General features: G+C 73.1%; 54 protein-coding genes (2 of these 54 cut by a window edge). 26 read left to right on the top strand and 28 right to left on the bottom strand.

The features are described from left to right. Positions 1-1,086: the 3' portion of a DHA2 family efflux MFS transporter permease subunit gene (locus HCU62_RS01740; RefSeq protein ID WP_163298347.1), read on the top strand. It extends 507 nt beyond the left edge of the window; 1,086 of the gene's 1,593 nt are visible here — the last part of the coding sequence; its start codon lies off the left edge, out of view; its stop codon occupies positions 1,084-1,086. Between the two features lie 24 nt (positions 1,087-1,110). Here HCU62_RS01740 and xerD read toward each other — a convergent pair whose 3' ends face one another. The 6 genes from xerD to HCU62_RS01710 are packed head-to-tail and all read right to left on the bottom strand — an operon-like array spanning position 1,111 to position 5,840. Further along, the gene (xerD, locus tag HCU62_RS01735) at positions 1,111-2,019 is read right to left on the bottom strand and encodes a site-specific tyrosine recombinase XerD (RefSeq protein WP_163298348.1); all 909 of its coding nucleotides are present in this window, start codon (positions 2,017-2,019) and stop codon (positions 1,111-1,113) included. Between the two features lie 5 nt (positions 2,020-2,024). Further along, on the bottom strand, positions 2,025-2,507 hold the full coding sequence (locus HCU62_RS01730; protein ID WP_163298349.1) for a hypothetical protein: 483 nt from the start codon (positions 2,505-2,507) through the stop codon (positions 2,025-2,027). A gap of 49 nt (positions 2,508-2,556) precedes the next feature. Beyond that, entirely contained in the window at positions 2,557-3,474 is a 918-nt protein-coding gene (locus tag HCU62_RS01725; protein ID WP_163298350.1) for a radical SAM protein, read from the bottom strand. Between the two features lie 20 nt (positions 3,475-3,494). Then, entirely contained in the window at positions 3,495-4,592 is a 1,098-nt protein-coding gene (locus HCU62_RS01720; protein ID WP_163298351.1) for an AI-2E family transporter, read from the bottom strand. Continuing rightward, a complete protein-coding gene (locus HCU62_RS01715; RefSeq protein ID WP_181448004.1) occupies positions 4,579-5,169 on the bottom strand; it encodes a hypothetical protein in 591 nt (196 codons plus the stop codon). Before HCU62_RS01715 ends, HCU62_RS01720 begins: the two co-directional genes overlap by 14 nt. Positions 5,170-5,228: 59 nt before the next feature. Beyond that, positions 5,229-5,840 (bottom strand): hypothetical protein, encoded by a 612-nt coding sequence (locus HCU62_RS01710; protein ID WP_163298352.1) that lies wholly within the window; start codon positions 5,838-5,840, stop codon positions 5,229-5,231. Positions 5,841-6,017: 177 nt separating this feature from the next. Here HCU62_RS01710 and HCU62_RS01705 point away from each other — a divergent pair, with 177 nt between their 5' ends. Continuing rightward, on the top strand, positions 6,018-6,200 hold the full coding sequence (locus HCU62_RS01705; protein WP_169755370.1) for a hypothetical protein: 183 nt from the start codon (positions 6,018-6,020) through the stop codon (positions 6,198-6,200). On the opposite strand, the gene tmk is transcribed toward HCU62_RS01705, so the two are convergent. Genes tmk through hypF form a run of 9 tightly spaced genes read right to left on the bottom strand, consistent with a single transcriptional unit; the run spans position 6,157 to position 13,898 of the window. After that, positions 6,157-6,822: a dTMP kinase gene (tmk, locus tag HCU62_RS01700; RefSeq protein ID WP_163299990.1), complete on the bottom strand. Its 666-nt coding sequence runs from the start codon at positions 6,820-6,822 to the stop codon at positions 6,157-6,159. The genes HCU62_RS01705 and tmk overlap by 44 nt on opposite strands. Beyond that, positions 6,819-7,553, bottom strand: a complete 735-nt coding sequence (locus HCU62_RS01695; RefSeq protein ID WP_169755369.1) for a Smr/MutS family protein — start codon at positions 7,551-7,553, stop codon at positions 6,819-6,821. The genes tmk and HCU62_RS01695 overlap by 4 nt, the downstream gene beginning before the upstream one ends. Further along, positions 7,550-8,251 carry a hydrogenase nickel incorporation protein HypB gene (hypB, locus tag HCU62_RS01690; RefSeq protein ID WP_163298734.1) on the bottom strand — a complete coding sequence of 234 codons (702 nt, stop codon included), beginning with the start codon at positions 8,249-8,251 and terminating at the stop codon, positions 7,550-7,552. The genes HCU62_RS01695 and hypB overlap by 4 nt, the downstream gene beginning before the upstream one ends. A 46-nt stretch (positions 8,252-8,297) precedes the next feature. After that, entirely contained in the window at positions 8,298-8,645 is a 348-nt protein-coding gene (locus HCU62_RS01685) for a hydrogenase maturation nickel metallochaperone HypA/HybF (protein ID WP_163298735.1), read from the bottom strand. A 10-nt stretch (positions 8,646-8,655) separates the two neighbouring features. Beyond that, positions 8,656-9,138 (bottom strand): hydrogenase maturation protease, encoded by a 483-nt coding sequence (locus tag HCU62_RS01680; RefSeq protein ID WP_163298736.1) that lies wholly within the window; start codon positions 9,136-9,138, stop codon positions 8,656-8,658. After that, the gene (gene hypE, locus HCU62_RS01675; RefSeq protein WP_163298737.1) at positions 9,138-10,160 is read right to left on the bottom strand and encodes a hydrogenase expression/formation protein HypE; all 1,023 of its coding nucleotides are present in this window, start codon (positions 10,158-10,160) and stop codon (positions 9,138-9,140) included. Before hypE ends, HCU62_RS01680 begins: the two co-directional genes overlap by 1 nt. After that, positions 10,157-11,278, bottom strand: a complete 1,122-nt coding sequence (gene hypD, locus HCU62_RS01670; protein WP_163298738.1) for a hydrogenase formation protein HypD — start codon at positions 11,276-11,278, stop codon at positions 10,157-10,159. The genes hypE and hypD overlap by 4 nt, the downstream gene beginning before the upstream one ends. After that, entirely contained in the window at positions 11,279-11,539 is a 261-nt protein-coding gene (locus HCU62_RS01665) for a HypC/HybG/HupF family hydrogenase formation chaperone (RefSeq protein ID WP_163298739.1), read from the bottom strand. It abuts the gene before it with no gap. Between the two features lie 25 nt (positions 11,540-11,564). Then, positions 11,565-13,898 carry a carbamoyltransferase HypF gene (hypF, locus tag HCU62_RS01660; RefSeq protein WP_163298740.1) on the bottom strand — a complete coding sequence of 778 codons (2,334 nt, stop codon included), beginning with the start codon at positions 13,896-13,898 and terminating at the stop codon, positions 11,565-11,567. Between the two features lie 78 nt (positions 13,899-13,976). On the opposite strand from hypF, the gene radC reads away from it, so the two are divergent. Beyond that, on the top strand, positions 13,977-14,723 hold the full coding sequence (radC, locus tag HCU62_RS01655; protein ID WP_163298741.1) for a RadC family protein: 747 nt from the start codon (positions 13,977-13,979) through the stop codon (positions 14,721-14,723). A 20-nt stretch (positions 14,724-14,743) separates the two neighbouring features. Here the strand turns inward: radC and hflC are convergent, their stop codons facing one another. Further along, the gene (gene hflC, locus HCU62_RS01650; RefSeq protein WP_163298742.1) at positions 14,744-15,679 is read right to left on the bottom strand and encodes a protease modulator HflC; all 936 of its coding nucleotides are present in this window, start codon (positions 15,677-15,679) and stop codon (positions 14,744-14,746) included. After that, positions 15,676-16,653 carry an FtsH protease activity modulator HflK gene (hflK, locus tag HCU62_RS01645; protein WP_163298743.1) on the bottom strand — a complete coding sequence of 326 codons (978 nt, stop codon included), beginning with the start codon at positions 16,651-16,653 and terminating at the stop codon, positions 15,676-15,678. Before hflK ends, hflC begins: the two co-directional genes overlap by 4 nt. A gap of 336 nt (positions 16,654-16,989) precedes the next feature. On the opposite strand from hflK, the gene HCU62_RS01640 reads away from it, so the two are divergent. Together HCU62_RS01640 and ychF are read left to right on the top strand one after the other, a co-directional pair. Then, positions 16,990-18,633, top strand: coding sequence for a lytic transglycosylase domain-containing protein (locus HCU62_RS01640; protein WP_246325171.1), 1,644 nt, complete (start codon positions 16,990-16,992; stop codon positions 18,631-18,633). 131 nt (positions 18,634-18,764) lie between these two features. Further along, a complete protein-coding gene (gene ychF, locus HCU62_RS01635) occupies positions 18,765-19,856 on the top strand; it encodes a redox-regulated ATPase YchF (protein WP_163298745.1) in 1,092 nt (363 codons plus the stop codon). A 15-nt stretch (positions 19,857-19,871) separates the two neighbouring features. Here the strand turns inward: ychF and HCU62_RS01630 are convergent, their stop codons facing one another. Next, positions 19,872-20,264 (bottom strand): hypothetical protein, encoded by a 393-nt coding sequence (locus HCU62_RS01630; RefSeq protein ID WP_169755368.1) that lies wholly within the window; start codon positions 20,262-20,264, stop codon positions 19,872-19,874. Positions 20,265-20,287: 23 nt separating this feature from the next. Further along, positions 20,288-20,473, bottom strand: coding sequence for a Rho termination factor N-terminal domain-containing protein (locus HCU62_RS01625; protein ID WP_163299684.1), 186 nt, complete (start codon positions 20,471-20,473; stop codon positions 20,288-20,290). Between the two features lie 208 nt (positions 20,474-20,681). Between HCU62_RS01625 and HCU62_RS01620 the strand changes: the two genes are divergently transcribed. Continuing rightward, positions 20,682-21,242: an FmdE family protein gene (locus tag HCU62_RS01620; RefSeq protein WP_163299686.1), complete on the top strand. Its 561-nt coding sequence runs from the start codon at positions 20,682-20,684 to the stop codon at positions 21,240-21,242. Between the two features lie 248 nt (positions 21,243-21,490). Here HCU62_RS01620 and HCU62_RS01615 read toward each other — a convergent pair whose 3' ends face one another. Genes HCU62_RS01615 through HCU62_RS01605 form a run of 3 tightly spaced genes read right to left on the bottom strand, consistent with a single transcriptional unit; the run spans position 21,491 to position 24,742 of the window. Continuing rightward, positions 21,491-22,228, bottom strand: a complete 738-nt coding sequence (locus HCU62_RS01615; protein WP_163299689.1) for a uracil-DNA glycosylase family protein — start codon at positions 22,226-22,228, stop codon at positions 21,491-21,493. Beyond that, complete coding sequence (locus HCU62_RS01610) at positions 22,218-23,228, bottom strand: cellulose biosynthesis cyclic di-GMP-binding regulatory protein BcsB (protein WP_163299692.1); 1,011 nt, start codon at positions 23,226-23,228, stop codon at positions 22,218-22,220. Before HCU62_RS01610 ends, HCU62_RS01615 begins: the two co-directional genes overlap by 11 nt. Beyond that, positions 23,225-24,742, bottom strand: coding sequence for an MFS transporter (locus tag HCU62_RS01605; protein ID WP_246325170.1), 1,518 nt, complete (start codon positions 24,740-24,742; stop codon positions 23,225-23,227). Before HCU62_RS01605 ends, HCU62_RS01610 begins: the two co-directional genes overlap by 4 nt. A gap of 211 nt (positions 24,743-24,953) precedes the next feature. On the opposite strand from HCU62_RS01605, the gene HCU62_RS01600 reads away from it, so the two are divergent. Beyond that, positions 24,954-25,994: a FecCD family ABC transporter permease gene (locus HCU62_RS01600; RefSeq protein ID WP_163299571.1), complete on the top strand. Its 1,041-nt coding sequence runs from the start codon at positions 24,954-24,956 to the stop codon at positions 25,992-25,994. 3 nt (positions 25,995-25,997) lie between these two features. After that, a complete protein-coding gene (locus tag HCU62_RS01595) occupies positions 25,998-26,810 on the top strand; it encodes an ABC transporter ATP-binding protein (protein ID WP_309474840.1) in 813 nt (270 codons plus the stop codon). Here HCU62_RS01595 and HCU62_RS01590 read toward each other — a convergent pair. The 3 genes from HCU62_RS01590 to mutY form a co-directional block, all read right to left on the bottom strand. Further along, a complete protein-coding gene (locus HCU62_RS01590; RefSeq protein WP_163299567.1) occupies positions 26,776-29,274 on the bottom strand; it encodes a PAS domain-containing hybrid sensor histidine kinase/response regulator in 2,499 nt (832 codons plus the stop codon). The two genes, HCU62_RS01595 and HCU62_RS01590, sit on opposite strands and share 35 nt — an antisense overlap. Positions 29,275-29,418: 144 nt before the next feature. After that, the gene (locus tag HCU62_RS01585; protein WP_169755366.1) at positions 29,419-29,688 is read right to left on the bottom strand and encodes a TMEM165/GDT1 family protein; all 270 of its coding nucleotides are present in this window, start codon (positions 29,686-29,688) and stop codon (positions 29,419-29,421) included. Positions 29,689-29,692: 4 nt separating this feature from the next. Then, positions 29,693-30,841, bottom strand: coding sequence for an A/G-specific adenine glycosylase (gene mutY, locus HCU62_RS01580; RefSeq protein WP_169755365.1), 1,149 nt, complete (start codon positions 30,839-30,841; stop codon positions 29,693-29,695). Between mutY and HCU62_RS01575 the strand changes: the two genes are divergently transcribed. Genes HCU62_RS01575 through HCU62_RS01550 form a run of 6 tightly spaced genes read left to right on the top strand, consistent with a single transcriptional unit; the run spans position 30,840 to position 34,672 of the window. Beyond that, the gene (locus tag HCU62_RS01575) at positions 30,840-31,430 is read left to right on the top strand and encodes an epoxyqueuosine reductase QueH (RefSeq protein ID WP_163299663.1); all 591 of its coding nucleotides are present in this window, start codon (positions 30,840-30,842) and stop codon (positions 31,428-31,430) included. The genes mutY and HCU62_RS01575 overlap by 2 nt on opposite strands. After that, positions 31,427-31,648, top strand: coding sequence for a DUF2905 domain-containing protein (locus HCU62_RS01570; protein WP_374001951.1), 222 nt, complete (start codon positions 31,427-31,429; stop codon positions 31,646-31,648). The genes HCU62_RS01575 and HCU62_RS01570 overlap by 4 nt, the downstream gene beginning before the upstream one ends. Next, positions 31,645-32,046, top strand: coding sequence for a Rieske (2Fe-2S) protein (locus tag HCU62_RS01565; RefSeq protein WP_163299660.1), 402 nt, complete (start codon positions 31,645-31,647; stop codon positions 32,044-32,046). The genes HCU62_RS01570 and HCU62_RS01565 overlap by 4 nt, the downstream gene beginning before the upstream one ends. Further along, complete coding sequence (locus HCU62_RS01560) at positions 32,043-32,858, top strand: cytochrome b N-terminal domain-containing protein (RefSeq protein ID WP_163299657.1); 816 nt, start codon at positions 32,043-32,045, stop codon at positions 32,856-32,858. The genes HCU62_RS01565 and HCU62_RS01560 overlap by 4 nt, the downstream gene beginning before the upstream one ends. 11 nt (positions 32,859-32,869) lie before the next feature. Then, positions 32,870-34,222: a hypothetical protein gene (locus HCU62_RS01555; RefSeq protein ID WP_169755364.1), complete on the top strand. Its 1,353-nt coding sequence runs from the start codon at positions 32,870-32,872 to the stop codon at positions 34,220-34,222. Positions 34,223-34,240: 18 nt separating this feature from the next. Next, on the top strand, positions 34,241-34,672 hold the full coding sequence (locus tag HCU62_RS01550; RefSeq protein ID WP_169755363.1) for a hypothetical protein: 432 nt from the start codon (positions 34,241-34,243) through the stop codon (positions 34,670-34,672). A 366-nt stretch (positions 34,673-35,038) separates the two neighbouring features. On the opposite strand, the gene HCU62_RS01545 is transcribed toward HCU62_RS01550, so the two are convergent. Beyond that, a complete protein-coding gene (locus tag HCU62_RS01545) occupies positions 35,039-36,637 on the bottom strand; it encodes a DUF3373 family protein (protein WP_163298905.1) in 1,599 nt (532 codons plus the stop codon). 48 nt (positions 36,638-36,685) lie between these two features. After that, positions 36,686-36,988, bottom strand: coding sequence for a c-type cytochrome (locus HCU62_RS01540; protein ID WP_309474812.1), 303 nt, complete (start codon positions 36,986-36,988; stop codon positions 36,686-36,688). A 510-nt stretch (positions 36,989-37,498) separates the two neighbouring features. Between HCU62_RS01540 and recD2 the strand changes: the two genes are divergently transcribed. From recD2 to HCU62_RS01525, 3 genes are all read left to right on the top strand, one after another. Continuing rightward, on the top strand, positions 37,499-39,853 hold the full coding sequence (gene recD2 / locus HCU62_RS01535) for an SF1B family DNA helicase RecD2 (protein WP_169755362.1): 2,355 nt from the start codon (positions 37,499-37,501) through the stop codon (positions 39,851-39,853). Then, complete coding sequence (locus HCU62_RS01530) at positions 39,850-40,902, top strand: AI-2E family transporter (RefSeq protein ID WP_163298907.1); 1,053 nt, start codon at positions 39,850-39,852, stop codon at positions 40,900-40,902. The genes recD2 and HCU62_RS01530 overlap by 4 nt, the downstream gene beginning before the upstream one ends. Positions 40,903-41,037: 135 nt before the next feature. Next, complete coding sequence (locus tag HCU62_RS01525; protein ID WP_163298908.1) at positions 41,038-41,400, top strand: DVU0772 family protein; 363 nt, start codon at positions 41,038-41,040, stop codon at positions 41,398-41,400. 24 nt (positions 41,401-41,424) lie between these two features. Here HCU62_RS01525 and HCU62_RS01520 read toward each other — a convergent pair whose 3' ends face one another. Then, on the bottom strand, positions 41,425-43,332 hold the full coding sequence (locus HCU62_RS01520) for a sulfatase-like hydrolase/transferase (protein ID WP_163298909.1): 1,908 nt from the start codon (positions 43,330-43,332) through the stop codon (positions 41,425-41,427). Between the two features lie 150 nt (positions 43,333-43,482). On the opposite strand from HCU62_RS01520, the gene HCU62_RS01515 reads away from it, so the two are divergent. The 9 genes from HCU62_RS01515 to HCU62_RS01475 all read left to right on the top strand — a co-directional run. Continuing rightward, on the top strand, positions 43,483-44,088 hold the full coding sequence (locus tag HCU62_RS01515) for a nicotinamidase (RefSeq protein ID WP_163298910.1): 606 nt from the start codon (positions 43,483-43,485) through the stop codon (positions 44,086-44,088). Then, the gene (locus HCU62_RS01510; protein WP_169755361.1) at positions 44,085-45,494 is read left to right on the top strand and encodes a nicotinate phosphoribosyltransferase; all 1,410 of its coding nucleotides are present in this window, start codon (positions 44,085-44,087) and stop codon (positions 45,492-45,494) included. Before HCU62_RS01515 ends, HCU62_RS01510 begins: the two co-directional genes overlap by 4 nt. Before the next feature lie 333 nt (positions 45,495-45,827). Then, positions 45,828-47,111, top strand: a complete 1,284-nt coding sequence (locus HCU62_RS01505) for an O-acetylhomoserine aminocarboxypropyltransferase/cysteine synthase family protein (RefSeq protein ID WP_163298006.1) — start codon at positions 45,828-45,830, stop codon at positions 47,109-47,111. After that, entirely contained in the window at positions 47,108-48,283 is a 1,176-nt protein-coding gene (gene metX / locus HCU62_RS01500; protein ID WP_163298007.1) for a homoserine O-acetyltransferase MetX, read from the top strand. Before HCU62_RS01505 ends, metX begins: the two co-directional genes overlap by 4 nt. Beyond that, positions 48,280-48,954 (top strand): methionine biosynthesis protein MetW, encoded by a 675-nt coding sequence (locus tag HCU62_RS01495; protein WP_163298008.1) that lies wholly within the window; start codon positions 48,280-48,282, stop codon positions 48,952-48,954. Before metX ends, HCU62_RS01495 begins: the two co-directional genes overlap by 4 nt. After that, positions 48,951-50,726 carry an adenosylcobalamin-dependent ribonucleoside-diphosphate reductase gene (locus HCU62_RS01490; RefSeq protein WP_309474767.1) on the top strand — a complete coding sequence of 592 codons (1,776 nt, stop codon included), beginning with the start codon at positions 48,951-48,953 and terminating at the stop codon, positions 50,724-50,726. Before HCU62_RS01495 ends, HCU62_RS01490 begins: the two co-directional genes overlap by 4 nt. A gap of 85 nt (positions 50,727-50,811) precedes the next feature. Further along, the gene (gene fdhF / locus HCU62_RS01485) at positions 50,812-52,863 is read left to right on the top strand and encodes a formate dehydrogenase subunit alpha (RefSeq protein ID WP_163298010.1); all 2,052 of its coding nucleotides are present in this window, start codon (positions 50,812-50,814) and stop codon (positions 52,861-52,863) included. A 1-nt stretch (position 52,864) separates the two neighbouring features. Next, a complete protein-coding gene (locus HCU62_RS01480) occupies positions 52,865-53,953 on the top strand; it encodes a 4Fe-4S dicluster domain-containing protein (protein WP_163298011.1) in 1,089 nt (362 codons plus the stop codon). After that, positions 53,950-54,684: the 5' portion of an FAD/NAD(P)-binding protein gene (locus tag HCU62_RS01475; protein ID WP_163298012.1), read on the top strand. The gene runs 114 nt beyond the window's last position; 735 of the gene's 849 nt are visible here — the first part of the coding sequence; its start codon is at positions 53,950-53,952; the stop codon falls past the right edge of the window. Before HCU62_RS01480 ends, HCU62_RS01475 begins: the two co-directional genes overlap by 4 nt.

The following is a 54,684-nucleotide window of genomic DNA, read 5'->3' as shown; positions in this document are numbered from 1 at the left end:
TGGATCACGGAGCACCTCGCCTGGCGCTGGGTCTTCTACATCAACCTCCCCGTGGGTGTCCTGAACCTCGTGGCCGGGGCAAGCTTCATCCCCGTCCTGGTGAAGCACCGCCAGCGGCTCCGGTTCAACTTCGTCAGCTACGCCTTCCTCGGCACCTTCACCGTCCTGCTCCTCGTGCTGCTCTCCAAGGGCCAGCAGCTGGGCTGGAGCCAGTCCACCACCATCGTACTCCTGGGCTTCGGGGCCGCGGCGGCCCTGGTCTTCTATCTTCTCTCGGAACTCCACAGCCGGCACCCCCTCATCGACCCCGCCCTCTTCCGCCACACCGAGTACACCCTGGCCATGGGGTTCTTCTTCCTGGTGATGGGGCTGTCCATCTACCAGGTCTTCTACCTCCTGCCCCTCTACTACGAGACCTTGAAAGGGCTCGGCACCTTCTCCACCGGGCTCCACATGCTGGCCTTCGCCATGTTCATCGCCATCTTCTCGCCCCTGGCGGGCATCCTGAGCGACCGCTTCGGCCCGGCCCGGGTCCTGGCGGCGAGCACCACGCTCTACCTCTTCACCAGCTACTTTCTCATCCCCTCCCTGGAGTTCTACACGCCGTCGGTGCGGGCGGCGCTCCTCACCATCCCCCTCGGGATCGCCCTGGGGGCCTTCTTCGCCCCGGTCTCGGCCCTGGCCCTCGGCCGGCTGGGGGAACACACCGCCCTCGGGGTGAGCCTCATGCACTACCTCCGCTTCGTCGGCGGCTCCCTCGGCACCGCCATCGCCACCAACACCCTGGAGCACCGCCTGGCCGTCCACCAGGAGGGGATCGCCCTCCTCCAGAACCGGGCCCACGTGGAGACCTTCCTCTCCGGCGCCGCCGGGGCGCTGGAGGCCTACTTTCCCCCGGACGTGGCCCGGGCCAAGGCCGCCGTGCTCCTCGGCTTCCTCCAGCAGCGGGAGGCCGCCAGTCTCGCCTTCCAGGACACCTTCCGCCACAGCTTCCTCTTCGGGCTTGCCGGGAGCCTCTTCCTGGTGCTCCTGCTCGCCCTCGGGCGGGGGAAACCCCGTTCCCGCCCCGGGGAACGCCCGGCGTAAGGCACAGGGCGGGCCTCTCCCGCCTCACCCCCGGGGGTGGTAGCGGCGGTGCACGGCCCGCAGGTGGCGGAGATCGAGGTGGGTGTAGATCTGGGTGGTGGTGATGTCGCTGTGGCCGAGGAGCATCTGGACCACGCGGAGGTCGGCCCCGCGCTCGAGAAGGTGGGTGGCGAAGGAGTGGCGGAGGACGTGGGGGTGCACCCGGCCGGCGAGGCCCGCGCCCTGGGCGTGGGCCTTGAGCACCTGCCAGAGCCGCTGCCGGGTGAGCGGCCGCCCGCCGCGCCCGAGGAAGACGTAGGGGCTCGAGCGGCCCCGGAGCAGGACCGGGCGGGCCTCGGCGAGGTACCGCCCCAGCCACTCGAGGGCCACCTCCCCCACGGGGACCACCCGTTCCTTGCCGCCCTTTCCCTGGACGCGGAGGTAGCCCACCTCCCGGTTCACCCGGGAGAGCCGGAGGGAGACGGCCTCGGTGGCGCGGAGCCCGCAGGCATAGAGGATCTCGAGGAGGGCGCGGTCCCGGAGGCCGAGGGGGGTCTCCACCCGCGGCTGCTCGAGGAGGGCCTCCACCTCCGCCACGGTGAGGACCGTGGGGAGATGACGCCCGGTCCGCGGGGTCTCCACGGCGGCCACGGGGCTTACGGTGACGGCCCCGGTCTCGGCGAGAAACCGGTAGAGGCCCCGGAGGGCGGACAGGCGCCGGGCGGCCGACCTCGCCGAGAGCCCGGCCTCCCGGCCGGCCCGCTGCCAGTCGAGGACGTCCCCGGGATGCACCTCCGCCGGCGTCCGCCGGCCCAGCCCCTCCACGAAGGCCACGAAGCCGAGCAGGTCCCGGCTGTAGGCCTCCAGGGTCCGGGGCGAGAGCCCCCGCTCCACGCCCAGGTGGGCGAGGAAGTCGTCCACGGCCGAGGTCCAGGCCGCGCCCGAACCCGCCACGTCCCTCAGCCCAGGTCCTCCAGGGCGGCCTCGGCGGCCTCCTGGACCTCGGGCTCGGGGCTGGTCATGGCCAGCACCCGGAGCTTGCCCTCCAGGCCCTTCCGCTCCACGGGCCCCTTCTCCGGCGCCAGCGAGCAGAGGGCCTCGATGGCCTGCGCCACCACGTCGGCCGCCCCCTCGAGGTCCAGGAAGAGGAGCAGGGTCCCCCACTCGTCCGGGAGGCCGTAGGTCTCGAGGTAGTGTCGGGCCGCCGCCTGGAACTTGGGCGTCCCGTAGGCCTCGTGAACGGCCTGGAGGTCCCGCCCGTGCTCGGGCCGGCCCTTGGGCCCCTGGAAGAGGCGCTCCGCCTCCTTGAGGTACTGGTCCCGAAGCTTGCGGTCGTAGAGGGCGCGCTCCAGGGCGCTCCGGTCGTCCCGCCGTCGGCCGCGGCCGCCGCCCCGGTCGCGCATCTTGTCGATCTCACGCCAGCTTTTCCGTCGTTCTCCCATGATTCTCTCGCCTTCTCCTTCCCACCCCGGGCGGAGCCGGGGCCTCATGTCACCCGAGCCGGTTTCGAAGCCCCGACGCCCGCCAGGCGGCCTCCGCCGCCTCGAACTCCGCGGGGAGCGGCCGCCGGTCCAGCGGGGGGTGGTCCATGGCCCGCCCGCAAGGCCGGTACTGCCCCATGAGGTTCACCCAGGTCGCGGGCGAGACCTCCCGGGCGAGGAAGGCCAGCACCTCCCGCGTCCCCGCCAGCCCCCCGGGCAAGACCAGGTGCCGCACCAAGAGCCCCCGGCGGGCGACCCTGTCGGGCCCGATCTCCAGGTCGCCCACCTGCCGGTGCATCTCCAGGACGGCGGCCCTGGCGGCCGCCGGGTAGTCCCGGGCCCCGGAGAGCCGCCGGGCCGTTGCCGCGTCCCAGTACTTGAAGTCGGGCATGTAGATATCCACCACCCCGTCGAGGAGCCGGAGCGCCGAGACCGCGTCGTAGCCCCCCGTGTTGTAGACCAGGGGCAGCCGGAGCCCCTCCCGCGCCGCCAGCGCCACCGCCTTCAGGATGAAGGGGATGACGTGGGAAGGGCTGACCAGGTTGACGTTGTGACATCCCTGCTCCTGGAGGGCCAGGAACAGGAAGGCCAGGACCTCCGGGGTCACGGGCCGGCCCTCGCCGCCCTGGCTGATCTCGTAGTTCTGGCAATAGAGGCACCGGAGGTTGCAGCGGCCGAAGAAGACCGCTCCCGAACCGCTCCGCCCCACCAGCGGCGCCTCTTCCCCGAAGTGGGGCCCGGTGCTCGCCACCACCGCCTGGTTGCCCGTGCGGCAGAACCCCTCCTGCCCACGCAGCCGGTCCGCGCCGCAGGCATGGGGGCAGAGGTCACAGGCCGCAAGGCGCGCCCAGGCGGCCTCGACCCGGCGTTCGAGTTCCCCCGTCTCGAGCAGTGCCAGGTAGGCGGGTCTTCGCGTCTCGACCGCCATGCCCCCCGGCGGGTCCTCCCTCACGCCTCGGCCTCTTCCCCCCGGCCGAGGAAGTTGCGGCGGTAGATCTCCAGGATGGAGACGCACAGCCCCACGATGATGGGCCCGAGCACCAGCCCGAGGGGCCCGAAGGCCTGGAGCCCCCCGAGGATGCTGAAAAACAGGAAGAGGCTGTGGAGCTGGGTCCGGCCGCTGATGAGGTACGGCCGCAGGAAGTAGTCCACGGAGCTGATCACCAGCACGCTGAAGACCAGGAGCACCGCCCCCTTGAGGTAGGCCCCGGTGACGAAGAGGTACAAGGTGGCCGGCACCCACACCAGGGCGGTCCCCACCATGGGGATGAAGGTGGCCAGTCCCAGCACCAGCCCCCAGAGGAGCGGGGCCGAAAAGCCCAGCACCCACAGGATGAAGACCCCCAGCACCCCCTGGATGGCCCCGGTCATGAGATTCCCGTAGAGGGTGGCGGAGAGGACGTCCGAGGTGACACTGGCGAAGTTGGCGATCTCCCGCCGGGGCAGGGGGAGGAGGTCCTCGAAGGCCCGCAGCATCCGCTCCCCGTCGCGGAAGAAGTAGTAGAGGGCCACCAGGGTGAGGGCGGCGGTGGCGAAGACCGTCACGATGTTCCGAAAGACCGCCGTCCCGTGGTGAAGCACGAACTGCCCCATCCACTTGGAAAGATCCACCAGGGCGGCATGGACCTCCGCCTCCCGGATACCGAGGGCCTCCAGGACCTGGAGCGCGAGCCCGTGCAGGACCGGGAAGGCGGCGGCGTCCGGCACCACCGTGAAACCCGTGGTCTGGAGGGCCTCCTGGAGGTCGTTGTAGACCCGGAGGACCTCCGCCGTGAGGCTGCCCAGCAGGAAGAGCCCGGGCGCCATGAGGAAGACCGCGATGAAGAGGCACATGAGCAGCGCGGCCACCCCCTCGCCCAGGCCCGCCCGCTCGCGCAGCCACCGGTGGGCGGGGTGGAAGAAGAGGGCCAGCACCACGGCCCACACGATGGGCTCGAAGAAGGGGAGAAAGAGCCGCAGACCCGCGGCCAGGATGAGCCCGGCCAGGGCCAGGGCCAAGAGGGCCACGAGGCGCTCGTTGTCGGTGCAGCGGTCAAGGGTCTCCACGGCCGTCCCCGGCCCCCTGGTCACGGGGGCCCCGGGCATCCGGGCAGAGCGCCTCCCAGCCCTTGGGGAGCCGGGTGTCCCGGATGCCGAGTTCCCGGGCGAAGGCCCTCAGGTCTTCGGCCGGACAGTTGATGCAGCTGGTGCGCCGGCCCGCCCGGACGTCGTCCAGCTCGCAGCGGAGGAAGGCCTCGAGGGCGCGGGCCGCCTCCCGGCGGATCTCCTCCGCCTCCAGTCCCTCCCGCCGGCAGAAGTCCCGGAGCCGCCGCCAGTTCCAGATGCTCCGCGCCACCCCCCGGTAGAGTCGGCGATCGCGGTTGCCGGGATCGAGGTCGCGGAGCAGGATGGCCCGGTAACGCGCCACCACGGCAACCTTGAGCCGGTGCAGGTGCGCCTTCCCGAGCACCAGGCCGGGCCCCTCCGGGTCCTCGGTGAGGTAGTGGAGGGAACCGTGGAAGGCGACCTCGGGGATCTCCCCCGAGTGCCGGATGAGCAGCACCTCCTCGGCGATGCAGGCCTCCACGTCCGGGCCGGGGGCACCGGCCCCGGGCGCCGTCTCCTTGTCGATGGGCTCCTCCATGGCTCCCGGACATCCCCGCGCGCGCCGGCGGGGATCAACCGGCGGGCGGCGCGGCGGCCTCAGAACCGCAGCCGGACCCCGACCCGGACCTCCTCGTCGATCTTCCGCTGGCCGAAGTCCTCGAAGTTGGCCGACATCGCGTTGTAGCCCGCGAAGACCACGGCCTGGGGCATCACGGTGTAGCCGGCCATGAAGCCGCCCTCCCAGAAGCGGTCGGCGTCCAGGGCGCAGAAGACCCGGGGGGCGTAGGAGAAGTGCCCGTCCAGGACCACCCCGTGGAAGAAAGCCGGGGCGTAGGTGGCGGTGACCCCGATTCCCGCGGCGAAGATGTCCTGGTCCTCGTCGGTGACCCCGCCGAAGAACCGGAGGCCCACGCCGAGGTCCAGCCCCGGTGCCCCGGGGAAGTGCCCGAGGACGTCGGCCCCCAGGGCACCGATCCGGGTGTCCTCGTCGTCGTTGTAGACGAAGCGGCCGCTGAGCCGGCCCAGCACCTCCCTGCCGGCGCCCTTGACGGCGCCGCCCTCGGCGTAGACGTAGTCGGACTTCACGAAGATCCAGGCATACTGGACGTCGGCGCTGGCGTCGTTGAAGCTGAAATCCAGGGTGTCGGCCCGGGCCGGCAGTGCCGCGGCCAGGGCCAACAGGCAGTAAAGGACGACACGGCCTTTCATGGCGACCTCCTTGCTCTCTCCGCGCCCGGCGGCTCCGACTCCCCGGGCGGAAATCGTACTTTATCGACCCCACCGCCCCGTCCGCAACCCCGGCCGGGGATGGACACGGCGCCCCGGCCGGTCGATAATCGGGAAGGCCCCCGCCCAGCGGGGCCAAGTCCTCCAGGAGGCCGCCTCATGACCCTCATCACCCGAACCCTCTGGCCCGCCGCGGCCGCCGCCGCCCTGTTCCTGGCCGCGTGCACCCGTCCCGCCCCGACCCCGCCGCCCGACCGGTCCGGCACCGTCCAGCGGGCGGACCAGGCGCACGAGGAACTCAAGGCCGAGGAAGGCCGACTGCGGGGGCGCCCGGCGCCTTGACCGGCCCGGCCGCCGGCACCAAGGGCCGGACCCGCGCCCAGGCCGCCTCGAGCAGGACCTCGGCGGGCTGCCGGGCGTCCAGCCGGTGGAGGAAGGGCGCCTCCAGCCGGTCGAAGGCCGCGGCCACCCGTTCGAGGTCGGCCTGGGCCTCGAAGTTGTTGGGGGCCTCGCCCCGCTTCTCCCGGATACGCCGGAGGGCCTCCGCCACCGGGAGGACGAGGAGCAGCACGAGGTCGGGCACCGGGGCGAAGGCCTCGTTGGTCCGCCGGATCTCGTCGGGGTCGAGCCCCCGGGCCCCCTGGTAGGCCATGGTGGAGAAGTAGTACCGGTCGCAGACCACCACCTTGCCGGCGGCGAGGGCCGGGGCGATGACCTGCGCCACGTGCTCCCGCCGGTCCGCCAAAAAGAGCGCCAGTTCCTCCCCCGGGGGCAGGCGCCCGGGGGAGGTGAAGCTCTCCCTGAGCCGCCGCCCGAAGGGCCCCGTGGTGGGCTCGAAGGTGAGGACCGAGGGCACCCCCGCCCCGGTGAGCCGGCGGTGGAGGGCGGCGGCCAGGGTGCTCTTCCCGGACCCGTCCACCCCTTCCACCACCACGAGACGGCCCTTGCGCCCGGGCGCGGTCATCGCCCAGCCCCCCGGCCGCGCCGCCGGGCCGCCGGCCGCCGCCGCAGCAGCACGTAGGTCACCCCCGCGCCGCCGTCCCGGGCCGGGGCGCTGCAGTAGGCGAGGACGTGGCGCCGGAAGGGGCCCCGCGAGAGCCACTGCTGGACCAGGCGCTTCAAGACCGGCGGCCCCGGGGACGAGAGCCCCCGGCCGTGGATGAAGGCCACGCATCGGCGTCCCTCGCCGAGGGCCGCGGCGAGGAAGGCCCGGCAGGCGGCCACGGCGGCCTCGGCGTCCAGACCGTGGAGGTCGCAGTAGGCCTGGACGGCGAAGTCGCCCCGGTGGAGCCGCCGGACCAGCAGGGGGTCGCCCCCCGGGCCCACCCCGGAGACGAATTCCGGCGTCTTCTCCACGGCGACGGGCTCCCGCCCCGCCACCAGCGCCTCGAGCCGGCGCCGGGCCGCCGCGTCCTCGTCCGGGGCGGGCGCGGGCGGGCGCGGGCGGGGAGCGCCGGACGGCGTCTCCCCGGGCCGCCGGATCGGCCGCACCCCTTCCATGGCGCGGCGGAAGAGGACCTCGTCCGGGTCCTCCGGCGGGCCGGCGGCGGGGGGGCCGGACGGCCGCGGCCGCACAGGGGCAGACGGCCGCGGCCGGGCGGCGCGCTCCAGCCGGGCGGCAAGGTCCTCGAAGGGCCGGACGGCCCATCCCGCCCGGTCCGACGGCACCGGGCCCCGGCGGCGCCTCCCCCTCACCCCCGCCTCCCGTGGACCAGCGATGTGAGCCAGTCGATCCACGCGTCGAAGCCCCGGCCGTCCGCCACGGAGACCGTGAGCATCCGGATGCCGGGGTTCAGAGCCCGCGCCGAGGTCCGGGCCTCTTCCAGGGAGAAGTCGAAGTGGGGCAGGAGGTCGGCCTTGCTCACCACGAAGAGGTCCGCCCGGCGGAAGGCCGCCGGGTACTTGGCCGGCTTGTCGGACCCCTCCGGGACGGAGACCAGGACCACCCGGCGATGCTCGCCGAGGTCGAAGGCGGCGGGACAGACGAGGTTGCCCACGTTCTCGATGAAGAGGAGGTCCAGGCCCCGGCTCCCTATCTCTTCCGCAAGCCGGTGGAGCCCCTCGTGCACCAGGGGGGCGTCGAGGTGGCAGGCCCCGCCGGTGGTGAGCCCCGCCACCGGCACCCCCTTGGCCCGGATGCGCTCGGCGTCGCGCTCCGTTTCGATGTCCCCCTCGATGACCGCGATCCGGCAGCGCCCCCCCAGCGCCTCCACGGTGTGCTCGAGGAGCGTGGTCTTGCCGGAGCCGGGGGCGCTCATGAGGTTCACCGCCACCGCCCCGAGGGCCTCGATGTGGCGACGGTTTTCGCGGGCCCGGGCCTCGTTGGCCGCCAGCAGGCTCTGGTTGACCTCCACCACCGTGCCGTGTCCGCCGCATCCGCAACTGTCGCACATGACGCCGCCTCCCGGGGCGGTCCGCCGCCGCGGCGGGGCCGCCCCTCTATTCCATCTCGACCCGGCGCAGCATCAGGTCGCCGCCGCCCCAGGGGGCCATCCGGCCGCCGCAGCCGGGGCACCGGCCGGGCGGCCCCGGCGCCGCCGCCTCGCTCACCTTACCACAGCCCGTGCACCGGTAGGAGGGCGGGGGGGCCTCGATCTCGAGCCGCGCCCCCCGCAGCGCCGCCTCCGTCGCGGCCAGGGCCTCGAAGCCGAACCGGAAGGACGCGGCCACCACCCCGGAAAAGGGACCGACCTCCACCACCACGCGGCAGACCCGGCCCGCGCCGTGGGCCTCGCAAAGGTCGAGGAGCTGGCGCACGAGCCCCTGGGCCAGGGAAAGTTCATGCATCGGCGCCCCCTCAGGCCCCGTCGCCCCCGCGGAGTTCTTCCACCCGCGCGGCCACCCGGGCCGCCACCTCGGCCACCCTCGGGGCGAGTACCGGGGAGAGCTCCACCCCGGGGGAGAGATCCGCCGGCACCACCCCGAAGAACTCGATCCGGTCGGGGGCCTCGCCCCGGAGATCCATGATCTCCAGGGCGTCGAGAAACCCCGCCTGGTGGCAACTGCTGCGGACGAGGGCGAGCCCCCGCCGGAGGTCCGCCTTCGAGAAGACGTGGATCGATCCCGGCGGCGCATCCAGGGCCACCGCGTCCACCACCAGGACCGGGTCGAGCCCCTCGAGGAGGGCGGCCAGGTAGAGGCCCGCCGTCCCGCCGTCCACCAGGCGGACGTCCGCCCCGAGGCCGCCCCGGGCCTCGAGGTGCCGGACCACGTGGACCCCGAACCCCTCGTCCCGGAGGAGGAGGTTCCCCATGCCCACCACGCCGATCCGCGGCGCCATCAGCAGATCCTCGGCAGGGGATCGCCGGCAAGGGGCGGAACGATCCGGCGGCCGCCCACGGCGGTGCGCATCTCCACCCGCCCCGGCGGGCCCTCGGTCACCCGGCCGATGGCCACGGCCCCGCGGCCCTCCGCCGTCGCCCGCATGGCGGCCAGGACGGCCTCGGCCGCCCCGGGCTCCGCCACCACCACGCACTTGCCCTCGTTGGCGAGGTAGAGGGGGTCGAGGCCGAGGAGTTCGCACGCCGCCCGGACCGCCGGGCGCACCGGCACGGCCGCCTCCTCGATCTCCATGGCGGCCCCGGCCCGCTCGGCCAGCTCGCACAGGGTCTCGGCCAGCCCGCCCCGAGTGGGATCCCGCATGGCGTGGACCCCGCCGGGCGCCGCCGCCAGCACCGCGGCCGCCAGCCGGTGGAGGGGACGGGTGTCGCTCCGGAGGTCGCCCTCCAGGGCCAGGCCCGCCCGCCGGGTGAGGACGGTCACCCCGTGGTCGCCGATGGTCCCGGAGAGCAGGATCCGGTCCCCGGGCCGGATGCAGGCCGCGCCGAGGCGGACCCCCGCCGGCACCACCCCGACCCCGGCGGTGGTGACGAAGAGCCGGTCCGCCGCGCCGCGGGGCACCACCTTGGTGTCGCCGGTGACCACCGGGACCCCCGCGGCCGCGGCCGCGGCCCCCATGGAGGCCGCCACCCGGTCGAGAACGGCCGTCTCGAGCCCCTCCTCCAGGACGAAGGCGGCGCTGAGCGCCGCCGGAGCGGCCCCGCGCATGGCGAGGTCGTTGATGGTGCCGTGGATGGCCAACGCCCCGATGTCCCCCCCGGGAAAGAAGAGGGGATCCACCACGTAGCCGTCCGTGGTGAAGGCCAGCCGCCCGCCGGCGAGATCGAGGACCGCGCTGTCCTCCAGCTCGTCGAGGAGGGGATTGCCGAGGTGGCGGAGGAAGAGGCCGCGCACCAGCTCGCGGGCGGCCAGACCGCCGCTGCCGTGGTCGAGGAGGATCCGGCCCGGCGTGTCCCGCTTCACCGCGCCCCCTCCGCGCCGAAACGGTACCAGGCCGAGCAGGCCCCCTCCGACGAGACCATGCAGGGCCCCACCGGCCGGGCCGGGGTGCAGCGGCGGCCGAAGTGCGGGCACTCCGGCGGCCGGGCCCGCCCCCGGAGCACGTCACCGCACCGGCAGCCGGGTGGATCCGGGGCCGGACGGACGTCGAGGTCGAAGCGCGCCGCGGCGTCCAGGGCCCGCCAGGCGGGCGCGAGGGCGAGGCCGCTGGCCGGGATCTCCCCCAGCCCGCGCCAGCGGGCGGCCACGGGGACGAAGACCTTCGCCATGACGGCGAGCGCCCGCGGGTTCCCCGCCTCGGTCACCGCGCGGGGGTAGGCGTTGTCCGCCTCGGCGCGGCCCTCCACGGCCTGGAGGACGAGGCGGCGGATCGCCTCCAGGACGTCCAGGGGCTCGAACCCCGCCACCACGCAGGGGATCCCGAAGTCCGCGGCCAGCCCCCGCCAGGCCCCGGCCCCGACGATGGTACTCACGTGGCCGGGGCAGAGGAGCCCGTCCAGGCGGAGCCCCGGATCGGCGAGCAACGCCCGGAGGGCCGGCGGCATCACCTTGTGGGCGCTCCAGAGGGCGAAGTTCGCCAGGCCCCGCCGATCCGCCTCGATCACCGTGGCCGCCACCGCCGGGGCCGTGGTCTCGAAGCCCACGCCGGCGAAGACCACCGTCTCGTGCGGCCGGGCCTCGGCCAGCGCAAGGGCGTCCATGGGGGAATAGACCACCTCCACCCGCGCCCCCCGGGCCCGGGCCTCGGCCAGGCTCCCGCCGCCGCCCGGCACCCGGACGAGGTCCCCGAAGGTGGCGAGCCGCACCCCGGGCCGGCCGGCCAGGTCCACCAGGGCGTCGATGTCGGCCTGGTCGGTCACGCAGACCGGGCACCCCGGGCCGGAGATCAGCTCCACCTCCGGGGGGAGGAGTTCCCGGAGCCCGTGGCGGAAGATGGAGACGGTGTGGGTGCCGCACACCTCCATGAAGCGGAGGGGCCGGCGTGCGAGACGGCGGATCTCCGCCACCTGGGCCGCGGCGAGTCCCGGGTCCCGGAAGGCCGCCGGGCGCGCCGGCGCGGTTCGGGCCTGGCCGGCGGCCACCTAGCCCTCCCCGGCCACGGCCCGGGCCATCTGGCGGAGGAGCTCGAGGTTCGCCTCGGCCTCCCCGGGGGCGAGGGTGTGGATGGCGAACCCGGCGTGCACGATGACGAACTCCCCCACCTCGGGCACCCGGTCCACCACGTCGAGGCGCACCCGGCGGCGGATCCCATCGGCGTCCACCACGGCCACCGGGGGCAGGAGCCCCTCCCCGCCCTCCGGGGTCTCCAGCTCGAGGACCTTCATGGGTATGGCCAGGCACATGGTTTCGCCGCTCCCGGTGCGGCCCTCAGGCGCCGCCCTGCAGCCGGAAGCCCGCGGCCGCCGCCTGGCCGAGGGCGAGGCCGCCGTCGCCGGCGGGCACGCGCTCTCCAGCGTAGACGCGAAGCCCCGCGGCCGTCAACCGTTCCACCACGTCCTCGAGGAGGAGCCGGTTCTGGAAGCACCCGCCGCCGAGGACCACCTCGCCCGCCCCCGTCTCGCGGGCGAGCCGCCGGCAGAGCGCCGCCGTGGCGGCCGAAAGCCACCGGTGGAAGGCGAGGGCGGCGACCTCCGGCGGCGCCCCCCGGCCGATGTCCCGGAGCACCCCGCGCACCGCGGGGCGGAAGTCGAGCCGCCAGCCGCCGGCGCCGCGGCGGAGGGCCACCGGGTAGGCCGCCGGCCGCTCCCCGGCGGCGGCCGCGCGGTGGGCCAGGGCCTCGAGTTCCATGGCGGCCTGGCCCTCGTAGTCGAGCCGGGCGCGAAGCCCCAGGAGGGCGGCGACCCCGTCGAAAAGGCGCCCCGCGCTGGTGGTGGCCGGCGCCTGGAGGCCGAGCTCCATCATCCGGAGCACCGCCGCCCGGGACCCGGCCGGGATCTGGCGGAGGACGCCCGGCGGCCGGTCCGGGTCGCCGCCCGCCCGCCCGGCGGCCCGGAGGAGTGCCAGGGCCGGCCGCCAAGGCTCCCGGGCCGCGGCGTCGCCGCCGGGGAGCGGAAAGGACCGGAGGCTCCCCAGCCGCCGAAAGCCCGCCGGGCGGGCCAGCAGGAACTCGCCGCCCCAGATGGTGCCGTCCGGCCCGAGGCCGGCCCCGTCGAAGACCACGGCGAGCACCGGGCCCTCGAGGCCGTGCTCTGCCATCACCGCCACGGCGTGGGCGTGGTGGTGCTGGACCGGGAGGACCGGGACCCCCAGCCCCCGGGCATACCGGGTGCTGAGGTAGTCGGGGTGGAGGTCGCAGGCCGCCGCCTCGGGCTCCAGCCGGAGGAGCGCCGAAAGGTGCGCCGCCGCCTCCTGGTAGAAGGCGAAGGTCTCGGCGTCCTCCAGGTCCCCCACGTGGGGACCGGGGACGGCCTCCGCCCCCCGGACCAGGCAGAAGGTGTTCTTGAGGGCCGCCCCCGCGCCGAAGACCGCCGGGAGCGCCCGGGGCAGGGCCACGGGCTCCGGGACGTAGCCCCGGGCGCGGCGGAGGACCCGCTCGGCCCCGGCCGCCACCCGGACCACCGAGTCGTCGGTACGGGCCGCGATGGGCCGGTCGTGGAGCAGGAAGGCGTCGGCGATGCCCGCCAGGCGTTCCAGGGCCTCGTCGTTCCCGGCGCACAGCGATGACCCGCTCCGGTTCCCGCTGGTCATGACCAGGACGGGCGGGCAGGCCGGCTCGGCGAAGAGGAGGTGGTGGAGGGGGGTGTAGGGGAGCATGACCCCGAGCTCGTGGACGCCCGGGGCCACGTTCGGGGCCACGGGGGCCCCGGGCCGGCGAAGGAGGAGGACGATGGGCCGGCGGGCCCCCTCGAGGAGCGCAGCCTCGGCCGCCCCCACATCCCCGAGCCGCCGGGCCGTCGCGAGGTCCCGCGCCATGAGGGCGAGGGGCTTCGATGGGCGCCCCTTCCGGGCCCGGAGCCGGGCCACCGCCGCCTCGGCGGCCGCGTCCACGGCCAGGTGCACGCCGCCCAGGCCCTTGACCGCCACGACCTCCCCCCGGGCCAGCCGCTCGGCCGCCTCGCGGAGGGGATCCGCCGCCACGGGGCGGCCGCCGGCGTCGAGGAGGGCGAGGCGGGGCCCGCAACGAGGACAGGCGTTGGGCTGGGCGTGGAAGCGGCGGTTGGCCGGATCGCGGTACTCCGCCTCGCACGCGTCGCACATGGCAAAGCCCTTCATGGTGGTGCGGGGCCGGTCGTAGGGGACCGACTCCACGATGGTGTAGCGGGGCCCGCAGTCGGTGCAATTCAGGAAGGGATAGCGGTGGCGCCGGTCGGCGGGGTCGAAGAGCTCGGCCCGGCAGGCCCCGCAGGTGGCGACATCCGGGGCGACCGGGGCGGCCGCCGCCGAACGGTCCTCCCGGCTGGAGAGGATCCGGAACCCGGTGCCCGCCCGCCCCGGCGCCTCCGGGCGGACGGTGAGGGACCGGATCCGGGCCAGCGGGGGCGGCGCCTCCCGGAGCCTCCGGCAGAAGGCCTCCAGGGCCCGGCGGGGCCCCTCCACCCGGATCTCCACCCCCCCGGGGATGTTGGCCACGGTGCCCGAGAGCCCGAGCCGGACCGCCTCCCGGAAGACACAAGGGCGAAAACCCACGCCCTGGACGGTGCCCGTCACCTCGATCCGCCAGGCCTCCACCGCACCGTCGCCGCTGCCCGTCCACTCGAACATCCGTCACCCCTGCCCCGGGCGCCGCCCTTGAACCCGGCCCGTTCTCCCATTATATCACGGGCCGGGAGGGATCCCCGGATGGACAAGAAAGACTGGCAGCGGCGAGGCGCCGGGCACCGGGAGCGGCTCCGGGAGCGGTTCCTCGAAAACGGCCTCGGCGCCTTCACCGACGCCGAGATCCTCGAGGTCCTCTTCGGCTTCGGCACCCCGCGCCAGGACTGCAAGGACCGGGCACGGGCCGCCCTGGCCCGCTTCGGCTCCCTGCCGGCGGTCCTGGAGGCCGCCCCGGAGGAGCTCCGCCGGGTCCCGGGCGTGGGTCCGAAGAACGTCTTCGCCCTCCGCTTCGTCCACGCCGTGGCCCGCAAGTTCCTCGAGCGCCGCATCGAGGGGAAGACCTACGTCCACGCGGCGGCGGACGTCGCGGCCTACCTCGGCCATGCCCTGGCGGACCGGAAGCGGGAGCGCTTCCTCGCCCTCTTCCTCGACGCCCGCCACGCCATCCTCGGCGTCGAGACCCTCTTCGAGGGGACGCTCACCGCCAGCGCCGTCTACCCCCGAGAGGTGGTGAAGGCGGCGCTGGCCCGCCACGCCGCCGCCCTGGTCTTCGCCCACAACCACCCCTCCGGGAACACCGACCCCTCACCGGAGGACATCCGGCTGACGCGCAACCTCTACCTCGCCGCCCGCCTCCTCGACATCCGGGTCCTCGACCACCTGGTGGTGGGGGAGGCGGGCCGCTTCACGAGCTTCGCCGAGGCCGGGCTCATGGCGGACATCCGGGCCGCCTGCGAGGAGATGCTGGCCCGGGCCATGCCCGCCGGCTGACCGGCGGGCGGCGGCGGGCCCTACCGCACCTGCTTGAGGTAACGGAACAGCTCGCCGTCCGTGGTGAGCACCAGCACCGTGTCCTTGTCCACGGTGGACTGGTAGGTCTCGAGGGTCTTCACGAAGCGGTAGAAGTCCGGATCCCGCTTGTAGGCGGCGGCGTAGACGTCGGCCGCCTCGGCGTCGGCCTTTCCCTTGATCTCCTGGGCCTTCCGGTAGGCATCGGAGGTGATGCGCTTGAGCTCCCGCTCCTTCTCGCCGGCGATCCGCGCGGCCTCGCCCGCCCCCTCCGACCGGTAGCGCTCGGCGATGCGCTTGCGCTCGGAGATCATCCGGGCGTAGACCTCGCGCTGGACCTCCTCCACGTAGTTGATGCGCTTGAAGCGGAAGTCCAGGATCTCGATCCCGAGGTCGGAGGTACGCTGGGCCGCGGCCGCCAGGACCTCGGCGCTGAGCTTCTCGCGGCCGAACCGGATCTGGCCGAAGGTCTCCTGGGCCCCGCTGGCGTGGACGTCGTCGGCCGCCGGGGTCCGGTTGGTGCTTCGGACCAGCTCGATGAGGTCGTGCTTGGCGATGGTGTTCCGGGTCTCGCCGTTCAGGATCCCCGCCAGCCGCGACTGGGCCCCCCGGATGTCACGGAGGCGCTGGAGGAACTTGAGGGGATCGGTGATGCGCCACCGGGCGTAGGTGTCCACCCAGATGTAACGCTTGTCGCGGGTGGGGACCTGGTTGGGCTCGCCGTCCCAGGCGAGAAACCGCTTGTCGAAGTAGTTGGCCGTCTGGATGAAGGGGAGCTTCACGTGGAGCCCCGGCTCCGTGATGGGACGGCCCACGGGCTTTCCGAACTGGGTGATCACCACCTGCTCGGCCTCGTTGACGAGGTAGAAGGCGCCGCCCACCACGGAGACGGCGAGGAGCAGGACGAGCAGGAGCAGGCCGAGGGAGAACTGTTTCATTTCTTCACCTCCCCGTCGAGGGACAGGAGCGGCAGCAGGTTGCGGGCCTTCTCGTCGAGGATCACCTTGCGGCTGGCCCGCGGGAATATCTCCGCCATGGTCTCGAGGTAGAGCCGGCGCCGGGTCACGTTGGGCGCCCGGCGGTAGGCGGCCAGGACGGCCTCGAAGCGCTTGGCGTCACCCTTGGCCCGGTTGACGCGGTCGGCGGCGTAGCCCTCGGCCTGCTGCACGGTCCGGAGGGCCTCCCCGCGCGCCCGGGGGATGGCCCGGTTGTAGGCGGCCATGGCGTCGTTGATGAGCTTTTCCTTCTCCTGCTGGGCCTGGTTGACCTCGTTGAAGGAGGGCTTGACCGGGTCGGGCGGGTTCACGTCCTGGAGCACGATCTGGTCCACCACGATGCCGGTCTCGTACTCGTCGCAGAGGGCCTGGAGCTTCTGGATCGCCATGTCGGCCACCTCCTGGCGGCCCACGGTGAGGACCTCGTTCACCGTCCGGTCCCCCACCACGGCCCGCATGACCGCCTCGTTCATGTCCCGGAAGGTGGTCTGGATGTCCGCCACCTTGAAGAGGTACTTGTAGGCGTCGGCCACCCGGTACTGGGTGGTCCATTCCACCACGGCCACGTTGAGGTCCCCGGTGAGCATGAGCGACTCGGCCTCGAGCTGCCCCCCGAGGCGTCCCATGCGGCGGGCCAGTTCCCCGGTCCGGAAGCCGAAGTTCTCCCGGAGCTGGCGCTGGACCGGCACCTTGTAGACCCGCTCCACGGGCGCCGGCAGCTTGAAGTGGAGCCCGGGCGCCTCCTGGCGGACGAACCGCCCGAACCGGAGCACCACCCCGACCTCCTCCGGGGCCACCGTGTACCACGTGTTCCAGAGCACCAGGGCGGCCACCGCCGCCAGCAGGAGCCCCAGGAGGGCCCGCCCGGGCAGCTTGGGGACCCGGACCTCGAACTGGGAGATGTCTTGGGGTTGCATGCCGTCTCTCCTCCCTTGCCGATGGATGAAAAATTGACGCCTTCGTGAAAGATTGACACCTTGGGTCGGCCCGTCGGCGGCCCACCGCCTCCCATCATACACGGCGGCCGGGGTTTTCCATACCCTGCCGGCGGCCGCGGGCCGCGCGGCCCCGCTGGTACGGTTCTCGCAGTTCGTTGAGTCCCGGGCCGCGGCGCACGGCCCTCCCGGCCGGTTTTCATGCCGCGGAGACGCCGATCCGATAAGAAGGGTGCCTTGACAAGGCCCGGGCACCCTGCTAGAGAGAGCGGGACCTCTCCGCCAGCCCGGCGGAGGGCGGCCCACCGGAGATCCATGTTGAAATCCCCGAGACCCACGCCGGCCCTCTTTTCCCTCTTCTTGCTCTCGTGCCTCCCGTGCCTCGTGGCGGCCTGCAGCCCCGCCACCGAGTCGGCCATCGTCGGACCCGAGGGTGAGACCCTCGCCTCGGTGGCCGTCTTGGAAGAGAGCTACGGCGGCGTGAACGCCGGCGACGAGGCCCAGGCCCCGGACGACACCCAGACCCCGGATGAGGCCCAGGACGGGTTCGTCCAGGACTGCATCGACTCCGCCCTGGACCTCTGCGAGACCGCCCAGGCCTACTGGAAGGAGGGGAACGTGGACGGGGCCATGGAGGCCCTGGACCAGGCCTACCAGGAGATCCTGAAGGTCGACCCGGACAGCGATCCCAAGCTCGTCCAGCAGAAGGAGGACCTGCGCTTCATGATCTCGAAGCGCATCCTCGAGATCTACGCCTCCCGTGCCACGGCGGTCAAGGGAAACTACAAGGAGATCCCCCTGGTCCTCAACAAGGACGTGGAGACGGAGATCCGCCGGTTCCAGGGCCCGGACCGCCGCTTCTTCCTGGAATCGTACCGCCGCTCCGGGAAGTACCGGCCGATGATCGCCGCGGCCCTCCGGGAGGCGGGGCTCCCGGAGGAGCTCTCCTGGCTGCCGCTCATCGAGAGCGGCTTCAAGGTGCGCGCCCTCTCGCGGGCCCGCGCCCTCGGGCTCTGGCAGTTCATCCCCTCCACCGGCTACAAGTTCGGCTTGAAGCGCGACCTCTGGGTGGACGAACGCCTGGACCCGGAAAAGTCCACCCAGGCCGCCATCAAGTACCTCAAGGCCCTGCACCAGATCTTCGGCGACTGGACCACGGTACTCGCCGCCTACAACTGCGGCGAGGGGACCGTCCTCCGGGTGATCCGCCACCAGAAGATCAACTACCTCGACAACTTCTGGGACCTCTACTACCGCCTGCCCCGGGAGACGGCCCGCTACGTGCCCCGGTTCCTCGCCGCCCTGCACATCCTGAAGGATCCGGACAAGTACGGCTTCGACCTGGGCGCCCCCGATCCCCCGTCCCCCTACGAGGTGGTCCCCATAGAGAAGCAGGTCAAGCTCTCGTCGGTGGCCCGGGAGCTGGGCGTAGCGGCCGAGGACCTCTACCGCCTCAACCCGGAGCTCCGCTACGAGGTGACGCCGGCCGCCCCGTACAAGCTCAAGGTCCCGCCCGGGACCGGGAGCGTGCTCCTGGCCAGGATCGACCAGATCCCGCGTTATACGCCGCCCAAGCGCGCCTACGCCTACCACCGGGTCCGCCCGGGCGAGACCCTCTCCACCATCGCCCAGCGCTACCGGACCCGCGTCTCCGCCATCGTGCGGGCCAACAACATCCGCCGGCGCCACCTCATCCGGGTGGGCCAGCGCCTGAGGATCCCACTCCGGGGGACCGTGGCCCGCCGGCCCGCCCGCCGGATCGCGCGGGCAAGCCTCCGCCCGGACGGCACCTACCGGGTCCGCCGGGGGGATTCCCTCTGGCTCATCGCCCGCAGGTTCAACACCACCACCCAGGCCCTCCAGAAGCTGAACAACCTTGAGACCACCCAGCTCCGGGTGGGCCAGATCCTCCGGGTCACCCCCGGGGAACGGCTCGCCGAGGCCGCCGAGTCCAACTCCTGACGCCGCCGCGAGGATCGCCGCCCGGAGACGCCCGCCCGCGGCACGAGGGCCCCGCCGCCTTGCCCTCCCGCCGGAATGTGGTTTAATGGCGCCGCCCCAACGGGCGCCCATTTCAACCGACGGACGACACCATGGGATTTCAATGCGGCATCGTCGGACTTCCCAACGTGGGCAAGTCCACCCTCTTCAACGCCCTCACCCGGGCCGCCATCGCCGCCGAGAACTACCCCTTCTGCACCATCGATCCCAACGTGGGCGTGGTCCCCGTCCCGGACCCGCGCCTGGACCGGCTGGCCGAGATCGTCCGCCCGGCCCGGGTGGTCCCGACGACCCTCCGGTTCGTGGACATCGCCGGTCTCGTGGCCGGAGCCTCCAAGGGGGAGGGCCTCGGCAACCAGTTCCTGGCCAACATCCGCGAGACCGACGCCATCGCCCACGTGGTCCGGTGCTTCGAGGACCCGGACGTGGTCCACGTGGCGGGGTCGGTGGACCCCGTCCGCGACATCGAGGTGATCCACACGGAGCTCGCCCTGGCGGACCTCGAGACGGTGGAGAAGGCCCTGCGCCGGGCGGAGAAGGCGGCCAAGACCGGCGACAAGGCCGCCCGGCGGCGGCTGGCACTCCTCGAGCGCGTTCGCGGCCACCTGGACCAGGGCATGCCGCTCCGCGCCCTCGGCCTCGGCGGGGACGACCTAGCGACGCTCCGCGACCTCCACCTCCTCACCCTCAAGCCCACCCTCTACATCGCCAACGTCTCGGAGGACGGGTTCCAGGACAACCCGCACCTCGACCGCGTGCGGGAGCTGGCGGCCCGGGAGGGGGCCGAGGTGGTCCCGGTCTGCGCCCGGATCGAGGCGGAGATCGCCCAGCTCGCCGACGACGAGCGGCAGGAGTTCCTCGCCGACCTCGGCCTCGATGCCCCCGGCCTCGACCGCGTGGTCCGGGCCGGCTACCGCCTCCTCGGCCTCCAGGTCTTCTTCACCGCCGGGCCGAAGGAGGTCCGGGCGTGGACGGTACGCGTGGGAGCCACCGCCCCCGAGGCCGCCGGTGTCATCCACTCCGACTTCGAGAAGGGCTTCATCCGGGCGGAGGTGGTCGCCTACGAAGACTTCGTGGCCTGCGGCGGGGAACAGGGGGCCAAGGACGCGGGGAAGTGGCGCCTGGAGGGGAAGGACTACGTGGTGCAGGACGGGGACGTCATGCACTTCCGGTTCAACGTCTGAGGACCCCCGCGCCGGTCACGGACCCCACCAGCCGCCGAGCCCGGCGGCCCCGGCGCACGTCTCCGGGTCGAAGGAATAGCCCCGGGCCGCGAGGGCGCGCACCAGGGCCGCCCGGCGCGGTGCCGGGAGCGCGGTGTAGAGCCTGTGGAAGGCCGCCGGCGTCGATCCGGGATCGCAGGCGGCTGTCATCACCTCGCGGCGCTGGCCTTCCGTGAACCGCGCGGCGTCGAAGATCCGGGGAAGATCGGCGCAGAGGGCCTCCCGGATGACCGCCGGGCGCCTGGCCCCGAGGGCGATGAACCCCTCGCAGCCCCCCGCCACCCCCGGGATCTCCTTGTAGACGAAGACGGCCGGGCGCAGGCATCCGGCCCCGGCCAAGCCCCCGAAGGCAAGGAGAACGGCGGCCAAGCGCGCCCGCCGCCCCGGTCGCTTCAGCAGGACCTTTGACAATCCGGCCGCCACAGGCAGTCCATCACGCCGCAGCCGGGGATCTTGAGAAAGCAGTCCGTGTGGCCCTCGGCCAGCTGGATGGCCCAGATGAGGTCGTTCTTCTTGCGCCGGGAATAGTTCTTCACCTTGAGCGCCTTGGCCATGTTCCGGATCTCGGCGAGCTTCATTCCACACCCCCGTTTTCTTTACCTGGTATACCCCTGAAGACCCCGGCCGGCCCGCGCCGCCGCGAATCTCGTCTTATCCCCCCTCTATGCCCTCCCGGGGGCCGTGTCAAGTCTTTTCCGCCGGGCCCCGCGCCCCCCTGGCGCGGCCCGCCGCCGCCCGGTAACCTGGCCGGGGAGACATCGGCGAGAAACGGGCGAAAGAACCGGCATGGGATTCGACAGATCACTCTGGGAAAAGGTGGTGGCCTTTCACGGCCACGAATGTCCGGGCCTCGCCATGGGCTACCGGGCGGTCTTGGCCGCGCTCCGCCGCCTCGGGGCCGGGCGCGCCCGGGACGAGGAGCTGGTGGCGGTGGCGGAAACCGACGCCTGCGGGGTGGACGCCTTCCAGGTACTGGCCGGCTGCAGCCTCGGCAAGGGCAACCTCGTCCTCCGCAACCGCGGCAAGCAGGCCTTCACCCTCTACCGGCGCGCCATGGGAGAGGGCATACGGGTCTACGTGGCGCCCGAACGGCTCGAGGGGGAATGGGCCGACCGGCGGGAGAGGACCTGGGCCATCCTCACCGCCCCGGAGGAGATCCTCTGTACCGTCTCGGAGGCGGCCGGGCCGCCGCCCGGCCCCGCCCCCCGGTTCCCCTCCGTCACCTGCACGGCCTGCGGAGAGCGGCTGGCCGAGCCTCTGGCCCGTCTCAGGGACGGCGAGGTCGTCTGCCTCGACTGCCTCGCGGCGCCCGGCCGGGAAAACCGGGACGGAGGAGAGGACGAATGACTTGGCACGCGCATTGCTTTTAGAGAGGGCACATCGCAGCACTCTCCTCCCCATCCCCCCTGGGCCCTCTTCTTCGGAAGAGGGCCCTTTCTTTCGGTCCCGCCCCGTGCCGCCGAGCCGCGGCGGCCGGCGCCCGGAGAGAGGCCTTCCCGTCCTCCACCGCGGTCCGGCCGCCGGCCCGCCCGGAGAGTGCAAGAACTGCACGCCTCCCCGGTGCAGGGCTTGCATCGTGCACCCGGCGACGCCGGCTACAGCACGACGCCGAGCGTCGCCAGCTCCCGCTCGGCCCGTTCCCGCCAGCCCCGGTTGGCCGCGGGGTTGGCGGGGCTCGGGTGGGTGAGGCGGCCCACCCGGACGTCGAGCCCCCCCAGGGCCGCCTCGGCCCGGGCGGCGGCGAAGGCCCCGATCCCGGCCACCACCCGGGGGCGGAGGATCTCCACGGTGGCGCGGAGGGCCCGGTCGCAGGCCGCAAGGAGCGGCGCCCGCTCCGCAGCCCCGAGGTGGTCCGGGGTCCGGTTCCGCCCCTCCGCCTCGAGGAAGAGGAGCGGGCAGTAGTTGGCCACGAAGAACCGGGCGAAGAACCGTTCCGGCGTCCCGAAGCGGTCCCGCGCCCAGCCCCAGAGGCGGGTCCCGCTCACCTCCCGCCGCGGGCAGGCGAAGCCCAGGACCGGCCGCTTCGGGTGCTCCCGCCCCGGCCGCCCCACCGGCGCCTCGATGCCCATCCACCCGCGCACCGAGGCCACGTCCCCGAAGGGGACCCCGGTCTGGGCCATCCCCCAGGGGCCGGGGTTCATCCCCACCAGGACCACCTCCTTGGGCGCCCGGCCGAAGCGCGCCACGTAGGCGGCATAGGGCGCCCGTGCGTATTCCAGCGGGTGGTAGACGTGGGTGACGGGCGGCCCGAACCGGAGCCCCTGCAACTCGCGCGAGAGGGCGTCGGCCACGGCGAGGAGGGCCTCTCCGGCGCCTCCGGCCTCAGTGCCCATATCCCGCCCGGGCCGTGGACCCGGCATGGCAGTCGATGCACCGGAGCCCGAACCCCGAGGCGATCCGGCCGTGGAGCCGGTGGGGTTCGGGCGATGGGGCGAAGGGCCGAAACCGCGGTCCGCCGCGGCCGAGATGGCAGGCATAGCAGGTCTGCATGGCGGACCGCCAGGCGGCCAGGGCCCGGGCACCGTCCCGTGCCGCCACCGCCCCCCGGAGATCCTTCAGGACCAGGCGGTTGCGCCGGGCGGCGGTCTCCCGGAGGGCCGGCGGCTTTTCCGAAAGGTGCGGCAGGATCAGCATCATGGGCTTTCCGCAGCCGAGGAGCCCTCCCGGCTCGTCGTAGGCCGCGGCGGCGGCCGCGAACTGGCCGCGCTCGATGAGCCCCCGGAGCCGCACGAAGCCGAAGAACCCCTGGTAGGCCCCCTGCTTGAAGTAGAGTCGCCGGTGGGCGAGATATCGCGCCGCAGCCCGGATCTCCGCGGGGTCCCGGCCCCGGACCCAGAGGACGTCTCGCCCGCCGGGAAGGCCCTTCGCCACCCGCCAGACGGCAGGGCCCTCCGGCATCGGCCCGGCCGCCGCCGAAAGGCGCTCGGCCAGCCGGTTCTGTGTGCCCACCACCACCAGGGGAAAATCCCGGACCTCCGCGGGCGGGATCTCCGTGTCGAGCCGGAGGATCTCCGGGAAGTCGCCCGCCGCCGATTCCGCCGCCGTCACCCCGGGGTCGTCCGTCCAGGCCGCCACCGCCGCCGCCACCAGGGCGGCTGCCTGGACGACCGGGGCGGGCTCGGCCGCCCCCACCACCACCCGGACCGCCGGCACCAGGGCCCGGTCGGTCTCGAGGGGCGTCCCCGAGAAGGCCTTCCCGACCCGCACGTAGGGAAAGGTCCGATCCGCGAAGGGCCCGGGCCCCACCCGGACCCCGGCGCAGGCGGGTCCCGCAAGCCACGCCCCGGCCAGGCACACCGCCGCCGCACACCACCCGATGCGGTTTCGCCTCATTCGTCGCCTCCTATCCTTGCTTCGGCCGGGCCTCCCCCGCCCTGGCCCCATTCCGGCTGCACGGCCGCATAGTGTAGCATATGCCGCACCCACGGCAGGAAGGCGAAGGCCGGGAAGGCCAGGAAGAAGGTCAGGAGGAAGTACGGCCCGTAGCCCAGGGCGGCGGCGCCGTAGCCACCCGCCCATCCCGCCACGGAACGGCTCAGGGCGAAGACGGAGGAGAGGACGGCGTACTCGGTGGCCGATCGCCGCTTGTCCACGATAGCCATGAGGAAGGCCAGGAAGGCGGCGGTCCCGAGCCCCCCGGTGAAGGACTCGAGGGCGCTGGCCCCGTACATCACCGCCCGGTGGGCGAGGGCGGGTGCGGCCCCGTCCCCGGCCGCCGGCACGACGAAGGCCGCCGCCGCGTAGCCCAGGTTGGAGACCGCCTGGGCGAGCCCCAGGATCCAGAGTGCGTGGAAGACCCCCACCCGGTCCGTGAACCATCCCCCCGCCAGCCCCCCCAGGATGGACAGCCCGATGCCGATGTTCACCGAGACGAGCCCGATCTGGCCGGGGGAGAATCCGCAGTCCACCCAGAAGGGCTTGATCATGAAGCCCATGGAGGTATCGGCCAGCTTGAAGGTGAGGATGAAGAGCACCACCGGGACGATGCCCGGCCGCCGGAGCATCTCGAAGAGCGCCCCGAAGACCGGGCCCCGGGTGATGTCCACGGACGCCGTCCCGTCTCCGCCGGGAGAAAGGGCCCGCCAGGCGGCCGAGGCCGCCACGGGGAGGGCCGCCGCGGCCAGGACCCATCCCCAGAAGCCGGGATGCCCCTGGGACCAGCCCGCCGCCCGGTCCGCGAGCCAGACCGCCCCGCACAGGAAGGCGGCGACGATGGCCGCCGCCCCGGGCCGCCGGGCGATGGCCCGAAGCTCCACGGCGGCGCGGACCCCCCTCCCGGCGGCGGCCGGGGCCCGCTCCGGGGGCGCCGCCAGGCACGCAAGGCCCAGGAGGGCCACCAGCCCCCCCGCCGCGAGGTAGGCCGCCGTCCAGCCGACGTGGTCCACCAGCATGAGGACCGTCCCCGCGGCCAGGAGCCCCACCCGGTAGAAGCCGATCCGGAGGCCGTTGGCGCGGCCGAACTCCCGCCGGGGGAGGAGCTCGATGGTGTAGCCGTCGATGGCGATATCGTTGGTGGCCGACAGCACGGTGAAACCCGCCACCAGGGCGAGGGCCCACGGCCCCACGCCGGCCCGCGCGGCGAAGGCGGCCAGGACCAGCCCCATGCCGAGGTCCGCGGCGAACATCCAGCGCCGGTGGCCCCGGACCCGGTCCACCGCCGGGGCCCAGAGGAACTTGAGGGTCCAGGCGAGGCCCAGGAGGCTCAAGACCCCGATCTCCTGGAGGTCCACGCCCCGCTGCCGGAAGTAGACCGGGAAGGTGTCGTAGAAGAGGCCGAAGGGGAGTCCCTGGGCGAAGTAGAGGACGCCCACCCAGAAGAGGCGGTGCCGGCGAAGGCGCTGCATCATGGAAGGAAGTGCACCCGGCATAGGCGAAAGCGGCGCGGCCCGGCGAGGCGCACCGGGCCGCCGGCCGCCGGGGAAGAGCATACCACAACCCCGGCCGCGGGGCGCGGGGGATGCGGGGGCCGGCGGCCTTGGGGTATGCTGGGGGCCGGCGGCGCCTCTCCGCGGCCGCCCGGATCGTGCCATGCGCCCCCGAGCACAGCGTTCACCCGCCATGCCCGCCGCCCCGCGCCGCCTCCTCGCCTGGGGCGGCCTCCTCGCCCTCTACCTCGCCCTCCTGGTCTTCGGGCTCTGGTACGGGCGCTACCCGGTGACCTGGGCGGAGATCCTGCGCCTGGCGGCGGCGCTGGCCGGCACCGGGCCGCCCCCGCCTCCCGAGGTCCGGACCATCGTCCTGGACGTGCGGCTGCCCCGGCTGCTGCTCGCCTCCCTGGTAGGGGCGTCGCTGGCCACCTCGGGGGCCGTCTTCCAGGGGCTGCTCAGGAATCCCCTGGCCGATCCCTTCACCCTCGGCGTCTCCACCGGCGCCGCCTTCGGGGCCACCGCGGCCCTCTTCCTCGGGGCGGGGGCGGGCACCGCCCTCATGGGGCTCGGGCTCTTGCCGCTCTTCGCCATGGCCGGGGGGCTGGCGGCGCTCGCGGTGGTGCTTCACCTCGCCCGCGTGGACGGCACGCTCCGGCCCGCCACCCTGATCCTCGCCGGGATCGTGGTGAGCACCTTCCTCTCGGCCCTCATCGGCCTCATGAAGAGCCTCGACGACCAGGGCCTGGCCGCCATCGTCTACTGGATGCTCGGGAGCGTGGGCGGCCGGGGCTGGAGCCACGTCCTCTTCCTCCTCCCCTACGCCGCGGCCGGCCTGGCCCTGTTCCTGGCCTACGGGCGGGAGCTCGACATCCTGGCCCTCGGCGACCTGGAGGCCCGCCACCTCGGCGTCCCGGTGGACCGGGTGCGCCTCGTACTGCTCGCCGCCGCCTGCCTCGTCACCGCCGCCGCGGTCTCGGTGAGCGGCGTCATCGGGTTCGTGGGCCTCGTGGCGCCCCACATGGTGCGGCTCGTCCAGGGCCCGTCGCACCGGCCGCTGCTCGGCGCCGCCGCCCTGGCCGGGGCCCTCATGCTGGCGGGGTCGGACCTCCTCGCCAAGAACCTCCTGCCCGGGGGCGAAGAACTCCCCGTGGGCGTGCTGACCACCCTCGTCGGCGGTCCCTTCTTCTGTTACCTCCTGAAGGCCCGCCGGCGGCAGGTGGCCCGGGACTGACCCGTGGACCGCCCCCCTCCCGTCATCGCGGCGCGGCGGATCACCGTGGCCTACGGGCGCCGCACGGTCCTCCGGGACGTGGACCTCACCGTGGCCCCCGGGGAGATGGTGGGGCTCCTCGGCCCCAACGGCTCCGGCAAGACCACCCTGCTCCACGCCCTCCTCGGCCTGGTCCCCCTCGCCGGGGGGGAGATCCGTCTCTGGGGCCGCGACATCCACCGCCTCACGGCCCGGGAGCGGGCCCGGCGGGCCGCCCTGGTCCCCCAGGGCACGGGCCCGGCCTTCCCCTACCCGGCGGCCGAGGTGGTCCTCATGGGCCGATACCCGCACCTGCGGCCGTGGCGGGGCTACACGGAACGCGACGCGGCGGCCGCCCGGTCGGCCATGGATCGGGCGGGGGTGGCGCCGCTGGCGGAGCGGCCCGTGACGGAGCTTTCGGGCGGCGAACGCCAAGGGGTGCTGGTGGCCCGGTCCCTGGCCCAGGAGGCCCCGCTGCTCCTCCTGGACGAGGCGGTCTCGGCCATGGACATCCACCGGAAGATCGAGCTCTTCGACCTCTTCGCGGAGATGAACCGGCGGGAGGGGGCCACGGTGGTGGCGGTGCTGCACGACCTCAATCTCGCGGCCCTCTACTGCCGGCGGATCGTCTTCCTGCGGCATGGCCGCGTCCATGCCGACGGGGCGGCCGGGGAGGTCCTCACGCCGGGGGTGATTGAGGCGGTCTACGGGACCCGGGTCCTGGTGGAGACGCACCCGGTCACGGGCCGGCCGGTGGTGTGCTTCATCCCGGGAGGGAGCCGAGGAACCGGCGGATGACCTCGTCCAGGCGGTCGAACCGGAAGGGCTTGTGGAGGATCTCGACGCGGCCCTCGGCCTGGAAGGCCTCGAGCCGGGAGTCGTCCGCGTAGCCCGTGGCCAGGATGGCCGGAAGGTCCGGACGCACCTCGCGCAGCCGGGTGAGGGTCTCGAGCCCGTCCCAGCCGGGCATGTTCATGTCCAGGATGGCAAGGTCCACCCCGCCGGGGTCCCGGCGGAGGGTCTCCAGGGCCGCCGGCCCGCTCTCCACCGCGGTCACCTCGTAACCGAAGGCCCCGAGGGCCTCGGTGAGCACGTCGCGCAGCATCTCCTCGTCGTCCACGACCAGCACCTTCACGGCTTCTCCCCCTTTCCGCCGAACCGGCTGCGGCCGGGCGCCCGCCGCGTCCTCCTCGTCCGCCCGGCCCGCCTCCGGCCCCACGGGGCAGCTGGCGGCGGGCAGCACGACGCGGACCGTGGTCCCCCGGCCCCGCCGGCTCTCCACCGAGATCCTTCCGTAGTGGGCCTCCACGATGCGCCGCGTCATGGTGAGCCCGAGGCCCGTCCCGGCTCCCATGGGCTTGGTGGTGAAAAAGGGATCGAAGATCCGTTCCAGGACGGCCTTGTCCATGCCGGCCCCGTTGTCCCGGACCTCCAGGGTCAGCTCCCCCCGGCCGTCGTGGCGGGAGGTGAAGCGGACCTCCCCGCCCCCGTTCAGGGCGTCCACCGCGTTCAGCGCGAGGTTCAGGAGCACCTGGTGGAGCTGCCCCGGGTCCCCCAGCACCGGTGGCAGGTCCGGGGCGAGGTCGAGGGTGAAGGTGATCCGCCGGTCACAGGTCTGCCGGAGCATGGCGGCCACGTCCTCCATGAGCCGATTGAGCTGGACGGGGCGGACGTCCGGTTCCCCGGGCCGGCTGATGGAGAGGACCTGCCGGGTGAGCCCGGAGGCCCGGTCGATGGCCCGGTGGATCTTCTCCGCCACGCCGCGGGCCCCGCCATCGGGCGGCAGCTCCCGCTCCAGGGCCTCCACGTACCCCTGGATGCCCGCCAGGATGTTGTTGAACTCGTGGGCGAGCCCGCCGGCCAGGGTGGCCACCGCGTCCAGCTTCTGCCGGTTGCGGACCTCCTCCTCCAGGGCGATCCGCTCCGTGATGTCGTCCTTGACGGCGATGTAGCCGAGGATGGCCCCGTCGCCCGCCTTGACCGGGGCGATCACCGCGTTCTCGGTGAAGAGGCGCCCGTCCTTGGCCCTGTTGACGAGACGCCCCTCCCAGACCCGGCCGGCCGTTATGGTGCCCCACAGGTCGCGGTAGAAGGCCTCGTCGTGGCGGCCGCTCTTCAGGATCCGGGGGTTCTGCCCGATGGCCTCGGCCCGGGTGAACCCCGTGATCCGCTCGAAGGCGGGGTTGACGTACTCGATCTGCCCGGCGGTGTCCGTCATGATGACCATGACGGGGAGCTGCTCCACGGCCGCGTACATGCGGCGCAGATCGCGGCTGCGCCGGACCACGTGTTCTTCCTCCTCGAGCTCGGTGAGGTCGCGGCCGATGATGCCGATGCCGATGACCTCGTCGCCCCGCCGGAGGGGGAAGTAGGTCCGCGCCATGTAGCGGCGCCCCGCCGCCGGGAAGTCGAACCAGTCCTCGTAGGTGACGGCCTGCCCGGACTGGAGGACCAGCCGGAGCCTCGGCTGGATCTTGGCCTCGTAGTCCCCCGGGGCGAAGACCTCCCGGATGGAGCGGCCGGCGAGGGCGCCGGCGTCCCATCCCACCGCCCGCCCGTAGGCGTCGTTGGCGAGGAGGTAGCGCCCCTCCACGTCGAGGAGGGAGATCTGGTCGGGGGAGGCCTCGAACATCTGCCGGTGGAGGAGGAGGGACCGGGCCGACTCCTCCCGCTCGAGGGCCAGGGCCAAGGCGTAGGCCCCGGCGAAGAGGAGGTCCACCTCGGCATCGCTCCAGGCCCCGGCGCCGGTCCGCCCGAAGCCGAGAAAGGCCGCCAGCCGGCCCCGCACCAGGACCGGGAGCAACAGCACGGCCTCCATGCCCAGGGCCGCAAGGGTATCGGCCTCGGCGGGGGGGAGGTCGGCGGCCGCACGGTTGATCACCTCCCCCGCCGCCAGCCGCCCGAGCCACCGGCGGAAGGGATCGCGCCCGAAGAGGTCCTCGGCGTCCGGGAGGCCGCCGTCGGGAACCGGGGCGGGGGCACACCACTCGGCCCGGCGGTGGACCCGGAGGCCCGAGGGGTTGCCCGGCCGGACCTCGTAGTAGCAGCAGCGACCGGCCCCGGCGGCCCCGGCCAGCGTCCGGACCACGTCGGCGGCGGCGGCGGAGATGTCGCCCGACTCGAGGAGCAACGTGGCCGTCCGGGCCACGGCCTGGATGTACGAGCCGATGGCCGGGCCCGGGCCGCCGCCGTCTTCGGGCGGAAAGGCGGCCTGCTTGAGTTTTTCGAGGGCACGCGCGCCTCGTCGCTGAAACCGCTCCATGTCGCCCCCGCGTCCCCGGCCTCACACCCCGTTCTTCTTTCATCGGCCTCCTGGGGGCCGGCCTTGAAAACGGGCGCCGGGCCGGGACTTTTTAAATGATGGGGCAGATCCCACGAAAAGACAAGGCCGGGCGGAGGCGCCCCCTCAGCCCCGCCAAAGGAGCCAGGCCCCGATCCCCACGAAGAGGAGCCCCGCCCCCCGCCGGAGAAACGGGGCGGGGAGCGTCTCGCCCGCCGCCCCGCCCACCAGCACTCCCACGAGGGTGCTCAGAACCAGGGCCGAAGAGGCGGCGGCGAAGACCGTCCACCGGGCCCCGGACCCGGCGGCGAACCCGACGGTGGCCAGCTGGGTCTTGTCGCCCAGCTCGGCCAGGAAGACGGCGGTGAAGGTGGTCAGAAACAGCTTCGGATCCATGGCGTCACCTCGATGCGCCGGCGGCCGCCGGTCCCTGCCCGGCGGCCAGGGCGGCAAGCACCTTCCGGTCCGCCCCGGAGAAGGCGTAACGCTCCAGCTCGCCCGGCGCGGCCCAGGCCAGGTCCAGGCACTGGAGGGGGCGCGGCGTCCCGGCGGCGATCTCGGCTCGGAAGACGTGGAGCTCTATGGAGAAATGGGTGTAGGCGTGGCGGACCGTCACGAGGGGCCCGAGGACCCGGATCGGGACCCCGAGTTCCTCCCGGATCTCGCGCCGGATGCACGCCTCGAGCGACTCCCCGGGCTCGCGCTTGCCGCCGGGGAATTCCCAGAGTCCCCCGAGCATCCCGTCGAGGGGCCGGCGGGTGATGAGGATGCGGCCGGCGCCGTCGCGGATGAAGGCAGCGGTCACCTGGAGGTGCGGCCGGCGCCGCCGGGGCGGGCGGCGGGGGAGGTCCGCCGCCCGCCCCCGGCGGCGGGCCAGGCAGACGGGGGAGAGGGGGCAGGCGCCGCACGCGGGCCGGCCCGGCCGACACACCAGGGCCCCGAGCTCCATGAGCGCCTCGTTGTGGCGGCGGGGGGCGGCGCGGTCCAACAGGACCTCGGCCAGGCGGAAGATCTCGGGGTCGGCGCCCGGGCGAAGGGGGCGATCCACGGCGGCCAGCCGCGCCAGCACCCGGCCCACGTTGCCGTCCACGACGGCCACCGGGCGGTCGAAGCCCAGGCTGAGCACCGCCCGGGCGGTGTAGGGGCCGAGCCCCGGGAGGGCCAGGAGGGCGTCGAGGTCGTCCGGCACCCGGCCGCCGTGGCGCTCCGCCACCACCCGGGCCGCCCGGTGGAGGTTCCGGGCCCGGGCGTAGTAACCGAGCCCCTCCCAGGCCTTCAGGACCGGCTCGAGGGGGGCGGCGGCCAGGTCCGCGACGTCCGGCCAGGCCGCGCAGAACCGCTCGAAGTAGGGCACCACCTTGGCCACCTGGGTCTGTTGGAGCATCACCTCCGAGACCCAGGTACGCCAGGGGGTCCGGTGGCGGCGCCAGGGGAGGTCCCGCCGGGCGCCGTCGAACCACCCGGCGAGCCGGGCCGCCACGCCGGGGGCCGCGGCCCGCCAGCGAGCGAGGTTGACCCCCCCGTCCGGGGTCCTTAAAATCTCCGCCATGCGGCTCCTCCTTCACACGTGCTGCGGGCCTTGCACACTCTACCCGCTGGAACGCCTACGGGCCAAGGGTTTCGAGGTGACGGGGCACTTCTTCAACCCCAACGTCCACCCCTTCCGCGAGTACGAGCGCCGGGTGGAGGCCATGGAGACCGTGGCGGACCGGCTCGGGCTCCCGGTCCTCTGGGCTCCGGAGGGCTACGACCTGCACCGGTGGTTCGAGGCCGTGGGGCCGGAGACCGATCCCGGCCGGCGGTGCCCGGCCTGCTACCGGCTGCGGCTTTCCGCCGCGGCCGCGGCGGCGAAGGCACACGGGTTCCCGGCCTTCAGCACCACCCTGCTCTACAGCCGTTACCAGCGGCACGCCGAGATCCGGGCCGCGGGCGAGGCGGCGGCCCGAGAGGCGGGGGTCGCCTTTCACTACGAGGACTTCCGCGAGGGCTGGGCCGCGGGCATCGAGGCCGCGAGGGCCCTCGGCATCTACCGGCAGCCCTACTGCGGCTGCCTCTTCAGCGAGGGCGAGCGCTACGCGGCCCGGGCCGAGCGGCTCCGCCGGCGGCTGGCGGCGCCGGCCGCGGGGAGGGCGGCGTGAACCCCCTGGGCGAGATCGGGCGGCTGCTCCTCTTCTTCGGCGCGGCCGTGGCGGTGGTGGGGCTCCTCCTCATGGCCGGCTCGCGTCTTTCCTTCATCGGCCGCCTGCCCGGGGACATCCTCATCCGGAAAGGAAATTTCACCTTCTACTTCCCGCTGGCCACCTCGCTCCTCCTGAGCGCCCTCCTCACCCTCCTCCTATGGATCCTTCGCAAGTGACCCGCCGCGACTGGCTGAAGCGGGCGGCGGGGTGGGCCCTGGGCGTCCTCGGGCTCTACCCCTTCGCCGCCTTCGTCACCACCGACCGGGTCCGCCCGCCGCGGACGGTGCGCATCCGGAAGGAGCTCAAGCCCGGGCAGTACCTCCTCGAGCCCGACTTCTGCCTCTTCGAGACCGAGGCCGGGCCGATGGCCGTCTCGCGCCGCTGCCCCCACCTCGGCTGCCGGATCACCTACCACCCGGTGGAGCGCGGCTTCATCTGCCCCTGCCACCAGAGCCGGTTCACCTGGGACGGCCGCTACGTCTCGGGGCCGGCCAAGAAGGACCTGCCCCGGCTCGGGGTCCGGCGCCTCGAGGACGGCGGCTACGCGGTGGTGATCCCCAGGGGGCTCGGATGAGCCGGCGGTGGGGGGAGCTGGCCACCGCGGCCCTCCTGGTCTCGGCCGGCTCGGGCTTCGTGGTGGCCTACCACTACGAGGCGGCGGATGCCTTCGGCTCCGCCGTGGCCATCGACGCCCTCCTGCCCTTCGGCGGGTTCTGGCGCGCCCTCCACTTCTACTCGAGCCAGGCCTTCGTGCTGCTCCTCCTCGTCCACACCTGGCAGATGCTGGACGAGGCCACCCTGGACCGCCAGCACAACGGGCGATGGTGGCTGCTCGTCGCGCTGCTGCCCATGGGAGTTCTCGCGCTGTTTACCGGCTACGTCCTCCGGGCCGACGCCACGGGGCTCGCCGCCGGGGCCGTGGCCGAACACCTGGCCCTCGCCGTGCCCGTGGCGGGGCCGGCCCTGGACCGGCTCCTCTTCGCCGTGTCCCTGGAGGGGCTGAACCGGGTCTACGTGGTCCACTACCTCCTGACGGCCCTCCTCTGGGGCCTGGGCACCTGGTACCACACGCGCCGGGTCCTGGTGGGGCGGAGGGAGCTCGCCCTGATCCTCGGGGTCACGGGGGCGGCGGCCGCTCTCGTCCGTGCCCCCATGGACGCCCCCGGGGCGGCGCCGGACCTCATCCACGGGCCCTGGTTCTTCCTGGCGGTGCAGGAGCTGCTCCGGCATCTTCCGCCCCTGGCGGCCGGGGTCGTCTATCCCGCCGTCCCCGTGGCGGCCCTCGGGCTCATGCCGCTCGCCCGGGCACGGCGGCCGCTCTGGTGGCTGCTCGGCCTCTGGGGGGCCAGCTACCTCGTGCTCACCGCCGTGGCCTGGCTCCGGTGAAGGAGGACGCCATGCCCCCGAACCGCCCCCCGGCCCTCCTCTGCCTCGCCCTGATGCTGGCATGGCTCTCGACCGCCGCCGCGGCGCCCCCCGCAGGCGTCCCGGCCCTGGACCATCCGCCGCCCACGGTGACCCGGACCACCGCTGGCCAGGTGGACCTCTGCCTCGGGTGCCACCGGCAGGATCCCGGGGGCGCCCACGCCAGGGACGTCCTCGGCTGCGCCGCCTGCCACCTGGGCGACCCGTTGGCCGGCGACAAGACCCGCGCCCACCGGGGTATGGTGAAGAACCCCGGCGAACTCCGCCTCGGCCCCCGCACCTGCGGCCAGGCGGGCTGCCACCCGAACCAGCTCCGGTGGGTCGAAAACTCCCTCATGGCCACCAACCGGGGCATCATCGACGCACTTCGCACCTACTGGGGTGAATCCGCCGGACCGGGGGCCGAGGACCTCACCGTGCACGGCCTGGCCCGCTCCGGCCTTACCTCCCCGGCCCTGGACTACTTCCGGAAGCTCTGCGGCAGCTGCCACCTCTGGATGGAAAAGGGCTCCCTGCCGGATTTCCTGGCCGCCAAGGGCGGCGGCTGCACCGCGTGCCACCAGGAGAAGCCCGAACCGGACACACCCCGGGAGCGGGCCCATACCCGGATCACCCGGGACGCCCCCCTCGAAAACTGCGTCCGCTGCCACAACCGGAGCGGCCGGATCGGCCTCTCGTATCAGGGCCTCATGGAATCGGAGGGTTACGGCACGCCGTACGAGGCGGGCGACCTCGGGACCCACCAGCTCGAGGACGGCCGCTACGTCCGGTCCATGCCCGACGACGTCCACCACCGTAAGGGCCTCGCCTGCGTGGACTGCCACACCCAGCGCGAAACCATGGGCGACGGCACGCGCCACGTCCACTTCGAGGAACAGCTGGAGGTCCGCTGCGTCACCTGCCACGCCGGAGGCGAGGCCCTCCGCCCCCTGGCCGAGGCCTACGCCCTCCGGAAGCGGGGCCTCGGCCCCCCTTCCGGGGTGCAGGTCAAGAGGGCGCCGCCCCGGCTGGACGTGGTGGCCAAGGGAACGGCCTTCTTCCTGGAAGGCCGGCGGGACCGGAAGCTCCACCCCCTCGACCCGCCCGACCCCGCGGCCTGCCGGGGGCCCCTCCACCGGCGCCTCTCCTGCCAGGCCTGCCACAGCACCTGGGTCCCCCAGTGCTACGGCTGCCACGTCCGGGCGGACCGGAGCCAGGCCATGCTGGACAAGGTGGCCGCCCGGGAGACGCCGGGCCGGTGGAGCGAATTCCGCTCCTTCATGCGCCACGAGAGCCCGCCTCTCGGCCGCAAGGGCGACGAGGTGGTGATCCTCGTCCCCGGGTGACAGGACTTTGTCTCCCTGTTGGATCACAGGGGCCGATGGGAAAAGGACTTCGTGCGGCTCACGGTCTCGTGGATGGACCCCCACACCACCCAGCCCAAGGGCCGGAGCTGCCCCGACTGCCACCAGACCCCCCGGGCGCTGGGCCTCGGGGAGGGAAGCCTCCACCGGGGGCCCGGGGGCTGGGCCTTCACCCCCGCCCTGGCCGCCCGGCCCCGCCTCCTCGGGATCGACCACCCCCTGGACGCCTTCGTGGACGCGAACGGCACCGCCCTGGTTCACACCTCCCGGCCGGACCTTCGCCCCCTGGGCCGAGACGAGATCCGCCGCGTCCTGGACGTGGGGCTCTGCCTTCCCTGCCACCGGGACCTCCGGGACCCGGTGATGCGGGCCTGGCGCCCCGGGCGCATGCCGCGCCCCTGCCGCCACGCGCCCGCCGCGGCACGCCCCTGACCCCCCGAAGACGCCGGGGCCGCGCCGTCCATCCCGGGACCGGCGTCTTCCCCTTGCCCCGGCATCCGCCCGGAACGGCCCGGCCATGAACGGTGACGAGCGCGTCCGGGGTCCGCGCATCCTGGATGACTCCGCGCGAAAAGTCCTCGGCGGGGACGGCGCGACAAGAATCGCCGAATGAAGACGCGGGGACGTCAAGGAATGAGGCCGACTTGAGCCCCGCCGCAATGACGGGGGCATCCGAAGCAACGCCGCAGCCCGCGCCTTTTTGCGAGGCCATCAAGTGTCGGCGCTTGGCGATGTCCGAGACGCCATCAAAAAACCGGGCCCCGAAGGGCCCGGTTCGTTCCGGCGGTATCCGGTCCGCTAGAACCGGACGTCCAAGAGGGCGTAGAAGTTCGACAGGTTCTCGTCGATCTTCCAGGGCTCGCCGAGGTGGTAGCCGCTGAAGCTCCAGTTGTAGTTGATCTTGGTATAGCCCGTCCGGATGAAGAGGTACCGGTTGAAGGGCTGGATGTAGTAGACCTCGTAGGCCTTGCCCCGGGTGGCGAGCTTGTTGTAGGGATCGGAGCTCCCCCAGGTGAAGGAGAACCAGTGGGGGCTTCCGTAGTTGAACTCGAAGCCGATCTTCGGCCGCTTGAGGGCGTCCACCGGGACGGTGTAGCGGAAGCCGGTGTAGATGGCCCAGCCCCACTTGCTCCCCTGGGTGCCGAGGAGGCCCACCGGCATGGTGGTGAGCAGCCCCGTGGCCGGGTTGATGAAGTACATCTGTGTCGTGGCGTACTGGCCGGCCCGCTTCTTCGGATCGGCGTTGTTGAGCCCCCACGAGACGAAGAGGTCGAGCCCGGTGTCGAGGAAGTTCGACATCTGGAGGTGGGCGCCGTAGACGTCCATGTTCCCCAGGTTGGCCTGGGGCCCGGCCGGGTTGTCGATGAGGTCGTTTCCGTGGATGTAGCTCAACACCAGGAGGCTCTCGGGCACGTAGGGCACCTCGGTCTCGAAGAAGGCCGCCCAGAAGTTGGTGTCCTTGATGCCGCTGGCCCGGGACCCAAAGGCCGTGAAGTTGGAGTAGCCCGACTCGTCCTGCTGGTAGCCCTTGCCGTAGGCCAGGCGGAGGCCCGAGTTCACGAGGCCGGTGTAGCGCTCGAGGCCCAGGGTGACCACGATGCCGTCGGTCTCGCCCTCGTAGACCAGGGAGGGGTAGGTCGCCTGCCGGGGGAGGTTTTCCCGGTATTCCATGGGCGGCCCCTCGGTGGAGGGATGCCGGCCGAAGGTGACGGCCAGGGGGAAGGGGACGGGGACGATCCAGTCCACGTAGGCCCGGTCGAGCTTCACCGTGGTGTCGTCGGGCCGGTGGGCCCGGTAGAAGTCGACGTTGCGCTGGATGTCGCCGCTCTCGGCCCAGTTCTTGTAAACCGCGAGCCGACCGTGGAAGGTGAGGCTGTTGGCGGCCCGGGCCTCCATGTTGAGGCGCACCCGGGTGCTCCACTTGTTGTCCGCCGTCCACTCCTTCCGCGCGCTGTTGATGGTGTTCGGGTAGACGTGGTCCACCATGTCACCCGGGTCGAGACCGAAGAGGGCGTTGGGGTTCGCCGCAGGCTCCGTGTAGGTCCAGACGTCCTCGTACTTGAAGAAGTCCACCCGGGAGCGAACCTCCACGCCGAAATTGACCTTGTCCTGCAGGGCGCGGGTCTCCACCTTGTCGAGGGTGTCGTAGATCTCCTCGATGTCGCGGGTGAGCTTGTCGTATTCCGGAATGGCGGCGGACTTTTCCACCTCCGAGGGCCCGCCGCGGGCCTTGCCGTGCTCGAGGTCGCTGACCCGGCGCTGGAGTTCCAGCACCTTTCCGAGCACGGCCTTCAACTTCTTCGCCGACAGCGTCACCTGGTCGTCCCGGGCCGCCAGGGCGGAGCCGGACCAGGCCGTCAGCGAAAGCACCATGAGTGCCGTCAAAACGCGCTTCATTTCATATCCTCCCGCATTTCGTTGCTGCGTAGCCGCGCGTGGCCGCCCCTACTTCGGGATGACCGCCGCCAGCGGCTGGTCACTGTCGGCCGCGTGGTCCTTGAGATACTCGACGACGATCTGGAGCTGGTCCGAGCTGATCTTTCCGGAAAGATCCACCGGGTGCCGGCCTCGCCTGAAGTACTTCTCCCAGACCGACATAGCCTTGTCCGCCGGGTTCACCGGCGGGGCCTGCCCTCCCTTGACGTGGCACTGCCCGCAGGTCTTCACGAAGAGATCCGCCGGGCCGGCCATGGCGCCGGCGGCGGTCAGCATGACCCCGAGCACCGCGAGAATCAGGCTCTTCCTCACGAGTTCACCCCCTTTCCCCAAGACGTTGTGAAATCGGCCACCGAATTCGAAACCCTGCCTGCACCCGGAGTCGAGGACGTGTGTCCCGGCCGGGTGACCCTGTCCCCTGGACGGAAAGCAAGAACCGTGCATCCCCGGAAGACCTCCTCGCCGCAGCGGTTTCCGCCCTTCGGCGGTTCATGGAGGTATTATCGACATCCCGCGATGGAAACTTGATGGCGTCGCAAAATACGCCGACTGCTGTGCTGCCTCGGATGCCCTCGTCATTGCGGCGGCGCCAAGCATTCCTCATTCCTCGACACCCCCATGCCGTGCATTTGCCGATCTCTGTTGCGCCATCTGCCCTGAAACCTTTTCGCCGCGGCCATCACGCCTCGATGGCGGCCGCGGCCCGCCCGAGCCGGGTCCGCCGGCGCCGGCCGCACCCCGGGGAAATGACGCCCCGGCCGCCGGGCCGTCAAAATCTCCACGGCCATGACAGGCCCGGCGTTTTGCTCTATCCTGTCTTCCATGGCTGGGGCGGAGAGCGGGGCCACGGCGCCCCGGGAGCCGGAGATCACCTTGGAGGGCCGGGTCGAACGCGTGACCTACGCCTCGCCGGAGACGGGGTTTGCCGTCCTCCAGGTGCGCCCTCCCCGGGGCGCGCGTTTTACGGCCACGGGGGTCGTCCCGGAGCTGGCGGGCGGGGCGGGCCTGGCCGGGGCGGAGTTCCGCTTCCGCGGCGCATGGACCGTGAACAAGTACGGCCGCCAGTTCGCCTTCACCCGGTGCACGGCGTGCGGGGGCGATCTCCTCTTCTTCCTCTCCAAGGTGGTCAAGGGCCTGGGGCCGAAGCTGGCGCGCCAGCTCCTCGACCGTTTCGGGGAGGAGGCCCTCGTCCGGATCCTCGACGAGGACCCGGCCCGCCTCCTGAACGTCAAGGGCATCAAGGAGCGGCGGCTCGAGCTCATCCTCCGCTCCTGGCGAAAGTTCAAGAACCTCAAGGCCCTCTCCAAGGTCCTCGGCGGCGCCGAAGGGGGCGTCACCCCCAACCTCCTCATCCGGATCTACAACCACTTCGGGGACGAGGCCGCCGCCGTGGTCCGGGCCGATCCCTACCGGCTCACCGAGGTCCGGGGCATCGGGTTCCGCACCGCGGACCGCATCGCCATGGCCCTCGGGGTCCCGCCCGGGGACCCGGCCCGGGTCCGCGCCGCCCTCAACCACGTGCTGGTGAAGGCCGCCGAGGAGGCCGGGCACTCGTATCTCACGGCCGACGAGCTCCGGGCCGCGGCGGCGGAGGTCCTCGGCGACGGGGACGACACCGCCGCCCCGGTGGACGAGGCGGCGGCCGCCATGGTGGCCGACGGGACCCTGGTGCGGGGGCCGGGGGGCGAGACGGGCCTTTCCGGTCTCCGGCACATGGAAGACTGGCTCCGCGACTTCTTCGCCGAGCGGGCGCGGGCCGGTGACCGCCCGGTACTCGAGGCCGCCGCCGTGGAGCGCTTCATCGCGGACTTCGAGGCCCGCCACCGCATCGAGTTCGCCCCGGAGCAAAGGGAGATCCTCGTCCGGACGGCCACCGAGCCCGCCACCGTCTTCGCCCTGGCCGGCTACGCCGGCACCGGCAAGACCACCGTCTGCCGGGCCGTTCTGGATCTCCTCGCCGGCCGCCTGGCCGCCCCGGAGGAGATCGTCTGCTGCGCCTTCACGGGCATGGCCTCCGCCCGGCTCCGAAAGGCCACGGGCTACGAGGCCTTCACCATCCACAGCCTCCTCAAGTACCAGGGAGAGGGCCGCTTCGAGCACGGGCCGGACAACCCCCTGCCCCACCGGGTGGTGGTCCTCGACGAGGCCTCCATGGTGAACCTCCCCCTCTTCTACCGGCTGGCCCGATCCCTCCGGCCCGGAACGCTCTTCCTCATGGTGGGCGACCCGGCCCAGCTGCCGCCCATCGGGGCGGGCAACGTCTTCGGCGACGTCCTCGACCTCGGGCTCGTCCCCGCCGTCCACCTCACCCGGATCTACCGCCAGAGCCCGGAGAGCGTCCTCGCCCTCTTCGCCAACGAGATCCGCCGGGGCCGAATCCCGGAGGGGGTCGAGGCGCAGGGCTGGCGCGACTTCGCCTTCGAACCGGTGGAACGGCACAACATCTACGCGCTCAAGGCCCGCCACACCGAGGCCGAGCTCAAGCGCTTCCGGGAAGAGAACAACCAGGCCATCCTGGAGCGGATCTGCGAACTGGCCCGGGACTGGCGCGACCGGCTCACCCACCCCGTCTGGGACTTCCAGGTGCTCACCCCCATGCGGGTGGGCCAGCTCGGGACGGAGAACCTCAACGCCCGCCTCCGCGAGATCCTGAACCCCGGCCCGGGCGCCTCCTTCCAGCGGGCGGGTCTCACCCTGAAGGAAGGGGACAAGGTGGTCCACCTCCAGAACCGCGACATGGCGGTGATGGCCTGGGCCGACTTCGCCCGCGCCGGGAAGACCTTCAGCGGGGGCGGCTTCCGGCGGGTCTTCAACGGGAACGTGGGCCTCGTGGCGCGGGTCGACCCGGAGGCCCAGGAGTTCTACGTGGTCTACCCGGAGCGGATCGTGGTGGCCTACGACTTCGACCACCTCGGGGACATCGTCGAGCCCGCCTTCGCCCTCACGGTCCACAAGGCCCAGGGGGCCCAGTACCGGGTGGTGGCCATCCCCCTCACCAACTCCCACTTCATCATGTTGAACAACAAGTGGTTCTACACCGCGATCACCCGGGCGGAGGAAAAGGCCTACCTGGTGGGGCAACGCTACGCCCTGAAACGCGCCTGCACCAACGTGGAGAGCGCGCGGCGGCGGACCTGGCTCGGGCGGGCGGCGGCGCGGGAGGTCCCGATCCCATGAGCGACTCCCGGCGGTGGTTCTTCCTGGCGGTGGGCCTGGGGGCGGCCTGGCTGGCGCACCTTCTCGCCCCGGTCCTCACCCCGTTCCTGGTCTCGGCGCTCCTCGCCTACCTCGGCGACCCGGCGGTGGACGCCATGGAACGCCGGCGGGTCCCGAGGACCCTGGCCGTGGCGCTGGTCTTCGCCGTGATCGTCCTGGCCTTCCTGGCCCTCGTCCTGGTCCTGGTGCCGTTGCTGGAGCGCCAGGCGGCGGCCCTGGCCCGGCGCCTCCCCGCGGTGCTGGCCTGGGCGCGGGAGACGGCGCTCCCGTGGCTCGCCCACCGACTCGGCCTGCCCGCGGCCCTCCCGGACGCCGGGGCGATCCAGGAGGCCCTGGCCGCGCACTGGCGGCAGGCCGGCGGCCTCGCCGTCCGGGTCCTCTCCTCGGTCTCCCGGTCCGGGATGGCCCTCCTGGCCGCCATCGGGAACCTCGTGCTGATCCCGGTGGTGACCTTCTACCTCCTTCGGGACTGGGACCGGCTGCTCGCGGACCTCCACGCCCTGCTCCCGCGGCGGGCGGCGCCCACCGTGGCGGCCCTCGCCCGGGAGGCGGACGAGGTCCTCGGGGCCTTCCTGAAGGGCCAGCTCCTGGTCATGCTGGCCCTGGCCGCGGTCTATTCCATCGGGCTCCACCTCGCGGGGCTGGAACTGGCCCTCCTCATCGGGATCACGGCCGGGCTCGTGAGCTTCGTCCCCTACCTCGGCTTCGCCCTGGGGATCCTCGCCGCCGGGGCCGCGGCCCTGGTCCAATACCACGACCTGGCCCACCTCCTCTACGTGACCGGCGTCTTCGCCGTGGGCCAGCTCCTCGAGGGAACCGTCCTCACCCCCGTCCTCGTGGGCGACCGGGTGGGGCTCCACCCGGTGGTGGTGATCTTCGCGGTGCTGGCCGGGGGGCAGCTCTTCGGTTTCTTCGGCGTCCTCGTGGCCATCCCGGCCGCCGCCGTCCTCATGGTGCTGGTTCGCCACGCCCGCCGTTCCTACCTCGAAAGCCCCCTCTACCACGAATGACCCTTCAGGCCGCCCGGCCCGGGCACCCGGGTTGACCCACCGCGACAGAGACATTACTAATTAAAAAAGATTACTATTTCTGAATCTATTCTATCCGCCCGCCGCCCTCCGGGGCACAAGGAAAGGAATCCCGCCATGATGCACATCGACGCACTCCGCCAAGACCGCCGCCTCGTCAACGAGATCGACTGGTCCATGACGCCGGAGAAGGCCGTGGACATGTACCTCGAGTGGGGGGCCGGCTGGACCCGGGGAAAGGACTTCGTCCGGGGAGCGAACGAGTCCTCCCTCTACTTCGTCATCTACGACTGGGAGCGTCCGCCCCAGGTGACGCTGCTGCGCCGCGACTCCAAGGGCGTCGAGGAACTCGCCAAGGTTCCCGTGCCCGAGCCCCTCTTCGCCGAGGCCGTCCGGGAGGCCGGCCGCCGGCCCGGGGTCGGCGTCCACGCCCTGAACGCCCGCCTCCAGGACTGGCTCCGGGAGCGCCTGGCCGCCTGAGCCCCGGCCGCCGGGGCGGCGGTCTCATCCCTGCCGCTGGAAACGGCGGAGTTCCTGCATGAGCCGGACGAGGACGTCCCGGTGCCCCGAGAGGAAGGTGGCGGCATCCGGGAGCGGCCGGTCGTCGGCGGTGGTGACGCGGTTGCGCATGAGGGCCGAGGTCTTCACCGGGATCACCGCCTTGTAGTCCATTCCCACGTAGGCCACCCGGTCCCAGTCGCAGATCACCGTGTAAGTCCGCCGCCGCGGGCCCAGGAGGTCGAAGCCCAGGCTGTAGTCCGAGGCGGGGTTGCGGACCCCGAGCCGCGGCAGCAGCGTGGGCGCGACGTCCAGGTGGCTGGTCATCCGGTCCACGGTGCCGCTCCCCGTCCCGGGCACCCAGAGCACCAGGGGCACCCGGGTCTGCTCCTCGGTGAACTCCGAGTTGTGCCCCCAGTGGCCCTTCTCCATGAATTCTTCCCCGTGGTCGCCGGTGATGACGACCATGGTGTCCTTGAGAAGGCCCTCCCGCTCGAGGGCGTCGAGGATCCGGCCCACCTGCCCGTCCACGTGGTGGGCGGCGTTGACGTAGCGGTTCCGGATGAGCCCGATGTCCCGGGCGAGGTCCATGGTGGCGTAGTTGAAGTTCCGGAGGTAGGGCCGGCGGATGATGCTCTCCTCCGGGAAGGAGTAACGGGCGTGGGTGGACTCGAAGAAGAGGAAGGCGAAGAAGGGCCGACGGCGGTCCCGGCCATGGATCGCCGCCACCAGGTCGGCGGTGTTCTTCCGGTCCCGCTCCCAGCCGTAGCCCGGGGGGGTCGGGTGGAGGAGGCGCCGGGGCACCCGGGCGAAGACGGTCTTGTCCAGCTCGGGGTAGGTGAAGCTCTGCCCGGTGTAGAGGAAGAACTGGTATCGCTGCCGGCGGAGCACCTCCATCCAGACCGGCTCCCGCCGAAGCTCCAGGAAGGGGAACCAGTAGGAACCGTAGAGGCCGTAGAAGAGGGAGAAGAGCGCCATCCGGGTGCCGTTGCCACCGCTGTAGTGCCGGGTGAAGCGGTGGGCCCGGGCCGCGAATCGCCAGGTCCGGGGCATGATCTCGGGGGTGAGCATGTCGGCCCGGAGCGACTCGGCGACCAGGACCACCACGTTGAGCGGGTGCGCCGGCGGCTCCACCCGGAGGGGGCGGGCGGGATAGGCGAGGCGGGCCGCCCGGACCTCCACGGCCAGCCGCGCCCGGCGCGGAACCTCGTAGCCGAGGCGCCGGGCGAGGTTGTGGATGGTGAGGGGGCAGTAGAGAGGCAGGGTGGCGGCCGCCTCGGTGACGCCCGCGTGGCCCTGGAATTCACTCACCGCGTAGGTGGCCCGCTCCCCGGCGGACAGGAGCACCAGGGCGGCGAGCCCCCAGCGGAAGGTCCGCCGCCCCGGCCGCCAGCCCGCCAGGAGAGGCAGGCGCCGGGCGGCGGCGAGCAGCACCGCCTGGAACAGGAAGAACCCGGCCGCCATGGCGGCGAAGGTCGCCGTGGTGGCGGCGCCGCCCCCGAGGGAGTCGATGCCGCCGGGCGTCCGGATGAGATTCCAGACGAACCCGTTCAGGTGGAACCCGTAGAGCCGGTGGATGAAGAGGTCGGCGAAGAGGAGGATCGAGGTGCACCCGGTGGCGGACACCGCCACGAGGGCCACGAGGGCCCCGGCCCAGCGCCCACCCCGGCCCCGCCGGGCGGCAAGGCGCCCGGCGCCCCATGCCCCGAGGGTCAGGAGCAAGGCGGGCAGGAGGTAGAAGGCGGCATAGGTCGGGACGGCCCCGGCGGCGAACATCACCGTCCGCAGGTCCCAGGCCGGGACCCGGCCGAGGTAGGCGGCGGCGAGGCCGAGCACCGCCAGGTAGGTGAAACCGAAAAAGGCCGGAAGCCCGCCCCCCGAGCGGCCCGCGCCCCTGGTCTCCGCTAGATGCATGGCGTCCTCCACAGAGCCCGCCGGCGTGGCGCCGGGCGAGCCGCCCCGAAATGTAACAGGAAGCCGCCGGGATCACAAAGACGCCGGAACACGCCGGGGCCGCCGGCCCCGTGCCCTTGTTTTCCCGAACGGATGGTGTAAGGAAGAGGCATGGCATCCGGCCTTTCCATCGGGGAGGGCGACGCCCTCCTCGTCGTGGACCTCCAGAAGGACTTTCTCCCCGGCGGGCGGTTGCCCGTCCCGGAAGGGGACGCGGTCGTCCCGGCCATGAACCGCTGCCTCCGGGCCTTCCGCGCCGCCGGGCGCCCGGTCTTCGCCACCCGCGACTGGCACCCCCCGGAGCATGTCTCCTTCCAGGCCCAGGGCGGCCCCTGGCCCCCGCACTGCGTGGCCGGCGACCCGGGGGCGGACTTCGCCGACGGGCTCGAGCTCCCGGCCGACGTCATCGTGGTCTCCAAGGCCACCCGCCCCGACACCGAGGCCTATTCCGGCTTCCAGGGGACCGACCTCGACGACTACCTGCGCGCCCTGGAGGTCCGGCGCCTCTTCGTGGGCGGGCTCGCCACCGACTACTGCGTGCTCGAGACGGTGAAGGACGCCCGGAAGCTGGGCTACGAGGTGGTCCTCCTCCAGGACGCGATGCGCGCCGTGGACGCCGAGCCCGGCGCCGGGGAGCGCGCCCTGGAGGAGATGCGCGGGCTCGGGGCCGCCGTCGCCGCCAGCACGGATCTGGGTGGAACGGAGGCCGCCGGATGAGACCGCCCGAAGCATCTCCGCTCCTCACGGACCTCTACCAGCTCACCATGCTCCAGGCCTACCACCTGGAGGGCATGGAGGCCACGGCGGTCTTCGAGTTCTTCGTGCGGCGCCTGCCCCCCTCCCGGAACTTCCTCGTGGCGGCCGGCCTCGAACAAGTCCTCGACTTCCTCGAGGGCCTCGCCTTCACCCCGGAGGAGATCGACGCGCTCCGGGGCCTCGGCGGCTTCCGGGACGCGTTCCTCCGGGCCCTCGAAGACCTCCGGTTCCGGGGCGACGTCCACGCCCTGCCGGAGGGGACCCCCTTCTTCCCGGGCGAGCCGGTGCTCCGGGTGACGGCCCCCCTGCCCCAGGCCCAACTCGTGGAGACACGCCTCATCAACCTCCTCCATTTCCAGATCCTCGTGGCCTCCAAGGCCGCCCGGGTGGTGCTCGCGGCTCCAGGAAAGACCCTGGTGGACTTCGGCCTGCGCCGCGCCCACGGGGCCGAGGCGGGGCTGCTGGCCGCCAGGGCCGGTTACCTCGCGGGCCTTTCCGGGACCTCGACGGTGCTTGCCGGCGTCCGCTTCGGGATCCCCGTCTTCGGCACCATGGCCCACTCCTTCGTCCAGGCGCACGAGAGCGAAGCGGCCGCCTTCGAGGCCTTCGCCCGGGCCTGGCCCGAAAACGCCGTGCTCCTCATCGACACCTACGACACGGAGGCGGCGGCGCACCGGGTGGCGGCCCTGGTCCCCCGGCTCCGGGCCTCCGGCGTGCGGGTCCGGGGGGTGCGGATCGACAGCGGGGACCTGGCGGCCCACGCCGCCGCGGTCCGCCGCATCCTCGACGCGGCGGGTCTCGACGACGTCCGGATCTTCGCCAGCGGCAACCTCGACGAGGCCGCCCTGGCCCGCCTCCTCGCCGCCGGGGCCCCCATCGACGGCTTCGGCGTCGGGACGCGCCTCGATACCTCCGCCGACGCCCCCAGCCTCGACTGTGCCTACAAGCTCCAGGAGTACGACGGCGTCCCCCGCAGGAAGCGCTCCGAGGGGAAGGCCACCCTCCCCGGCCGCAAGCAGGTCTTCCGACGCTTCGACGACGAGGGCCGGCCGATGGAGGACGTGGTGGGCCTGGAGGAGGAAGACCTGGAAGGGACGCCCCTCCTCGTGCCCGTCATGCGGGCGGGGCGCCGGCTCTTCCCCGCGCCCTCCCTCGACGAGATCCGCGCCCGGACCCTCGAGGCCATGGACCGGCTCCCTCCCGCCCTGCGGTCCCTGGACCCCGCCCCTGCCTACCCCGTCCGGGTCTCGCCCCGCCTCGCCGAGCTCGCCCGGCAAGTGGACGCCCGGACGGCCCGGTCGGCGAACCGGGATACACCCGGAATCCGCACCCCGGCCGAGCCGGAATCAAGGAAAGAATTATTTTAGATTGACACCGGCGCCCCGGTGTCTTAGACAGTGTACAGGGAGCGCGGCCGGCAGGTCGGCCGCCTCGGACACCGACCACGGACAAACGGACAACGGCATGAACGCCCTGCACCCCATCCGCCGCCCCGCCGCCCCGCCGGCCCCCTGCCGGAGCGGGCGTCCGCGTTCATGTCTCATGCCCACGACCTGAGCCGCCCCACCGGCGTGCTCGGGTCGCTTCCACCCGATTCCACCACCTGAACAACTCGAGTCCGCGGCCCCGGGAAGCCGGGCGCCGCCAGACCGCCGCGCCCGCCCTCCGGGCGGTGCCGGCCGCCGCCGAGGAATCTCCCCATGGCCCACGACCGCCGCTATCGGCTCGCCACCCTCGCCGTCCACGGGGGCCAGGCCCCGGACCCCGCCACCGGGGCCCGGGCCGTCCCCGTCTACCAGACCACCTCCTACCTCTTCCGGGACGCGGCCCACGCCGCCGACCTCTTCGCCCTGCGCGCCCCCGGCAACATCTACACCCGGATGATGAACCCCACCACCGACGTCCTCGAGCGCCGCATGGCCCTCATCGACGGCGGCGCGGCGGCGGTGGCCGTGGCCTCCGGCCAGGCCGCCATCACCCTGGCCCTCCTGAACCTGGCCCGCGCCGGCGACGAGATCGTGGCCTCTTCGAGCCTCTACGGCGGCACTTTCAACCTCTTCCGCCACACCCTGGCGGACCTCGGGATCACCGTCCGGTTCGTGGACCCGGCGGACCCCGCCGCCGTGCGCCGCGCTCTCGGCCCCGCCGCCAGGGCCCTCTACGTGGAGAGCATCGGGAACCCGAAACTGGACGTCCCGGATTTCGAGGCACTGGCCGAAGCGGCCCACGAGGCGGGGGTGCCCCTCCTGGTGGACAACACCGTGGCCCCCGGACTCTGGCGCCCCATCGACCACGGGGCCGACGTGGTGATCTACTCCGCCACCAAGTTCATCGGCGGCCACGGGACCTCCATCGGCGGCATCGTCGTGGACTCGGGACGCTTCCCCTGGCCCGAGGACCGGTTCCCCGGTCTCCACCGGCCGGACCCCAGCTACCACGGGCTGGTCTACAAGGAGGCCTTCGGGGACCTGGCCTACATCGCCCGGCTCCGCACCCGGTACCTCCGGGACCTCGGCCCCGCCCTCTCCCCCTTCAACGCCTTCCTCTTCCTCCAGGGCCTCGAGACCCTTCCACTGCGCATGGAACGCCACTGTGCCAACGCCCTGGCCGTGGCCCGGCACCTGGCCGGCCACCCCAAGGTCGCCTGGGTCCGGTACCCCGGCCTCGAGGACCACCCCACCCATGACCTGGCCGCGCGATACCTCGGCGGGGGCTTCGGCGCCATCGTGGGCTTCGGGGTCCGGGGCGGCTACCCGGCGGGCGTCCGCTTCATCGAGAACGTCCGGCTGCTGTCGCACCTCGCCAATATCGGCGATGCCAAGTCCCTGGTGATCCACCCCGCCTCCACCACCCACCAGCAGTTGGCCCCGGAGGAACGGCGCCGGGCCGGGGTCACCGACGACTTCGTCCGTCTCTCGGTGGGCATCGAGGACGCGGCGGACATCATCGAGGACATCGACCGGGCCCTGGAGGCGGTGCCATGACCACCGGTGCCTCCCCCCGCCTCGCCGCAGCCGCCACGGCGGTCGCCCCGGGCGGCTCCGTCGGCCGCGTCCGAACCCGGACGGAGACCTTCGACACCCCGGCCGCGCCCTTCCGGCTCGAGTGCGGCGCCCGTCTCAACCCGGTCACCGTGGCCTACGAGACCTACGGGCGCCTGGCGCCGGGCCGCCGAAACGCCGTGCTCGTCTGCCACGCCCTCTCCGGCGACGCCCACGCCGCGGGCTTCCATCGCGGCGTCCCCGGGGAACGCCCGGGGTGGTGGGACCTCATGATCGGGCCGGGCAAGCCCCTGGACACCCGGCGCTACTTCGTGATCTGCAGCAACTTCCTCGGGGGATGCGCGGGCACCACCGGGCCGGCCAGTATCGACCCGGCCACCGGGCGGCCCTACGGGCCGGACTTCCCCGCCTACACCATCGGCGACCAGGTCGAGCTCCAGGCCCGGCTCCTGGACCGGCTCGGCATCCCCCGCCTGCTCGCGGTGATCGGCGGCTCCATGGGCGGCATGCAGGCCCTCGAGTGGGCCGTGCGGCACCCGGCGCGGGTGGCCGGCGCCGTGGCCCTCGCCACGGCCCCGCGCCTTTCGCCCCAGGCCATCGCCTTCCACGAGGTGGCCCGCCAGGCCATCTTCCGCGACCCAGGCTGGCGGGGGGGCCGCTACGAGGCCGCGGACCCGCCGCGGGCAGGCCTTGCCCTGGCCCGCATGATCGGCCACATCACCTACCTCTCGGAAGAGGCCATGGTGCGGAAGTTCGCCCGGCGGGGCGGCGGCACGGCCGGTACCGGCGGCTTCGAGGTGGAACGCTACCTCCACCACCAGGGCCGCCGATTCGTGGACCGGTTCGACGCCAACACCTTCGTCCACATCACCCGGGCCATGGACCGGTTCGACCTCGCCGCCGGCCGGGGTTCCCTGGAGGCGGCCTTCCGCCGGGCCGCGTGCCGCTTCCTGGTGGTCTCCTTCTCCAGCGACTGGCTCTTCCCCGCCGCCCTTTCCGAGGAGATGGTTCGGGCCATGCGGCTGGCCGGGCGGGAGGTCTCCTACTGCGAGATCCGAACCCACCAGGGCCACGACGCCTTTCTCCTGCCCGGCCACCGCATGGGCGACCTGGTGGCCGGGTTCCTGGACCGCCTGGACCGGGAGGCGACATGAGGCCCGGCCCTGCCGTGGACTGGGCCCGGACCCGGCTGCGGGACCGCGCCCTCGACCCGTGGATCGCGGGCCGGGTGCCCCGAGGGGCCCGGGTCCTGGACCTCGGCTGCGGCGACGGCGCCCTGCTCCAGCGCATCGAGCGGGAGCGGGCGGCCCGGGGGACGGGGATCGAGCTGGACCCGGGGGCGGCGGCGGAGGCCATCGCCCGCGGCCTCTGCGTGGCACACGGGGACATCGAGGCCGGCCTTCGGGACTTCGCCGCCGGCACCTTCGACGTGGTGATCCTGAACCAGGTGCTCCCCCTCCTCCGGGACCCCGCGGCCGCACTCGAAACGGCCCTCCGGCTGGCCCCCCTGGCCCTGGTCACCGTGCCCAACTTCGCCCACTGGCGGATCCGGCTGCGGCTCGGCCTCCGGGGCCGGCTCCCCGTCACCGCCGCCCTTCCTTACGGGTGGCACGAGACCCCGCACATCCGCCTCGTCACGGTGGCGGACTTTCGCATCCTGTGCCGAGAGCGCAAAATAGGAATCCGGGGGGAGGCCTTCGCGGCGATCGGCCGGCGGGGGGAGCCGCGGCCCGTCCGGCGCCTGCCCGGCCTCCGGGCGGCCCTGGCGCTCTTCGAGCTGGAGGCCGGGCCGCGCACCCGAAGCGAGTGGAGGAGGTGCCCGTGAAACCCCTGCACATCTCCGAAAATGCCCGCCGGGTGCTCGAGGCCCGCTATCTGCGGCGGGATGCCCGGGGACGCATCGCCGAGAGCCCGGAGGACCTCTTCGCCCGGGTGGCCCGGGCGGTGGCAGGGGCCGAGCTCCGCTTCGGCGGCCCCGGAGCCGCCGCCCGGTGGGAAGGCCGCTTCCGCCGCCTCATGACCGGGGGATACTTCCTCCCCAACAGCCCCACCCTCATGAACGCCGGCACGGCCCTGGGCCAGCTCTCGGCCTGCTTCGTACTCCCGGTGCCCGACACCATGGAGGGCATCTTCGGGGCCGTCCGGGACATGGCCCTGGTCCAGCGGACCGGCGGCGGGACGGGCTTCTCCTTCTCCCGCCTCCGCCCCGCCGGCGACCTCGTGGCCAGCACGGGCGGCGCGGCCTCCGGCCCGGTGTCGTTCATGAAGATCTTCGACTGCGCCACCGAGAACATCCGGCAGGGCGGCAAGCGCCGGGGCGCCAACATGGGGGTCCTCCGGGTGGACCACCCGGACGTCCTGGCCTTCGTCCGGGCCAAGCTCGACGGGGTGAGCCTCCAGAACTTCAACCTCTCCGTGGGGGTCACCGACGCCTTCATGGAGGCGGCGGCCGCGGGACGGACCTACCCGCTGGTCCACCCGCGCACCGGGGAACGGGTGGGCCGGCTGGACGCCGCCGAGGTCCTGGCCGCCATGGCCGAGGCCGCCTGGGCCTGCGGAGATCCCGGGCTTCTCTTCCTCGACGCCGTGGCCAGGGCCAATCCCGTTCCCGAACTCGGCCCCATCGAGGCCACGAACCCCTGCGGCGAGGTTCCGCTGCTGCCCTACGAGTCGTGCAACCTGGGCTCCCTGAACCTCGCCCGGCTGGTGCGGGGGGACGGGACCGGCGCCCGGCTGGACCGCCGGCGCCTGCGCCGCCTCGCCGCCGAGGCGGTCCGGTTCCTGGACGACGTCATCGAGGTGTGCCGCTATCCCCTCCAGCCGCTGGCGGAGGCGGCCGCCGCCACCCGCAAGATCGGGCTCGGTGTCATGGGATTCGCCGAGATGCTGGTCCGGATGGGTATCTCCTACGACTCGGACGAGGCGGTCGCCGTGGCCGGGGACGTCGCCCGGGAGCTGGCCGAGGCGGCCCTCGCGGCCTCGCGGGAGCTGGCCCGGGAGCGCGGCCCCTACCCCGCCTGGCGCCGCGGCGGTCCCGCCGGGGACGTGCCGGTCCGAAACGCCACCCGGACCGCCATCGCCCCCACCGGGACCCTCGGGATCATCGCCGGGACCAGCGCCGGCATCGAGCCCTTCTTCGCCCTGGCCTACCGCCGGCGGGCCCTCGACGGCGAGATACTCACCGAGGTGAACCCCCTCTTCGAGGCCGCCGCCCGGGCCCACGGCCTCGATCCCCGGCGCCTGGTGGAGGATGTCCGCCGCCGGGGCCGCCTCTCCGCCGTCCCGGACGTCCCGGAGACCCTCCGGAGCCGTTTCGTCACCGCCCTCGAGGTCCCGCCCGAACGGCACCTCGCCGTCCAGGCCGCCTTCCAACGCCACGTGGACAACTCCGTCTCGAAGACGGTGAACCTGCCGCCGGCGGCAACGCCGGCCGACGTGGCCGCCGTCTTCCGCCGCGCCTGGGAACTCGGCCTGAAGGGGATCACCGTCTATCGCTACGGGAGCAAGGCGGGCCAGGTGCTCGAGCTCGGCGCCGGGGACGCCGCCTTCCTGGCGGACCACACCGCCCGCTGCGACCCCGGGGAGTGCCGGCTCTAGCCGTCCCGGCCCGCCGGTCGTTGTTCAAGACGGAGCGGCCGGCCGATACGTTCGGTAGGGTCCGCCAGGGACCGGGAGGTCTGCCATGCGCCATGTGATGAGCGTCTGTTGCTACTGCGGCTGCGGCTGCGGCCTCTACCTCCAGGTGGAGGACGGGCGGGTGACCGGCGTGGCTCCGAGCCGGCGCCACCCCGTCTCCCGCGGCAACCTCTGCGCCAAGGGGTGGCACGTCCACGAGTTCATCCACCACCCCGACCGGCTCACGCGGCCCCTCGTGCGCCGGAACGGGCGCCTCCGGCCGGCCTCGTGGGACGAGGCCCTGGACCGGGCCGCCGACGGGCTCGCCCGGGCGAAGGAACGCCACGGCCCGGACGCCATCGGCGTCCTGGCCTCGGCCAAGTGCACCAACGAGGAGAACTACCTCCTCCAGCGCTTCACCCGGGCGGTGCTCGGCACCCACAACATCGACCACTGCGCCCGGCTCTGACACGCCCCCACGGTGGCGGGTCTCGCCACCACCTTCGGCAGCGGGGCCATGACCAACTCCATCAACGAGCTGGAGGAGGCCGAGGTCATCCTGGTGGCGGGCTCCAACACCACCGAGGCCCATCCCCAGGTGGCCCGCCGCATCTTCGACGCCGTGGACCGCGGCGCCCGCCTCATCGTCGTCGACCCCCGCGAGACGGCCCTGGCCCGGCGGGCCCACATCCACCTCCGGCTGCGGCCCGGAACCGACATCTCCCTGGCCAGCGGCCTCATGCGCGCCATCCTCGACGAGAACCTCGTCGACGACCTCTTCATCGAGATGCGTACCGAGAACTTCTTCGCCCTGCGCGACCACCTCCTCCAGGTGGACATCGACCAGGCGGCCGAGGCGACCGGGGTGGCAAAGGAGCTGATCCTGAAGGCGGCCCGGATCTACGCCCGGGCCCAGCGTTCGGTCATCTGCTACTGCCTCGGGGTGACGCAGCACGTCTGCGGGACGGCCAACGTCCAGTCCTACGCCAACCTCGCCATGCTGACGGGCCACGTGGAACGGGAGTTCACCGGCGTCGACCCCCTGCGCGGGCAGAACAACGTCCAGGGGGCCTGCGACATGGGCGCCCTGCCCAACGTCTTCCCCGGCTACCAGCCGGTGGCCGACCCGGCGGTGCGGGCCAAGTTCGAACGGGCCTGGGGGGTCAAGCTGCCGGAGCGGCCCGGCCTGGCCCTGCTGGAGATGACCCACGGCCCCGGGGAGGCGGGCGGCGCGGCCGGGGCGGTCCGGGCCATGTACGTCATGGGCGAGAACCCCGTGCGCAGCGACCCCGACTCCAGCCGGGTGGAGGCCACCCTCCGGGGGCTGGACTTCCTGGCGGTCTCGGACCTCTTTCTCACGGAGACGGCCCGGCTGGCCGACGTGGTCTTCCCCGCCGCCTCCTTCGCCGAAAAGACCGGCACGGTGACCAACTCGGAGCGCCGGGTGCAGCTCATGCACCAGGCCATCGAGCCGGTGGGCGAGGCCTGGCCCGACGACCGGATCGTCTGCGCCCTCGCCGCCCGAATGGGCCACCCCATGGCCTACGGCTCGCCCGCCGAGGTCATGGAGGAGATCTGCCTCCTCGTCCCCATCTACGGCGGGATGTACCACGACCGGCTCCGCGACTCCTGGGGGCTCCAGTGGCCCTGCCCGGACCGGGACCATCCCGGGACCCCCTACCTCCACAAGTACAGCTTCGCCCGCGGCCGGGGCCGCTTCGAGCCGGCCAGCCCCGTGGAACCCGTGGATCCGCTCTCCGATGACCACCCCCTGCGCCTCATCACCGGCCGTGCCTACCACCACTACCACACCGGCACCATGAGCCGCCGCTCCGCCACCCTGGCCCGGGAACTCGACCGGCCCTGGATCGAGATCCACCCGGAGGACGCCGAGCGGATCGGGGTCCGGCCGGGGGACCGGGTCCGGGTCCGCTCCCGCCGGGGGGACTGCGTCTTCTTCGCCCGGCTGAGCCGGCGGGTGGCCCCCGGCCAGCTCTACGCCGACTTTCACTTCCACGAGGCCCCGGTGAACGCCCTCACGGTGAGCCGCTGCGACCCGGTGGCCCGCTGCCCCGAGCTCAAGCTCTGTGCCGTGGCGGTGGAAAAGGAGGACACGTGAGATGCCGCAGGACGCCTTCATCCTGGAGAAGGACCATCTCGTGCCCCTGCTGCGCCGCCTCGGCCGGGACCGGCGGCTGGTGGCGCCGGTCCGCAACGGCTACGGCGACACCCTCTATGCCCCGGTGACGGACCTCGAAGAAGACGGCCTGGACCTGGAGGCGCGACCGCAGAACTCCCTGAAGGGCTTCTTCTTCCCCCAGCGGGAGCGGCTCTTCTCCTACACCGTGGCGCCGGATACCGGGGGCGGGCACCGCTACGCCTTCGAGACCCATCTCCCCGAGGAGCGGCCCACGGTCTACTTCGGGGTCCGCTCCTGCGATCTCTTCGGGGTCCTCTACTGCGACCTGGTCTTCCTCAAGGGCCGGCGGCGGGATGCCTACTACCAGCGGCGGCGGGCGGGGGCCGTCTTCGCCACCCTCGCCTGCCACCACCCCTTCGCCGGCTGTTTCTGCAACGCCACCCGAACCGGCCCCTCCCTGGAGCTGGGCTTCGACCTCCAGCTCTTCGACCTCGGCGACCGCTTCTACGTGGAGACCGGAAAGCCCGGCGGAGCGGAGATCGTGGCCCGCTGGCCGGCCTTCTTCCAGCCGGCCGGCGAGCCGGACCGCCAGGCCCAGTTCCAGGCAGCCCTCGAGGCCCGGGGCCTCTTCGAGCGGAAGATCCACGTGGACCTGGCCGTGGGCCTCCTCGCGGGCCGGGAGCCGGAGGGCGTGGTCCGGCGGCTCTCCGAGCGGTGCCAGGACTGCGGCGGCTGTGCCTTCGTCTGCCCCACCTGCACCTGCTTCACCATCACCGACCAGCCCCTGGACGAACACCACGGCGAACGGGTGCGCACGTGGGACGCCTGTACCTTCTCCGGCTTCACCCGCATGGCCGGGGACGCCAACCCCGTCGACGGCGCCACGGAGCGCGTCCGACGGCGCTTCCTCCACAAGCTCCGGCACGACGTGGCGCGGCATGGACGGCCGAGCTGCGTCGGCTGCGGCCGCTGCCTGGGCATCTGCTTCGGCGGAGTGGACATGGCCCGCTTCGTGGAGATGGTCTGCAGTTTCGGCAATCACCATGCCACCGACGAGGATGCCAGATGACCCCCCGGTCCAATGCCACCGCGACATACACGGCCAACCCCTATCTGCCCCTGCCCGCCCGTATCCGCGAGGTGCGGCCCGAGAACCCGCGGGTCAAGACCTTCGTCCTCGAGCCGGCGGACGCCGGGGCCGAGGCGGCCTTCTCCTTCGAACCGGGCCAGTTCGTCATGGTCTCGGTGCCGCACCAGGGGGAGGCCCCCATCTCCATCTCCTCCCCGCCGGGGCGGGGGAGCGGCCTCACCCTCACCGTGCGCCGGGCCGGCCGGCTGACAGGGGCGATGCACACCCTCGGCCCCGGCGACACGGTAGGGATCCGGGGGCCCTACGGCCGCCCCTTCCCCATGGCAGAGCTGGAGGGCCGGGACCTCCTCTTCGTGGCCGGAGGCATCGGGCTGGCACCGCTGAGGTCCGCCCTCCTGGCCTGTCTCGCGGCGCGGGAGCGCTACGGCGCCCTCACCGTGCTCTACGGCTGCCGGACCCCGTCCGACATCTGCTTTTCCCGGGAGCTGGACGGCTGGAATGCCGGGGAGGGCCTGCGGTGCCGCGTCACCGTGGACCGGGGGGACGCGGCCTGGCAGGGCCGGGTGGGCCTCGTGACCACGCTCTTCGACGAGGTGGACCTCCGACCGGAGCGGACGAGCGCCCTGGTCTGCGGCCCGGAGGTCATGATCCGGGTGGTGCTCGACCGGCTCGAGGAGATGGGTCTTGCGCCGGAGACCATCTTCACCACC

The sequence above is a fragment of the Dissulfurirhabdus thermomarina genome, from assembly GCF_012979235.1.
Taxonomy (GTDB): domain Bacteria; phylum Desulfobacterota; class Dissulfuribacteria; order Dissulfuribacterales; family Dissulfurirhabdaceae; genus Dissulfurirhabdus; species Dissulfurirhabdus thermomarina.
The sequence above is the reverse complement of the archived record's forward strand: the minus strand, read 5'-3'. Positions and strand labels throughout refer to the sequence as shown.

What these genes read in the sequence shown, in the direction of transcription:
- HCU62_RS01530 (WP_163298907.1), top strand. Translation starts at nt 39,850, where the DNA reads ATGAGCGACTCCCGGCGGTGGTTCTTCCTGGCGGTGGGCCTGGGGGCG.
- HCU62_RS01680 (WP_163298736.1), bottom strand. Translation starts at nt 9,138, where the DNA reads ATGGCGCCGCGGATCGGCGTGGTGGGCATGGGGAACCTCCTCCTCCGG.
- HCU62_RS01575 (WP_163299663.1), top strand. Translation starts at nt 30,840, where the DNA reads ATGCGGCTCCTCCTTCACACGTGCTGCGGGCCTTGCACACTCTACCCG.
- HCU62_RS01600 (WP_163299571.1), top strand. Translation starts at nt 24,954, where the DNA reads ATGCCCGCCGCCCCGCGCCGCCTCCTCGCCTGGGGCGGCCTCCTCGCC.
- tmk (WP_163299990.1), bottom strand. Translation starts at nt 6,822, where the DNA reads ATGACCGCGCCCGGGCGCAAGGGCCGTCTCGTGGTGGTGGAAGGGGTG.
- mutY (WP_169755365.1), bottom strand. Translation starts at nt 30,841, where the DNA reads ATGGCGGAGATTTTAAGGACCCCGGACGGGGGGGTCAACCTCGCTCGC.
- HCU62_RS01505 (WP_163298006.1), top strand. Translation starts at nt 45,828, where the DNA reads ATGGCCCACGACCGCCGCTATCGGCTCGCCACCCTCGCCGTCCACGGG.
- HCU62_RS01585 (WP_169755366.1), bottom strand. Translation starts at nt 29,688, where the DNA reads ATGGATCCGAAGCTGTTTCTGACCACCTTCACCGCCGTCTTCCTGGCC.
- HCU62_RS01555 (WP_169755364.1), top strand. Translation starts at nt 32,870, where the DNA reads ATGCCCCCGAACCGCCCCCCGGCCCTCCTCTGCCTCGCCCTGATGCTG.
- HCU62_RS01615 (WP_163299689.1), bottom strand. Translation starts at nt 22,228, where the DNA reads ATGGGCACTGAGGCCGGAGGCGCCGGAGAGGCCCTCCTCGCCGTGGCC.
- HCU62_RS01620 (WP_163299686.1), top strand. Translation starts at nt 20,682, where the DNA reads ATGGGATTCGACAGATCACTCTGGGAAAAGGTGGTGGCCTTTCACGGC.
- HCU62_RS01715 (WP_181448004.1), bottom strand. Translation starts at nt 5,169, where the DNA reads ATGGAGGAGCCCATCGACAAGGAGACGGCGCCCGGGGCCGGTGCCCCC.
- HCU62_RS01605 (WP_246325170.1), bottom strand. Translation starts at nt 24,742, where the DNA reads ATGATGCAGCGCCTTCGCCGGCACCGCCTCTTCTGGGTGGGCGTCCTC.
- HCU62_RS01705 (WP_169755370.1), top strand. Translation starts at nt 6,018, where the DNA reads ATGACCCTCATCACCCGAACCCTCTGGCCCGCCGCGGCCGCCGCCGCC.
- HCU62_RS01510 (WP_169755361.1), top strand. Translation starts at nt 44,085, where the DNA reads ATGAGACCGCCCGAAGCATCTCCGCTCCTCACGGACCTCTACCAGCTC.
- radC (WP_163298741.1), top strand. Translation starts at nt 13,977, where the DNA reads ATGGACAAGAAAGACTGGCAGCGGCGAGGCGCCGGGCACCGGGAGCGG.
- HCU62_RS01685 (WP_163298735.1), bottom strand. Translation starts at nt 8,645, where the DNA reads ATGCATGAACTTTCCCTGGCCCAGGGGCTCGTGCGCCAGCTCCTCGAC.
- HCU62_RS01665 (WP_163298739.1), bottom strand. Translation starts at nt 11,539, where the DNA reads ATGTGCCTGGCCATACCCATGAAGGTCCTCGAGCTGGAGACCCCGGAG.
- hypB (WP_163298734.1), bottom strand. Translation starts at nt 8,251, where the DNA reads ATGTGCGACAGTTGCGGATGCGGCGGACACGGCACGGTGGTGGAGGTC.
- HCU62_RS01545 (WP_163298905.1), bottom strand. Translation starts at nt 36,637, where the DNA reads ATGAAGCGCGTTTTGACGGCACTCATGGTGCTTTCGCTGACGGCCTGG.
- HCU62_RS01520 (WP_163298909.1), bottom strand. Translation starts at nt 43,332, where the DNA reads ATGCATCTAGCGGAGACCAGGGGCGCGGGCCGCTCGGGGGGCGGGCTT.
- HCU62_RS01725 (WP_163298350.1), bottom strand. Translation starts at nt 3,474, where the DNA reads ATGGCGGTCGAGACGCGAAGACCCGCCTACCTGGCACTGCTCGAGACG.
- metX (WP_163298007.1), top strand. Translation starts at nt 47,108, where the DNA reads ATGACCACCGGTGCCTCCCCCCGCCTCGCCGCAGCCGCCACGGCGGTC.
- HCU62_RS01480 (WP_163298011.1), top strand. Translation starts at nt 52,865, where the DNA reads ATGCCGCAGGACGCCTTCATCCTGGAGAAGGACCATCTCGTGCCCCTG.
- HCU62_RS01730 (WP_163298349.1), bottom strand. Translation starts at nt 2,507, where the DNA reads ATGGGAGAACGACGGAAAAGCTGGCGTGAGATCGACAAGATGCGCGAC.
- HCU62_RS01610 (WP_163299692.1), bottom strand. Translation starts at nt 23,228, where the DNA reads ATGAGGCGAAACCGCATCGGGTGGTGTGCGGCGGCGGTGTGCCTGGCC.
- HCU62_RS01560 (WP_163299657.1), top strand. Translation starts at nt 32,043, where the DNA reads ATGAGCCGGCGGTGGGGGGAGCTGGCCACCGCGGCCCTCCTGGTCTCG.
- HCU62_RS01590 (WP_163299567.1), bottom strand. Translation starts at nt 29,274, where the DNA reads ATGGAGCGGTTTCAGCGACGAGGCGCGCGTGCCCTCGAAAAACTCAAG.
- HCU62_RS01525 (WP_163298908.1), top strand. Translation starts at nt 41,038, where the DNA reads ATGATGCACATCGACGCACTCCGCCAAGACCGCCGCCTCGTCAACGAG.
- hypF (WP_163298740.1), bottom strand. Translation starts at nt 13,898, where the DNA reads ATGTTCGAGTGGACGGGCAGCGGCGACGGTGCGGTGGAGGCCTGGCGG.
- ychF (WP_163298745.1), top strand. Translation starts at nt 18,765, where the DNA reads ATGGGATTTCAATGCGGCATCGTCGGACTTCCCAACGTGGGCAAGTCC.
- HCU62_RS01515 (WP_163298910.1), top strand. Translation starts at nt 43,483, where the DNA reads ATGGCATCCGGCCTTTCCATCGGGGAGGGCGACGCCCTCCTCGTCGTG.
- hflC (WP_163298742.1), bottom strand. Translation starts at nt 15,679, where the DNA reads ATGAAACAGTTCTCCCTCGGCCTGCTCCTGCTCGTCCTGCTCCTCGCC.
- recD2 (WP_169755362.1), top strand. Translation starts at nt 37,499, where the DNA reads ATGGCTGGGGCGGAGAGCGGGGCCACGGCGCCCCGGGAGCCGGAGATC.
- hflK (WP_163298743.1), bottom strand. Translation starts at nt 16,653, where the DNA reads ATGCAACCCCAAGACATCTCCCAGTTCGAGGTCCGGGTCCCCAAGCTG.
- HCU62_RS01495 (WP_163298008.1), top strand. Translation starts at nt 48,280, where the DNA reads ATGAGGCCCGGCCCTGCCGTGGACTGGGCCCGGACCCGGCTGCGGGAC.
- HCU62_RS01625 (WP_163299684.1), bottom strand. Translation starts at nt 20,473, where the DNA reads ATGAAGCTCGCCGAGATCCGGAACATGGCCAAGGCGCTCAAGGTGAAG.
- HCU62_RS01710 (WP_163298352.1), bottom strand. Translation starts at nt 5,840, where the DNA reads ATGAAAGGCCGTGTCGTCCTTTACTGCCTGTTGGCCCTGGCCGCGGCA.